Annotated in this window: 48 protein-coding genes and 1 pseudogene (1 of these 49 running past the window's edge); 28 read left to right on the top strand and 21 right to left on the bottom strand. The window is 60.6% G+C overall.

Translation table 11 applies throughout. From position 1 onward, the window contains the following. Both QRN20_RS14265 and QRN20_RS14260 read right to left on the bottom strand, forming a co-directional pair. Positions 1-23, bottom strand: partial view of a DeoR/GlpR family DNA-binding transcription regulator gene (locus QRN20_RS14265; RefSeq protein WP_285360613.1) — the 5' portion only. Its footprint begins 754 nt before the window's first position; 23 of the gene's 777 nt are visible here — the first part of the coding sequence; its start codon is at positions 21-23; its stop codon lies beyond the left edge, outside the window. A gap of 238 nt (positions 24-261) precedes the next feature. Beyond that, the gene (locus QRN20_RS14260) at positions 262-2001 is read right to left on the bottom strand and encodes a dipeptidase (protein ID WP_122425668.1); all 1740 of its coding nucleotides are present in this window, start codon (positions 1999-2001) and stop codon (positions 262-264) included. A 681-nt stretch (positions 2002-2682) separates the two neighbouring features. On the opposite strand from QRN20_RS14260, the gene arnB reads away from it, so the two are divergent. From arnB to QRN20_RS14220, 8 genes are read left to right on the top strand one after another with little or no spacing between them, the layout of a single operon-like run. Then, entirely contained in the window at positions 2683-3831 is a 1149-nt protein-coding gene (gene arnB, locus QRN20_RS14255; protein WP_122605586.1) for a UDP-4-amino-4-deoxy-L-arabinose aminotransferase, read from the top strand. After that, positions 3828-4841: an undecaprenyl-phosphate 4-deoxy-4-formamido-L-arabinose transferase gene (gene arnC, locus QRN20_RS14250; RefSeq protein WP_096767431.1), complete on the top strand. Its 1014-nt coding sequence runs from the start codon at positions 3828-3830 to the stop codon at positions 4839-4841. The genes arnB and arnC overlap by 4 nt, the downstream gene beginning before the upstream one ends. Continuing rightward, positions 4838-6829, top strand: coding sequence for a bifunctional UDP-4-amino-4-deoxy-L-arabinose formyltransferase/UDP-glucuronic acid oxidase ArnA (gene arnA, locus QRN20_RS14245; RefSeq protein ID WP_122605588.1), 1992 nt, complete (start codon positions 4838-4840; stop codon positions 6827-6829). The genes arnC and arnA overlap by 4 nt, the downstream gene beginning before the upstream one ends. Continuing rightward, a complete protein-coding gene (arnD, locus tag QRN20_RS14240; protein WP_029244080.1) occupies positions 6829-7710 on the top strand; it encodes a 4-deoxy-4-formamido-L-arabinose-phosphoundecaprenol deformylase in 882 nt (293 codons plus the stop codon). The genes arnA and arnD overlap by 1 nt, the downstream gene beginning before the upstream one ends. Next, a complete protein-coding gene (arnT, locus tag QRN20_RS14235; protein WP_122575823.1) occupies positions 7707-9359 on the top strand; it encodes a lipid IV(A) 4-amino-4-deoxy-L-arabinosyltransferase in 1653 nt (550 codons plus the stop codon). Before arnD ends, arnT begins: the two co-directional genes overlap by 4 nt. After that, on the top strand, positions 9356-9700 hold the full coding sequence (gene arnE / locus QRN20_RS14230; RefSeq protein WP_029244082.1) for a 4-amino-4-deoxy-L-arabinose-phosphoundecaprenol flippase subunit ArnE: 345 nt from the start codon (positions 9356-9358) through the stop codon (positions 9698-9700). Before arnT ends, arnE begins: the two co-directional genes overlap by 4 nt. Further along, positions 9697-10128, top strand: coding sequence for a 4-amino-4-deoxy-L-arabinose-phosphoundecaprenol flippase subunit ArnF (arnF, locus tag QRN20_RS14225; protein ID WP_004880071.1), 432 nt, complete (start codon positions 9697-9699; stop codon positions 10126-10128). The genes arnE and arnF overlap by 4 nt, the downstream gene beginning before the upstream one ends. Further along, entirely contained in the window at positions 10106-11500 is a 1395-nt protein-coding gene (locus QRN20_RS14220; protein ID WP_122510545.1) for a UDP-glucose dehydrogenase family protein, read from the top strand. Before arnF ends, QRN20_RS14220 begins: the two co-directional genes overlap by 23 nt. A 2-nt stretch (positions 11501-11502) precedes the next feature. Here QRN20_RS14220 and QRN20_RS14215 read toward each other — a convergent pair whose 3' ends face one another. After that, entirely contained in the window at positions 11503-12978 is a 1476-nt protein-coding gene (locus QRN20_RS14215; protein WP_122413365.1) for an ArnT family glycosyltransferase, read from the bottom strand. Between the two features lie 251 nt (positions 12979-13229). Here QRN20_RS14215 and QRN20_RS14210 point away from each other — a divergent pair, with 251 nt between their 5' ends. The 12 genes and pseudogenes from QRN20_RS14210 to QRN20_RS14155 all read left to right on the top strand — a co-directional run bounded on the left by QRN20_RS14210 (position 13230) and on the right by QRN20_RS14155 (position 26703). Beyond that, positions 13230-14360 (top strand): Fic family protein, encoded by a 1131-nt coding sequence (locus tag QRN20_RS14210; protein WP_122413366.1) that lies wholly within the window; start codon positions 13230-13232, stop codon positions 14358-14360. 168 nt (positions 14361-14528) lie between these two features. After that, the gene (locus QRN20_RS14205; protein ID WP_004880088.1) at positions 14529-15596 is read left to right on the top strand and encodes an FUSC family protein; all 1068 of its coding nucleotides are present in this window, start codon (positions 14529-14531) and stop codon (positions 15594-15596) included. 94 nt (positions 15597-15690) lie between these two features. Continuing rightward, on the top strand, positions 15691-16152 hold the full coding sequence (locus tag QRN20_RS14200) for an Lrp/AsnC family transcriptional regulator (protein ID WP_122425662.1): 462 nt from the start codon (positions 15691-15693) through the stop codon (positions 16150-16152). A gap of 152 nt (positions 16153-16304) precedes the next feature. Next, positions 16305-17984 (top strand): flavin monoamine oxidase family protein, encoded by a 1680-nt coding sequence (locus QRN20_RS14195; RefSeq protein WP_004880091.1) that lies wholly within the window; start codon positions 16305-16307, stop codon positions 17982-17984. Between the two features lie 15 nt (positions 17985-17999). After that, positions 18000-18791, top strand: coding sequence for a carbon-nitrogen hydrolase family protein (locus QRN20_RS14190; RefSeq protein ID WP_122469118.1), 792 nt, complete (start codon positions 18000-18002; stop codon positions 18789-18791). Between the two features lie 277 nt (positions 18792-19068). Further along, positions 19069-21455, top strand: a pseudogene (gene pqqF, locus QRN20_RS14185) (pyrroloquinoline quinone biosynthesis protein PqqF). A gap of 136 nt (positions 21456-21591) precedes the next feature. Then, positions 21592-21666, top strand: a complete 75-nt coding sequence (gene pqqA / locus QRN20_RS14180) for a pyrroloquinoline quinone precursor peptide PqqA (protein ID WP_003422658.1) — start codon at positions 21592-21594, stop codon at positions 21664-21666. A 93-nt stretch (positions 21667-21759) separates the two neighbouring features. Continuing rightward, the gene (gene pqqB / locus QRN20_RS14175; protein ID WP_122469122.1) at positions 21760-22671 is read left to right on the top strand and encodes a pyrroloquinoline quinone biosynthesis protein PqqB; all 912 of its coding nucleotides are present in this window, start codon (positions 21760-21762) and stop codon (positions 22669-22671) included. Between the two features lie 8 nt (positions 22672-22679). Continuing rightward, positions 22680-23435 (top strand): pyrroloquinoline-quinone synthase PqqC, encoded by a 756-nt coding sequence (gene pqqC, locus QRN20_RS14170; protein ID WP_004880097.1) that lies wholly within the window; start codon positions 22680-22682, stop codon positions 23433-23435. Then, positions 23432-23746 carry a pyrroloquinoline quinone biosynthesis peptide chaperone PqqD gene (gene pqqD / locus QRN20_RS14165; protein ID WP_004880098.1) on the top strand — a complete coding sequence of 105 codons (315 nt, stop codon included), beginning with the start codon at positions 23432-23434 and terminating at the stop codon, positions 23744-23746. The genes pqqC and pqqD overlap by 4 nt, the downstream gene beginning before the upstream one ends. Before the next feature lies 1 nt (position 23747). Next, positions 23748-24908 carry a pyrroloquinoline quinone biosynthesis protein PqqE gene (pqqE, locus tag QRN20_RS14160; protein WP_413818024.1) on the top strand — a complete coding sequence of 387 codons (1161 nt, stop codon included), beginning with the start codon at positions 23748-23750 and terminating at the stop codon, positions 24906-24908. Continuing rightward, positions 24871-26703, top strand: coding sequence for a S9 family peptidase (locus QRN20_RS14155; protein ID WP_285360610.1), 1833 nt, complete (start codon positions 24871-24873; stop codon positions 26701-26703). The genes pqqE and QRN20_RS14155 overlap by 38 nt, the downstream gene beginning before the upstream one ends. A gap of 51 nt (positions 26704-26754) precedes the next feature. Here QRN20_RS14155 and QRN20_RS14150 read toward each other — a convergent pair whose 3' ends face one another. The 10 genes from QRN20_RS14150 to bioB form a co-directional block, all read right to left on the bottom strand. Beyond that, the gene (locus QRN20_RS14150; RefSeq protein ID WP_004880105.1) at positions 26755-26916 is read right to left on the bottom strand and encodes a YqaE/Pmp3 family membrane protein; all 162 of its coding nucleotides are present in this window, start codon (positions 26914-26916) and stop codon (positions 26755-26757) included. A 696-nt stretch (positions 26917-27612) separates the two neighbouring features. Next, the gene (locus tag QRN20_RS14145; RefSeq protein WP_122605600.1) at positions 27613-29391 is read right to left on the bottom strand and encodes an acyl-CoA dehydrogenase C-terminal domain-containing protein; all 1779 of its coding nucleotides are present in this window, start codon (positions 29389-29391) and stop codon (positions 27613-27615) included. Positions 29392-29559: 168 nt separating this feature from the next. Continuing rightward, positions 29560-30858, bottom strand: coding sequence for a GGDEF domain-containing protein (locus QRN20_RS14140; RefSeq protein WP_096767420.1), 1299 nt, complete (start codon positions 30856-30858; stop codon positions 29560-29562). A 463-nt stretch (positions 30859-31321) separates the two neighbouring features. Continuing rightward, positions 31322-33127 (bottom strand): phenylacyl-CoA dehydrogenase, encoded by a 1806-nt coding sequence (locus QRN20_RS14135; RefSeq protein ID WP_025994839.1) that lies wholly within the window; start codon positions 33125-33127, stop codon positions 31322-31324. 334 nt (positions 33128-33461) lie between these two features. Beyond that, the gene (locus QRN20_RS14130; protein ID WP_004880111.1) at positions 33462-33758 is read right to left on the bottom strand and encodes a hypothetical protein; all 297 of its coding nucleotides are present in this window, start codon (positions 33756-33758) and stop codon (positions 33462-33464) included. Positions 33759-33907: 149 nt separating this feature from the next. Further along, positions 33908-34591 (bottom strand): dethiobiotin synthase, encoded by a 684-nt coding sequence (gene bioD, locus QRN20_RS14125; protein WP_285360609.1) that lies wholly within the window; start codon positions 34589-34591, stop codon positions 33908-33910. 33 nt (positions 34592-34624) lie between these two features. Further along, a complete protein-coding gene (gene bioC / locus QRN20_RS14120; protein WP_088234421.1) occupies positions 34625-35434 on the bottom strand; it encodes a malonyl-ACP O-methyltransferase BioC in 810 nt (269 codons plus the stop codon). Continuing rightward, the gene (locus QRN20_RS14115) at positions 35427-36170 is read right to left on the bottom strand and encodes an alpha/beta fold hydrolase (protein WP_029244096.1); all 744 of its coding nucleotides are present in this window, start codon (positions 36168-36170) and stop codon (positions 35427-35429) included. Before QRN20_RS14115 ends, bioC begins: the two co-directional genes overlap by 8 nt. Next, positions 36163-37353: an 8-amino-7-oxononanoate synthase gene (gene bioF / locus QRN20_RS14110; RefSeq protein ID WP_096767417.1), complete on the bottom strand. Its 1191-nt coding sequence runs from the start codon at positions 37351-37353 to the stop codon at positions 36163-36165. The genes QRN20_RS14115 and bioF overlap by 8 nt, the downstream gene beginning before the upstream one ends. A 20-nt stretch (positions 37354-37373) precedes the next feature. Next, positions 37374-38432: a biotin synthase BioB gene (gene bioB / locus QRN20_RS14105; protein WP_004880120.1), complete on the bottom strand. Its 1059-nt coding sequence runs from the start codon at positions 38430-38432 to the stop codon at positions 37374-37376. Between the two features lie 91 nt (positions 38433-38523). Between bioB and QRN20_RS14100 the strand changes: the two genes are divergently transcribed. From QRN20_RS14100 to QRN20_RS14090, 3 genes are all read left to right on the top strand, one after another. Next, positions 38524-39264 (top strand): ComF family protein, encoded by a 741-nt coding sequence (locus QRN20_RS14100; RefSeq protein ID WP_096767416.1) that lies wholly within the window; start codon positions 38524-38526, stop codon positions 39262-39264. Between the two features lie 216 nt (positions 39265-39480). Further along, the gene (locus QRN20_RS14095; protein ID WP_029244099.1) at positions 39481-40245 is read left to right on the top strand and encodes a TOBE domain-containing protein; all 765 of its coding nucleotides are present in this window, start codon (positions 39481-39483) and stop codon (positions 40243-40245) included. 80 nt (positions 40246-40325) lie between these two features. After that, positions 40326-42227 (top strand): PhoX family protein, encoded by a 1902-nt coding sequence (locus tag QRN20_RS14090; RefSeq protein ID WP_285360639.1) that lies wholly within the window; start codon positions 40326-40328, stop codon positions 42225-42227. A gap of 430 nt (positions 42228-42657) precedes the next feature. Here the strand turns inward: QRN20_RS14090 and QRN20_RS14085 are convergent, their stop codons facing one another. The 6 genes from QRN20_RS14085 to QRN20_RS14060 are packed head-to-tail and all read right to left on the bottom strand — an operon-like array spanning position 42658 to position 48209. Next, positions 42658-43491 (bottom strand): phosphodiesterase, encoded by an 834-nt coding sequence (locus QRN20_RS14085; protein WP_285360608.1) that lies wholly within the window; start codon positions 43489-43491, stop codon positions 42658-42660. Positions 43492-43516: 25 nt separating this feature from the next. Continuing rightward, entirely contained in the window at positions 43517-44548 is a 1032-nt protein-coding gene (locus QRN20_RS14080; RefSeq protein ID WP_029244102.1) for an ABC transporter ATP-binding protein, read from the bottom strand. After that, the gene (locus tag QRN20_RS14075; protein WP_122413377.1) at positions 44545-45339 is read right to left on the bottom strand and encodes an ABC transporter permease; all 795 of its coding nucleotides are present in this window, start codon (positions 45337-45339) and stop codon (positions 44545-44547) included. The genes QRN20_RS14080 and QRN20_RS14075 overlap by 4 nt, the downstream gene beginning before the upstream one ends. After that, a complete protein-coding gene (locus QRN20_RS14070) occupies positions 45336-46205 on the bottom strand; it encodes an ABC transporter permease (protein ID WP_025994828.1) in 870 nt (289 codons plus the stop codon). The genes QRN20_RS14075 and QRN20_RS14070 overlap by 4 nt, the downstream gene beginning before the upstream one ends. Further along, a complete protein-coding gene (locus QRN20_RS14065) occupies positions 46205-47206 on the bottom strand; it encodes an ABC transporter substrate-binding protein (protein ID WP_122605604.1) in 1002 nt (333 codons plus the stop codon). The genes QRN20_RS14070 and QRN20_RS14065 overlap by 1 nt, the downstream gene beginning before the upstream one ends. Further along, positions 47190-48209 (bottom strand): substrate-binding domain-containing protein, encoded by a 1020-nt coding sequence (locus tag QRN20_RS14060; protein WP_043305519.1) that lies wholly within the window; start codon positions 48207-48209, stop codon positions 47190-47192. The genes QRN20_RS14065 and QRN20_RS14060 overlap by 17 nt, the downstream gene beginning before the upstream one ends. 196 nt (positions 48210-48405) lie before the next feature. On the opposite strand from QRN20_RS14060, the gene QRN20_RS14055 reads away from it, so the two are divergent. Continuing rightward, entirely contained in the window at positions 48406-49380 is a 975-nt protein-coding gene (locus QRN20_RS14055; protein WP_004880140.1) for a serine/threonine protein kinase, read from the top strand. A 344-nt stretch (positions 49381-49724) separates the two neighbouring features. Continuing rightward, on the top strand, positions 49725-50612 hold the full coding sequence (gene rarD / locus QRN20_RS14050; protein ID WP_043305520.1) for an EamA family transporter RarD: 888 nt from the start codon (positions 49725-49727) through the stop codon (positions 50610-50612). 213 nt (positions 50613-50825) lie between these two features. On the opposite strand, the gene QRN20_RS14045 is transcribed toward rarD, so the two are convergent. Next, positions 50826-51353: a glycine cleavage system transcriptional repressor gene (locus tag QRN20_RS14045; protein WP_029244107.1), complete on the bottom strand. Its 528-nt coding sequence runs from the start codon at positions 51351-51353 to the stop codon at positions 50826-50828. Between the two features lie 311 nt (positions 51354-51664). Between QRN20_RS14045 and QRN20_RS14040 the strand changes: the two genes are divergently transcribed. Beyond that, positions 51665-53842 (top strand): malate synthase G, encoded by a 2178-nt coding sequence (locus QRN20_RS14040; RefSeq protein WP_122413380.1) that lies wholly within the window; start codon positions 51665-51667, stop codon positions 53840-53842. Positions 53843-54119: 277 nt separating this feature from the next. Here the strand turns inward: QRN20_RS14040 and QRN20_RS14035 are convergent, their stop codons facing one another. Beyond that, entirely contained in the window at positions 54120-54563 is a 444-nt protein-coding gene (locus tag QRN20_RS14035; protein WP_004880150.1) for a response regulator, read from the bottom strand. A 229-nt stretch (positions 54564-54792) separates the two neighbouring features. On the opposite strand from QRN20_RS14035, the gene QRN20_RS14030 reads away from it, so the two are divergent. Continuing rightward, positions 54793-56727, top strand: a complete 1935-nt coding sequence (locus QRN20_RS14030) for a DUF294 nucleotidyltransferase-like domain-containing protein (RefSeq protein ID WP_058432358.1) — start codon at positions 54793-54795, stop codon at positions 56725-56727. 13 nt (positions 56728-56740) lie between these two features. Next, complete coding sequence (locus QRN20_RS14025; RefSeq protein WP_029244110.1) at positions 56741-57454, top strand: 3'-5' exonuclease; 714 nt, start codon at positions 56741-56743, stop codon at positions 57452-57454. Positions 57455-57671: the final 217 nt, after the last annotated feature.

Raw genomic sequence — 57671 nt, 5'->3', positions numbered from 1 at the left:
AAGGTTTCGTGGGTAGGAGTCATGACAATCTGAACCTGCATAAACGAGCATTAACGATCACAAACGAGCGCTAATATGCCGGGCAGGGTATGAGGCGTCAATCAGTGCGTGGCGACCAAATGGGACGCGGAGCGATGGGCACGATCGGTGTCGAGTGATGATCGTTCCTACGCTCCGCGTGGGAATGCCGCTCAGGACGCTCTGCGTCCGCTCTCGAATGCGCTGCAGAGCGTCCTGTTCACGCCGGGTCAGGCCTTCAGATCAAAGCTTCGGCAACTGCCCGATACGCCCCATCATTTCCGTCACGATCTGCAGGTCGAGCAAAAACTGCTCGGTGGTCTTGAACTCGCTGTCGGTGTGCCCGGTGTATTTGGCTTCGGGCATGGCCAAGCCGAACTGCACACCATTGGGCAAGTTATGGACCGAAGTAGCGCCCGCCGAAGTGCCGAACGTGTGAGGCATGCCCAGGTTTTCGGTAGAGACGGCCAGCAGTGCCTTGACCCATTCACCCTCAGGGTTGCGGTACATCGGCTCGGCGATGGAGTAATCGAACGCAGGCGCAATCTTGCTCTGCTTGCTCCATGCCGTCAGCTTTTCGGCGATCTCGGCCTTGAGTTTCTCAGGCGACTTGCCTTTCGGCACGCGCAGGTTCACCGCGAGTTTGAAGGTCTTCGCATCCATCCCCACGAAGGTCAGGGAAGCAGTCAGCGGGCCCATGAACTCGTCCGAGAAACCGACACCCAGTTTGCTGCCCAGATAATCCAGACCCCAGTTGTCAGCCGCGTATTGGGCCGCATCAGTGATGTGGTTGTGTTTCAACTCAACCTTGCCGTCGAGGCTGTTGATGAAGTCGAGCATTCGGGCCACCGGGTTGACGCCCGATGCAGGATCGGACGAGTGGGCCGATACGCCGGTCACGGTCAGCTTCACGTCCTTGCCCTCGACCGCCGCGTCCACCTGGAAGTCGCCACCGTTGCGCTTCGCGTACTCGGCACCCGCCTTTTGCAGCTCAGCGGCCAGTTCTGCGGGTTTGTCCGTCACCAGCGTAGCGACCGATTTCGATGGAATCTGATTGGTCGCCGCGCCGCCGGTCAAGGAGGTGATCTCGGCACCCTTGCCCTCACCTTTACGCACGGGGAAGTTCGCCATCACCGTGCCGTAACCTTTCTCGGCGATCACCACCGGGTAACCGCCGTCCAGCGCCAGGTTGTAGTTCGGCGTCGGGTTGCGCTCGAAGTAGTACGGAATCGCGTCGCCGGAGGTCTCTTCGGTGGTGTCGATCAGCAGTTTGAAGTTTCGAGCCAGCGGCAGCTTTTCTTCCTTGATGACTTTCATGGCGTACATCGCGACCACGATGCCGTTCTTGTCATCCTCGGTGCCACGACCGTACATGCGGTCGCCAATCAACGTGACCTTGAACGGGTCGAGTTTGGTACCGTCCGGCAGCACCCAGTTCGCAGGCGTCACCGGCACCACGTCAGCGTGGGCATGAATACCGACGACTTCCTCGCTGGAGCCTTCGAGCGAGACTTCATAGACGCGGTTGTCGATGTTGCGGAATTTGAGATTGAACGACTCGGCGAGCGTCTTGAGCTTCTCGGCGATCTTGATGAACTCGGGGTTGTCGTGCTGGGCGACGCCTTCCACGGCGAAGGTCGGAATGGCGACCAGTTCACGCAGGGTTTCATTCGCAGCACTGCCGTACTTCACACGGGCGTAAATGCCCAGCAGCCGATGGATTTCGTTCTGCTGCTCGGCGGTCAGAGTCTTGTCGTCGAGAAAGGCACTGATCGCGGGTTCGAGATCGGCGGTTTTGGCCAGATCGCTCTTCGCGACACTCCCCAGAAACTGTCTGAAATCAGTCGCCGACTTTTCATTGAATGTTTTCAGAATGGCGGCGCTTTGTTGCGGCGTGATGTTGGCCAGCGCGGAGGGGGCGACGGCTGTAAGGCTGGCGAGCATCAGGGTGGTGGTGGCCAGATGCTTGAGTGAAAGGTTCATTGCTAAGGGCATTCCTTTGCGAAGAGTGTGTGGGAAATAGCTGATCAGACGATCAGAAACATCCTCAAAATAACACTTCACAGGACGAATGCGGGAGCCTGCCAAACGCTTCCTGTCGCCTTGCCGGTCAAAAGCGACGCAGATATGCAAACCCGCTTGAGGGCACTTGAAGCGGTGCACAACAAAAAATACATGTCCTGAACAGACGCTTAAAACAAATCAGGTTTTAAACAACCTTCAAACTTCGAATGATCAAGCAGCCGTTCAGAAAACATACCCACACCTTCCCCAGCTTAAAATATTCCCAAGACAAATAAATGAATTCAAATTAAATAATTCACCAATCCGTGAGAAAGCTGTCGCCCGACTTAACGGCGTCGAGTTTTCAGCACGGCGCCCGTCATTTGGATCAACAATGGTGCCCGACAAGGCCGGAGCATCCTCGACAACTGCTGCCCTACCCCGCGAAACCGGCCGTCACATCGATGATGAAGACGTTATGTCCAACACCGCCACGGGTTCAAAAAACAGACGCTCCATTAACTTTTATTTATAGACCGATAACAGACGTTAATTACAACGCTTATTACATTTAACCCCGAGTCGCGCAGCGACTGCGGCGCAGTGCGCACGTAGCGAAGCACACACTTAACGTTATTGGCCCGCGTGGAAAACATAGTGATGAATCAGGCTTTTCTTCCATTTTCACGTCCGTCTGTGGGCGATGAAGAGATTGCGGCAGTGACGCGCGTATTGAAGTCGGGCTGGATCACCACCGGGCCGGAATGCCAGAAGCTCGAAGAGCAGTTCGCCGAGCGTGTCGGGGCGCTGCATGCCATTGCGCTGTCATCAGCGACAGGGGCCATGCACCTCACGCTGCTGGCTCTAGGCGTCGGTCCTGGCGACGAAGTGATCACCCCGTCCCAGACCTGGGTTTCCACCGCGAACATGATTTGCCTGCTGGGCGCGACCCCTGTGTTCGTCGATGTGGATCGCCACACGCTGATGGTTGATGCCGCACACGTCGAACAGGCCATCACGCCGCGGACCAAAGCCATCATTCCGGTGCATTACGCGGGCGCCGCACTTGATCTCGACCCCCTCTATGCGCTCGCCAACCGGTATGGCCTCGCGCTTATCGAAGACGCTGCCCATGCGGCTGGCACTGAATACAAAGGGCGTCCGGTCGGCACACGCGGTACGGCCATCTTCTCTTTTCACGCCATCAAGAACATGACCTGTGCCGAGGGCGCGATGCTCGTCACCGATGACGACGCGCTGGCAACCCATGTGCGCCAGTTGAAATTCCACGGACTGGGTGTCGATGCCTATGACCGCCTGACACTGGGGCGCAAGCCGCAGGCCGAGGTCATCGAGCCCGGTTTCAAATACAACCTGGCAGACCTCAACGCCAGTATTGCCCTGGTGCAGTTGCAGCGCCTGAATGCGATCAATGCCAAGCGCCAGATGCTCGCCAATCGCTACCTCGAAAGGCTGGCCAGCAGCGCCGTTTTGCCACTGGCGCAACCCGGCTACGCGCAGCGTCATGCCTGGCACCTGTTCATTCTGCGTATCGACGCCGAGCGCTGCGGCCTGGACCGCGATGCGTTCATGAAAGCGCTGCAGGCGCACAACATCGGCAGCGGCATTCATTTCATCGCCACTCACCTGCACCGCTATTACCGCCAGCGCTTCCCCGACGTTCATCTGCCGGACACCGAGTGGAATTCGTCGCGCCTCTGTTCTATCCCGCTGTTTCCCGACATGACCCTGGACGATGTCGAGCGGGTCGTGGACGCCATTGAATCAATCGTGGAAGCCCGCCCTTGAAACCCTATCCTGTCCACTGCGTGTCGATCGTCATCCCGGTCTACAACGAACAGCAAAGCCTGCCCGAATTGCTGCGACGCACCGAAGCAGCGTGCGCACGGCTGCGCCATGACTATGAAATCGTACTGGTCGACGATGGCAGTCGCGACCAGTCCGCCGAGATTCTGCAGCAGGCGGCCGAGCGTGACGGAAGCCGGGTGGTCGCGGTGATCCTGAACCGCAACTACGGCCAGCACGCGGCGATCATGGCCGGTTTCGAACAGTGCAAAGGCGACGTGATCGTCACCCTCGACGCCGACCTGCAGAACCCGCCGGAAGAGATACCGCGCCTCATCGCGCTGGCCGAACAGGGCTACGACGTGGTCGGCACCGTGCGCAACAACCGTCAGGATTCGGCCTGGCGCCGCTGGCCTTCAAGGCTGATCAACCTCGCTGTACAGCGCTCGACCGGCGTGGCGATGAGCGACTACGGCTGCATGCTGCGTGTCTACCGACGCACCATCGTCGACGCGATGCTGGCCTGCCGTGAACGCAGCACCTTCATTCCGATCCTGGCCAACAGCTTCGCCCGGCACACCACCGAAGTGCTGGTCGAGCACGCCGAACGCGAGCACGGCGATTCGAAATACAGCCCCATGCGGCTGATCAACCTGATGTTCGACCTGATCACCTGCATGACCACCACACCCTTGCGACTGCTGAGCATTGTCGGTTTCAGCATGGCGTTTCTGGGCCTTCTGTTCGCCGTGATGCTCATCGTGCTGCGGCTGATCTTCGGCGCGCCATGGGCCGAGAACGGCACCTTCGTGCTGTTCGCTGTGCTGTTCGTATTCACCGGCGGGCAGTTCATCGGCATGGGCCTGCTGGGTGAATACCTGGGCCGCATGTACAGCGATGTGCGGGCCCGGCCGCGCTTCTTCATTGAAAAGGTCGTGCGCAGCTCAACCGAGACGACGACCGACCGTGTGGATTCCTCCGCCTCTCCTTATCTGAACAAGGTTGCGCCATGAGCATTAAAGCTGTCGTTTTCGCTTACCACGATATTGGCTGTGTCGGGCTGCAGGCGTTGCTGGAGAGCGGCTATCACATCGCTGCCGTGTTCACCCACGCCGATGACCCCAGTGAAAAAACCTTCTTCGGCTCGGTCGCTCAACTGTGCGCGCAGCATGACATCCCGGTGCACGCCCCCGAAGACCCGAACCATCCGCTGTGGATCGAGCGCGTCGGCAAGCTGGACCCGGACTTCATCTTTTCCTTCTACTACCGCCAACTGCTCAGCGAGCCCTTGCTGGCCTGCGCCAGGAAAGGTGCCTTCAACCTGCACGGGTCGCTGCTGCCGCGCTATCGCGGCCGGGCACCGGCCAACTGGGTGCTGGTCAACGGCGAACGCGAAACTGGCGTGACCCTGCACCAGATGGTCAAACGTGCGGACGCTGGCCCCATCATGGCGCAGCAACGCGTGCCGATAAGCGCACTGGACACGGCGCTGACCTTGCACGGAAAACTGCGTAAGGCCGCCGCCAATCTGCTCTCCGACGCGCTGCCGCTACTGGCGCGGGGCAGATTGCCCGGCACGCCACAGGACGAATCCCAGGCGACCTACTTCGGCCGTCGCACGCCGGCCGACGGGCTGATCGACTGGGCACGCCCCGCTGCGCAACTGAACAACCTGATCCGCGCCGTGACCCAGCCCTACCCCGGCGCTTTCTGCCCGGTGGGCGAGCACAAACTGATCGTCTGGAGCGCCCGCGTGGAAGAGGCCGACCATGGACTGGCACCCGGCACGGTGATCGACTGCGACCCGCTGCGCATTGCCTGTGGCGAGGGCGCGCTGGTGATCGGTGCAGGTCAGCGCGGCGATGACGGCCTCTACCTGAGTGGCGTGCAACTGGCCCGCGAGTTCGGGCTGGTCCAGGGCTCACGTCTACAGGGCCAGAACCAGAGCCGTCCGCCGCGCCGCACCCGTGTGCTGATTCTGGGCGTCAACGGCTTTATCGGTAATCACCTGTCAGAGCGTTTGCTGCAGGATGACCGCTACGAAATCTATGGCATGGACATCGGCTCGGACGCCATCGAACGTCTGCGCACCAAGCCCAACTTTCACTTCATCGAAGGCGACATCAGCATCCACACGGAGTGGATCGAGTACCACATCAAGAAGTGCGACGTGGTTCTGCCGCTGGTGGCGATTGCGACGCCCATCGAATACACGCGTAATCCGCTGCGGGTGTTCGAGCTTGATTTCGAAGAAAACCTGAAGATCGTTCGCTACTGCGTGAAGTACAACAAGCGAGTGATTTTCCCGTCCACCTCCGAGGTGTACGGCATGTGCCAAGACGCCAGTTTCAGCGAGGACACGTCGAACCTGGTGGTCGGTCCGATCAACAAGCAGCGCTGGATCTATTCGGTGTCCAAGCAGTTGCTGGACCGGGTGATCTGGGCCTACGGCCAGAAAGGTCTGCAGTTCACGCTGTTCCGCCCGTTCAACTGGATGGGCCCGCGTCTGGACCGTCTGGACTCGGCACGCATCGGCAGCTCGCGCGCCATCACTCAGTTGATCCTGCATCTGGTGGAAGGCACACCGATCCGTCTGGTGGACGGCGGCGCGCAGAAGCGCTGCTTTACGGACGTGGTCGATGGCATCGAAGCCCTGGCGCGCATCATCGAAAACCGTGGTGAGCGCTGCAACGGGCAAATCATCAACATCGGCAACCCGGACAACGAAGCCAGCATCCGCCAATTGGGCGAAGAGCTGCTGCGCCAGTTCGAAGCGCACCCGTTGCGCTCCAACTTCCCGCCGTTCGCGGGGTTTCGTGAAGTGGAAAGCCAATCCTTCTATGGCAAGGGCTATCAGGACGTCAGCCACCGCAAGCCCTGCGTGGATAACGCCAAACGGCTGCTGGACTGGACGCCCACCATCGAGCTGAGCGAAACCATCGGCAAGACGCTGGATTTCTTTCTGCGCGAAGCCATGGCTGAAAAAGCGGATCAGCGCTGATGCAGGCAGGCCTGAGAATCGACGTCGACACCTATCGTGGCACCCGTGAAGGCGTGCCGCGTTTGCTGGACATGCTGGAAGAGGCGCAGGTCAAGGCGACGTTCTTTTTCAGCGTCGGCCCGGACAATATGGGCCGCCATGTGTGGCGGCTGATCCGGCCGCAATTCCTGTGGAAAATGCTTCGCTCCAGAGCCGCCAGTCTTTATGGCTGGGACATCCTGCTGGCAGGCACCGCCTGGCCGGGCAAACCCATCGGTCGAGACCTCGGCCCGTTGATGCGCCGCGCTCTGGACGCAGGCCATGAAGTCGGCCTGCACGCCTGGGACCATCATGGCTGGCAAGCCAATGCCGGGCACTGGAACCCGGCGCGGCTGCACGCGCAGATGCGCCGGGGTGTCGATTGCCTGAGCGACATTCTGGGCGAGCCGGTGACCTGTTCGGCAGCGGCTGGCTGGCGTGCCGATGAACGTGTGGTGCAGGCCAAGCAATCGTTCGGATTTCGCTACAACAGCGACTGCAGGGGGCACTCGATATTTCGTCCGACCCTGACTGATGGCACGCCAGGCGCCCCACAGATTCCGGTGGACATGCCGACCTTTGACGAGGTGGTCGGCCCGCACCTGGAGGCGCATGCGTTCAACCGTTTCATTCTCAGACGCTTCAAGCCTGACCAACTGAATGTGTATACCTTGCACGCCGAAGTAGAAGGCATCGTCATGGCTGACGACTTCAGGCAATTGCTGGCACTGGCAAATGCTCAGGGCATCCGCTTCCAGCCACTGGGCAACCTGTTGCCGGACGACCTTGAGCACCTGCCAGCAGGTCAAGTGGTGCGCGGCACGCTTGCGGGACGCGAAGGCTGGCTCGGGGTGCAGCAATGACCGCAAGCCGCACTCGCGACATTGCACTGCTGTTGCTGGCGTTCGTGGTCGCCTATCTGCTGCCGCTCGGCTCACACGGGCTGTGGATTCCGGACGAGACGCGCTACGCGCAGATCAGTCAGGAAATGCTCCACAGCGGGCAATGGACCGCGCCGTATTTCATGGGTGTGCGGTACTTCGAAAAGCCTGCAGCCGGTTACTGGTTGATCGCCGCTGGCCAGGCGCTGTTCGGCGAGAATCTGTTTGGCGTGCGGATCGCCTCGGCGCTGAGCACTGGCCTGAGCGCCCTGCTGGCTTACCTGATCGCTGCCCGGATATGGAACGAGCCGCGCAAAAGCTTTGCCAGCGCGTTGCTGTTCATGAGCTTCGGCTTCGTTGCAGGCCAGGCCGGTTATTGCAACCTCGACCCGCAATTCACCTTGTGGGTCAACCTGTCACTGGTCGCGTTCTGGTACGCCGTCCACAGCAGCGGCCATTCGCGGCTGGTCGCGTGGACGGTACTGGGGCTCGCCTGCGGCATGGGCTTCATGACCAAGGGTTTTCTGGCCTGGGCGTTGCCAGTGCTGATCACTGTGCCCTACATGCTGTGGCAGAAACGTTTTGTCGAGTTGATCCGTTACGGGTTGCTCGCGGTCATCGTCGCCATAGGTGTGTGCCTGCCTTGGGTGCTGGCGGTCCACGCTCAGGAGCCCGATTACTGGCGCTTTTTCTTCTGGCACGAGCACGTGCGTCGTTTCGCCGGTGAAGACGCGCAGCACGCCCAGCCCGTGTGGTTCTATCTGCCGACACTAATTGCCGCCAGCCTGCCCTGGGCGCTGTTGTTGCCCGTAACGTTCAAACAGGCGTGGCAGCAACGGCGCCAACCCGCTATCGGTTTCCTGCTGATGTGGACGCTGCTGCCGTTGGCGTTTCTGAGCCTGAGCCGGGGCAAGCTGCCGACCTACATTCTGCCCTGCCTGTTGCCACTGGCCTTGCTGATGGCAAACGCGCTGGTCGAACGGCTCAATCACGGCCAGGTCACAGCGCTACGCCTCAATGGCGGGTTCAATGCCATCGTCGCGCTCGTCGGTTTGCTGGTGTTGTTGTACCTGCAATGGAAGAACCCGTTCTACGACCACGAACCCATCCATCTGCTGCTGGCCATCGGTGTGCTGACGGTCTGGATGCTGACCAATGTGCTGCAAGCTCTGCGTCCTCTGTCGGCCTGGGCGATGCCGGCGGCAGGCAGTCTGCTGCTGGTGGCGCTGCTGCCCGCAGCGCTGCCGTACACCCTGGTTTATGACAAGACGCCCGACCAGTTCGTGGCCCGGCATTTCTCTGCGTTGGCGGCCAGCCAATCGCTGTTGAGCAACGACCTGGGGGCGGCCTCAGCGCTGGCCTGGCGATTGAAGCGCTCGGACATTGCCTTCTTCAACACCGTGGGCGAATTGAAATACGGCCTCGACTATCCGGATGCCCGTCAGCGGAAAGTCGATCTGAAAGACATTGATACCTGGATGACCGAAGCCCGGCACAAGGGCCAGGTCGCGGTGATCATGCGCGGCGACGGCAAAGAGGAACTGCGCGAACTCGGTGCGCTGCCCAAAGGCGGCAAGCGTTACGAAGAAGGCGATCTGGTCATCGTGATCTACGGGCAGTCGGAATCATGACCTGGCTTTTGCTGCTCACCGCGTGTGCGCTGACCTGCCTGGGCCAGATCGCACAGAAGCTTGCAGTGGAGGGCTGGCGCGGTCATTTCCCAGGGCTGTTGGCCGCCGCGCGTTCGGCCTGGCTGTGGCTCGCGATGGCGTGTCTGGGCCTGGGGTTGCTGGTCTGGCTGATGGTGTTGCAGCGCCTGGACGTCGGCGTCGCATATCCCATGCTGGGCCTGAATTTCGTACTGATCACCCTGACCGGACGTTACCTGTTCAATGAGCCGGTCGACCGTCGGCATTGGCTGGGCGTGGCGCTGATTCTGGCGGGCGTCGTTCTGTTGGGACGTCAGGCATGAGCCGCCCCGGCGTGACGCTGGCGCTTGGCAGTGTGGCGCTGGTCAGCCTCGCGCAACTGGGCATGCGCTGGAGCATGAGCCGTCTGCCCTCGCCCACACAGTTGCTCGAATACCCGGCTGTCGCCTCAATCGATTTCAAGGCCCTGGCCGTCATCGGCGTCGCAATCGGCGCCTACGCCCTGTCGATGCTGTTGTGGCTGCTGGCCCTGCGCAGCCTTTCCCTGAGCCGCGCCTACTCCTTGCTGAGCATCAGCTACGGGCTGGTGTACGTACTGGCCGCTGGCCTGCCGTTTTTCCACGAGACGTTCACAGTTTCGAAAACTGTGGGTGTCATCCTCATCGTGATGGGGGTTCTGAGCATCAACCTTCGGCGCGTCTCTCGCATCTCTCTTCAGGGTTCTTCCCATGAAAATCAGCGTTTTCGGTAGCGGATATGTAGGTCTGGTACAAGCAGCCGTGCTTGCCGAAGTCGGCCACGACGTCGTGTGCATGGACATCGATAAGGCCAAGGTCGAACAACTGAGCCAGGGACAGGTGCACATCTTCGAACCCGGCCTTGCCAATCTGGTACGGGAAAACCTGGACCATAACCGGCTGGTTTTCACCAGTGACGAGCAGATGGCCGTCGAACATGCCGAGGTGCTGTTCATCGCCGTCGGCACGCCGTCCTGCGAGGATGGGTCGGCGGACATGCGCAGCTTCTTCGCCGTGGGCGAGAGCATTGCCCGGCACCGCAGCAAGCCGCTGATCATCGTGGAAAAATCCACGGTACCGGTGGGCAGCGGCGATGCGCTGCGAGCGCACATCGACAAGGCCTTGCGTCAGGCCGGACGCCTGCTGCAGTTCGATATCGTTTCCAACCCCGAATTTCTCAAGGAAGGATCTGCGGTGAAGGATTGCCGCCGTCCGGACCGTATCGTCATCGGCTGCGAAAGCGAAGCGGTCAGAAAAGTCATGCGCGAGCTGTATGCACCGTTCAACCGCAATCATGACCGCATCATGTTCATGGACCTGCGCAGCGCCGAACTCACCAAATACGCGGCCAACTGCATGCTGGCGACCAAGATCAGCTTCATCAACCAGATCGCTGAACTGGCCGAGCACCTGGGCGCGGATGTCGAAGCGGTCCGACTGGGCATCGGTGCCGACTCACGCATCGGTTACGACTTCATCTATCCCGGCTGCGGCTACGGCGGCTCATGCTTTGGCAAGGACATCCGCGCGCTGATCCACAGCGCCCGCGAGGCCCATTGCTCCAACGACCTGCTGTCGGTCGTCGAGGCCATCAACGAGCGGCAGAAGAACAAGCTGTTCGAGCGGGTCAACGCGTTCTACAAAGGTGATCTGCGCGGCAAGACCTTCGCCTTGTGGGGCCTGGCGTTCAAGCCCAATACCGACGACATGCGCGATGCGCCCAGCAGAGTGTTGATGGAAGCCTTGTGGGCAGCGGGGGCAACCGTGCGCGCGTTCGACCCCGAGGCCATGCAGGAAACCCAGCGGATCTACGGCTATCGCAAGGATCTGGTGCTGATGGGTACGCCGGAATCCACTCTGGACGACGCCGACGCCCTGATCATCTGCACCGAGTGGCAGCAGTTCAAGGCGCCCGATTTCGACCTGATACAGCAACGGCTCGGCGCCCCGGTGATCTTCGACGGACGCAACCTGTACGACACCGAACGCCTGTCAAAAAGCGGCTTCCATTATTTCCCCATCGGCCGTGGCGAGTCGTGCGAGCTGCCGATTCCGCAGAAGCAATGGGTAGCGGTGCAACCGGTCGTCAATCGCCAGACGATCTGATCTCAACTGCCGGGCGTGGAGCGGTCGTAGCTGACGAAATAGTAGCTGCGACTTCCGACCTTTACGTGCTGGATGGCTTTGAGCGGCGGCACAGGTTCGCTCGTGCGCTCCATGATCGCCACGTTACGCGGATCGCTCATCAGGAAACGGGTGACGCTTGCGTCGCTGTCGTAGGCATCCAGCACGGTGTGCACGTAAAACGCGCTGGCCCCCGACAACCGCTCGCTGGGCTGAAACAGAGCCACTTGATGCCCCTGAGCCTGCAGTGCCTGAACAGTCGTGGCCAGCGGCACGAACGAGAAATGCCGGTCTTCCCGAGGCATCAGCCACACCGCCGCCGACAGGTAGGCCGCGACGGTCAGCGCGATGCCTGCTGTCATCAGCGCGCGTTGATGGCGTACTGCAAATGCTGCAATCGCCGAGTTTCGGGAATGCGCCTTGAGCCGTTCACCCAGCACCGCCGCGTACTCTGCTGCAATCACTGCGGCCGCGGGCGCCGCTGACATCAGGTAGACCATGCGCTTGCTGGACGCCAGCGTCAGTAGCAGGAACTGCGCAGCCAGCCAGAGGCTGAAGAACAGCAGATACCGGTTGGCGAGCAGTTGTTTGCGAAAGTGCCAAAGCCCCAGATACACCAGAAGGTTCCAGGGCATGAACGCTTCAGGCAGTTTGGCGAGGTAGTAATAGAAAGGCTCATAGTGTCCAGCCTCCCGGAATGAACCGTCGAAGCGACCGACGCTGTTGGTCCACAGCACATCCTTGAGTGATTGCACGCCGCCCTGCCCGTACAGGAAATACAGCCAGACCATCAGCGGTATCAACCCCAACAAAGTGAATGCTGCCGGACGTAGCCAGTCGGCCAGAATCAGCCGTCGTTGTTGCACCGTTTCGCAAAGCAGCCAGGCGAAAATCACCACGCCCGGCAACGCAAGTCCCAGCACGCCCTTGCTCAACGTCGAGATGGCGATGCCCAACGTGAACAACCACCACGGCCATGCTCGATTGTCGGAAGGCGCGCGATTGACCGAATAGACATACATCAGCAAAGCCATGGTCACGCCCAGCGCCAATAGTGCGTCTTCGCCGACCTGACGCGAATTGCCCCAGAAGCTGGCCAGCGTTGCCAGCATGAAGGCGGCCAGCCAGGCGATGGGCACCGGACGCGCCATACGCTTGAGCATCGCGTAGAGCAACAGCACGCTGAACAACCCGGCGAACGCCGAGGCCAGCCGCACCGCCCAGGGCGTGGCACCGAACAACCGGATCGCGCTGGCATCGAGCCAGACACTCAGTGGCGGCTTCTCCAGAAACGGCTGTCGGCTCAAGGTCGGCGTGACCCAGTTGTCTGTCAACTGCATCTCCATGGCGATACCCGCCACGCGCGGCTCCGTCGAGCTCTGCAATTGATGATTACCCAGTGCAAAGAAGAACAGCAGGACGCTCAGCATCAACAACCACAGCGTGCGAGAAGCCAGCATTGCAGCAATCCGGTAAGCCTGGAGGACTCGCAGTATAGGCACCCGAACATGCCCGATTCATGAAACAAAGCGTCTTGTTCAGGTGTGTCGTAACCCCTTGGAGCACACAGGAAAGCGGTCCGCCAAAAAAAAGCGCAATGAACAGGCAGATATGACGCTGAACTGGACGATGAGCCGAATAGCCCGCACAATCGGCTCACTTGATGAGCCGATTAGACCTTCTATTCGGCTCGGCTCAGAGCGCTCCTCTCATGTCTGAACATCTCTGGATCTGGCAACAACCGCAATGGCCTGCATTCACCTGGAACGGTGACCGTCTTGCAGCCCTGCTGCGCGAATGCACCCAAGCGCAAGGCCGCTTGCTGGGCATGAGCCGTGTTGCCAACGACGATACGGCCCTTCAGGACACTCTGGACACGTTGCTGCAAAACATCATCACGTCCTCTGCGATTGAAGGTGAGCAGTTGAACGTCGGATCCGTCAGATCGTCACTGGCGCGTCGCCTGGGTCTGGACGATGATGGCAAGCGCAGTCCTCGCAGTGAAGGCCTGGCGGAACTGATGCTGGATGTCACGCAGGCCAACGCTCAGCCGCTCACGCTCCAACGTCTGTTTACATGGCATCGCTGGCTGTTTCCAACTCAGGAAACGCTTGCCTCTCATCAGGTTCAGGCAGGCCAACTGCGCGGTAATGAGCCCATGCAGGTCGTATCCGGTCGCCTTGATCGGCCCACTGTGCATTTCGAAGCCCCGCCACGTTCCCGGCTCGAACCGCAGCTGAATGACTTCCTGGACTGGTTTGCTGCCAGCCGGAACGATGCACACCTTGACCCGCTGGTTCGGGCAGGCATCGCGCACTTCTGGTTTGTCACGCTGCATCCATTCGACGACGGCAACGGTCGTCTGACCCGTGCACTCACGGACCTGGCTCTGGCTCAGGGCGAGCAGCAGACGGTGCGCCTGCACGCCATGTCAGCCAGCATTCTGGAAGACCGCTCGGGTTACTACCACATTCTGGAGCGCAGCCAGAAAAGCACGACCGACATCACCGACTGGCTGGAGTGGTTTTTGCGCACCTTTCTGCGAAGCGTTGAACATGCGCTGGCACGTATAGAGCGAGTCCTGGCAAAAACACGCTTCTGGCAACTGCATCAGGCTGATGCTTTATCCACTGAACAGGTGAAAGTACTCAATCGCCTGCTCGATGGCGGCGAGCGTGGTTTTGAACAGGGGATCAATGCAACGCAGTATCAAGCCGTAACCAAAGTCTCAAAAGCGACCGCCACTCGCCACCTTAGTGATTTACTGGCAAAGCACTGCATCGTCCGCCTGCCCGGCGGCGGTCGCAGTACGCGTTATCACGTCAACTGGCCTTCCCGTTAAAGAATTACTGCCCCAGCCCGAAAGCCTCTTAGATCACACCGCACAAGTAATGCTCTCAAAACCGTCAATCACCCACAAACCAGCCGCATGCATCATCAAATGTGGCTTACTGGCAGTCATCGCCATCCAATCAGGGATTTCTTCCCTACCCTCGCGGTCTTTTAACGCATGACGAATTCGCGCTCTGCTTACATACCTTCCTGGCTTCGCCCTGTTCTGCGTCCCTTGCTGGATCCGTATCGCCGTTATCGGAATGCGCGACTGATCCACGCGGCACGGATTTCGGTGGGTTTGCTGGTGACCATTCTGCTGACCACCGGGCTCAATCTGCCCCATGGCGAGTGGGCGTCGGTAACGATGCTGATCGTGATTGGCGGTCTGCAGCACCACGGCAACATCGGCAAGAAGTCGGTCGAGCGCGCCTACGGGACCCTGATCGGGGCGGGGCTGGGCCTGATGGTCGTGGTGCAGCAGGGCTATCTGGAGATACCGCTGCTGACCTACGCGATCATGTCGGTGCTGTGCGGTTTCTTTGCCTATCACGCTATCGGCAAGGGCGGTTACACCGCGCTGTTGTCGGCCATCACACTGTTCATCGTTGCGGGTCATGGTTACAACCCGATCAGCGACGGGCTATGGCGCACCGTGGATATCCTGATCGGTATTGCCCTGGCGCTGGCGTTCTCCTTTGCCCTGCCGCTGTACGCTGTGTTTTCGTGGCGCTACAACCTGGCCAGCGGACTGCGTGATTGCGCCAAGGTTTACGGACGGATCGTGCAGGGCCAGCCGGTGACAGCCGATGAGCATTTGAAGCTCACCGCCAAGCTCAATGGCACGATGCTGCAACTGCGCTCGCTGCTGCCGTCGGTGTCCAAGGAAGTGAAGATGTCGATGGTCGAGCTGGACGCCATTCAGGGACACTTCCGCATGTGCCTGAGCACGCTGGAAATCCTCGCCAACATTCGCCCGGCCAATCTGGACCAGATAGCGGGAGAATCGTTGAAGGCATCGCTGGATACCGAGTACAGGCAGGTCCGTCGTCAGTTGATCGGCATGGCCCGAGCGCTACAGACCGGCGCGACCGACCGGCTGGCGCGCTCTTCGGAGGCGAACCCTGTGAAACCCGAAGTTCCCGCTGAGTTGGTGGGCTATCAACTGATGACTCAGCAACTGGCGCACAACCTGGACGGCCTGCAGGCGCGTCTGGCAAAGACTGCGAGACGCTGGAAGTTCTGATACAACGCCGACTCACTGCAAACTTACGGCTGTGGGAGGCCTCCCGCAAAAAGTGTTTCGTCAGTAGCCTGTAGTTCTTTTGATGGAGATAGCAGTGTCCACTTCCCACCCGCCAATACTGGACGAAATCGACCGCAAGCTGATCGCGGCCCTGCAGATCAATGCCCGCGAAAGTGTCGCGACACTGGCCCGCCAGCTCGGCATTGCGCGGACCACGGTCACGTCGCGTCTGGCCCGTCTGGAGAGCACCAAAGTGATCACCGGCTACGGCGTACGTCTCGGCCAGCGTGTGGTCGATGGCGGTTTGCAGGCGTATGTCGGCATCACTGTGCAACCGCGTTCGGGCAAGGAAGTGCTGCGTCGGCTGAGTGCGCTGGCGCAGGTGCAACAGCTGTGCGCGGTCAGTGGCGAGTTCGATTACGTGGCCTGGCTGCGCACCGACTCACCCGAGCAGCTGGACGAACTGCTGGACCTGATCGGCAGCGTGGATGGCGTGGAAAAGACCACCACCTCGATCATCCTCAGCAGCAAGATCGACCGGGGCCAACCGGTCTGATCCTAAGCAAAATGACATAAATCCAATCAAAATAACGTCCATCTTCGTAACTTTGCACAAACAAACATCATATCGACGACACTTTGCGCCTTATTAACGTGCGCGCGCTTATCTAGACTGTTGTTTTTCGCCGTTGCCCACCAAGGTCAGTCATGAAAAACAACCGTCACCCCGCCAACGGCAAGAAGCCGATCACTATGTTTGGTCCCGACTTTCCATTTGCCTTCGATGAGTGGATCGAGCACCCGAAAGGTCTGGGCAGCATCCCCAAGGAACAGCATGGCGCGGAAGTGGCGATCATCGGTGCCGGTATCGCCGGGCTGGTAGCGGCTTACGAACTGATGAAGATGGGCCTTAAACCGGTGGTTTACGAAGCGTCCAAGATGGGCGGACGACTGCGCTCGCAGGAATTCGAAGGTGCCAAGGGCATCGTCGCCGAGCTGGGCGGCATGCGCTTTCCAGTGTCATCGACAGCCTTCTTTCATTACGTCGACAAACTGGGCCTTGAGTCCAGACCCTTCCCCAACCCGCTGACGGCGGCCTCGGGCAGTACGGTCATCGATCTGGAAGGCACCACCTATTACGCGCAGATGCTGTCGGACTTGCCCGCGCTGTTTCAGGAAGTCGCCGACGCTTGGGCTGACGCGCTGGAAAGCGGCTCGCAGTTTGCCGACATCCAGCAGGCGATTCGCGACCGCGATGTGCCGCGCCTCAAGGAGCTGTGGAACAAGCTCGTCCCGCTGTGGGACGACCGCACGTTCTATGACTTCGTCGCGACGTCCAAAGCGTTCGCCAAACTCTCGTTCTACCACCGCGAAGTGTTCGGCCAGGTCGGTTTCGGCACCGGCGGCTGGGACTCGGACTTCCCCAATTCGATGCTGGAAATCTTCCGCGTGGTCATGACCAACTGCGATGAACACCAGCACCTGATTGTCGGCGGCGTGCAGCAGGTGCCGGTCGGCCTGTGGAGCCATGTGCCCGACCACTGCGAGCACTGGCCCAAAGGCACCAGCCTGTCGTCCCTGCACCGCGGTGCTCCCCGTCCTGGCGTGAAGCGCATCGCCCGCAGCGAAGACGGCAACCTGACGGTGACTGACAATTGGGGCGATACCCGTCAGTACGCCGCTGTGCTGACCACTTGCCAGAGCTGGTTGCTGACCACCCAGATTGAATGCGAGGAAACGCTGTTCTCGCAAAAGATGTGGATGGCGTTGGACCGCACGCGCTACATGCAGTCGTCGAAAACTTTCGTGATGGTCGATCGCCCGTTCTGGAAAGACAAGGACCCGGAAACCGGCCGCGACCTGATGAGCATGACCCTCACCGATCGTCTGACCCGTGGCACCTACCTCTTCGACAACGGCGACGACAAGCCGGGGGTGATCTGCCTGTCGTATTCGTGGATGAGCGACGCGCTGAAAATGCTGCCGCAGCCCATCGACAAGCGCGTGAAGCTGGCACTGGACGCCCTGAAGAAGATCTACCCGAAGGTCGACATCGCGGCGCGCATCATTGGCGACCCGATCACCGTTTCCTGGGAAGCCGATCCGCACTTCCTCGGCGCTTTCAAGGGTGCGCTGCCCGGCCATTACCGCTATAACCAGCGCATGTACGCCCACTTCATGCAGCAGGACATGCCCGCCGAACAGCGCGGCATGTTCATCGCCGGTGACGATGTGTCCTGGACGCCTGCCTGGGTGGAAGGCGCGGTACAGACGTCGCTGAATGCGGTGTGGGGCATCATGAATCACTTTGGCGGCAAGACTCACGCCGAAAACCCCGGCCCCGGCGACGTGTTCAATGACATCGGCCCGATTGCGCTGGCCGACTGACAAAAGGAAATCCCCATGCGTGTCGCGTTGTATCAATGCGAGCCCTTGCCACGGGACGTCAGCGGCAACCTGATTCGGCTGGAACGTCAGGCGCAGGCCGCGGCCGCGCAAGGTGCGCAGGTGCTGGTCTGCCCGGAGATGTTTCTGACCGGCTACAACATCGGCGCCAAGGCCTGCGCCGAGCTGGCGCAAGCGCAGGACGGACCTGCTGCGACGCGCATCGCAGAGATTGCCCGGCAGTACGGGATTGCGATTCTGTACGGCTATCCGGAGCGTAGCGCCGAACAGCGGATCTACAACGCCGTGCAGTTGATCGACAGTCAGGGCGACCGGGTGGGCAACTACCGCAAGACGCACCTGTTCAGCGATCTCGACAAGTCGATGTTCAGCGCAGGAGCGGATCTTTGTCCGGTGATCGAGCTGAACGGCTGGCGACTGGGGATGTTGATCTGCTACGACGTGGAATTTCCCGAAAACACCCGTCGCCTGGCACTCGCCGGTGCCGAGCTGATTCTGGTGCCAACCGCAAACATGGCCCCCTTCGATTTCGTCTGCGACGTGACCGTGCGGGCACGAGCGTTCGAAAATCATTGTTACGTGGTATACGCCAATTACTGCGGCAGCGAGGGCGAGATTCGCTATTGCGGCCTGAGCAGCGTCTGCGCGCCGGATGGCAGCCGTCCTGCGTTGGCAGGGCAGGATGAGGCGTTGCTGATCGCCGAGCTGGACCGGGCGCAGTTGACGCAGGCCAGAGTGGTGAATGATTACTTCAAGGATCGCAGGCCGGATTTGTACCCGGCACGGTAAGGCACCCTCGATCATAATGATCGTTCCTACGCTCCAGCGTGGGAACGCCTCTCAGGACGCTCCGCGTCCGCTCTCGAATGTGTCGCAGAGCGTCACGGGATGCATGCCCACGCGGAGTGAAGGGCACGATCAGTGTCGAAGCAGACTTATGTATAACGATGAGCGCGGAGCATGGGCACGATCGGGTTCGGATCTGTTCATAAAACTCGGCACCTCGCGAAGCGGCCTGATTATCCGCTAGCATGACGCTCTGTTTCCCCAGCCCTTGCGACCCGCCATGCCCTCCCCGCACACGTCTGCCATCGAACGCTTCACCCTGGCCAACGGCCTGAGCGTGGTGCTGTGCCATGAGCTGCGGCTCAAGCGCTGCGCTGCTTCGTTGCGGGTCGCGGCGGGCAGTCATGATGTGCCGCAGGCATGGCCGGGGCTGGCGCATTTTCTGGAGCATCTGTTCTTTCTCGGCACCGAGCGTTTCGCCAAGGAGCAGAACCTGATGACCTTCGTGCAGCGCCACGGTGGTCAGATCAACGCCAGCACCCGCGAACGCACCACCGACTTCTTCTTCGAACTGCCGCCCGCTGTTTTTGCCGACGGTCTGGAGCGTCTGTGTGACATGCTCGCTCATCCGCGCATGACAGTTTCGGACCAATTGCGTGAACGCGAAGTACTGCATGCCGAGTTTATCGCCTGGCGAGGAGATGCCGAGTCCCGCCAGCAGAACCATCTGCTGGCGTCGGTAAATCCGCGGCATCCATTGCGCGGCTTTCATGCAGGCAATCGCTACAGCCTGTCGGTGCCCAATCCAGCGTTCCAGCAGGCGTTGAAAGACTTCTGCCAGCGCTTTTATCAGGCCGGGCAGATGACGCTGTGCCTGAGCGGGCCGCAGTCGCTGGCCGAACTCGAAAGGTTGGCAACGCGCTACGGAGCGTTGTTCGCCAGCGGCCAGCGCATTGAGCAGCACGCTCCGCCGCCATTGGCTCAAAACGCTGCACATGCGCCGGATACCGAGTCCCGACATATGCACCTGTTACTCGCCTGCGAAGGTTTGCCGGAAAAGGCTAATGAGGCCGCCGCATTCCTGTGCCATTGGATGAACGCTGCAAAGCCGGGCGGACTGGTGGCGACGTTGATTGAGCGGGGCCTGATCGATTCGCTGAAAACCGCGCCGCTCTATCAGTTCGGTGGGCAGTTGCTGCTGGATGTGAAGTTTGAAAAAAGCGCCTCAAGCACGCTCGCGCCCTTGGACGCAGCGCGTCTTTTGCTCGATTGGCTTTCGTTTTTCAGACAGAGCTGGCCCTCGCTCACAGAAGAATATCGGCGTATTCAGCAGCGTCAGTTGCAAGTCAGTGGCGCTTTGGCGCTGGCCCATCACTATTGCCGCGATCTTCCGGCAGAGCTGAGCGAACAAGGCGCCGAAGCGTTGCGCACATTACTGAACCAGCTCGGTCCCGACACGTTCATCAATCTTCCGGCTGTGGATAACTCGACGTCTGAACACGTCATCTGGCGTCTGCCTGCACCCAATCCGTTTTTACTGCCGGTTTCAGACGCCCGGCCGGTCGCCGACGAAGCAGCCGTATACCTGCGCTGGATATTGCAGCACCCGCAGCCCGCGCTCTGGCAACTGCTAAATGACAGCCTGAAAGACCTGATTGAAGACGCCCGACAGGCCGGCGTGACCCTGACGTTCAGTGCTTACGGCACGTACTGGCAACTCGGACTGGTCGGACTTCCTGAGCCGTTTGCTGCAGTTATCGAACACTGTCTGCATCGATTGACGCATCCAGCCCCTGAAACGCTGGCCCGCTACGGACAAACGGCAAGTGAACCGATGCTGATCCCGATTCGCCAGTTGCTAAAGAAACTGCCTGATCACTTTTTACACACACCGGCAGGACCAGAGACCGGCGATCTGCAGTGTGTCTGGACCGCGTCAAACTGGACGAGCCTTGCCATAAAGCTGCCGGGCAGCTGCAAAACTCGCGTGAATGCAGCGCTGGCCAGCTGCAAAACTCGCGTGAATGCAGCGCTGGCCAGCGCGCCAGGCAGTCCGCAAGCACAGTTGCCAACGCCCAGGGCGAATCAGCCAGGCAAGCGCTGGCAAACGCAAGCGTCGCCGTCTTCGGAAAGCGCAGTCGTGCTGTTCTGCCCGGCACCCAGCGCATCGGCTGAGGATGAGGCTGCGTGGCGCATGCTCGCTCACCTGCTTCAAGCGCCCTTCTACCAACGGCTGCGGGTCGAGTTGCAACTGGGCTACGCGGTGTTCAGCGGCGTCCGGCAGATCGACGGAACAACCGGACTGCTGTTCGGTGTCCAGTCACCGGTGAGCGATGTCGATCAGCTCGTCGCGCATATCGAGGACTTTTTGAGTGCGCTGCCTGAACTGATAGCCAACGCCGATCTGCCTGAACAACGTCAGGCGTTGGGCGCGCAGCTGGACCCGTCGACGCTGCCCCACGAGCAGGCCGCCGAAGCGCGCTGGCAAGCACACCTCGCCGGGCATGCCGAAGGTCATACGGATTGCTTGCGTGTCGCTCTGTCAAATCTGGATACACACTCGTTAAACGCGGCCGCACGTCAGTTGAGTGATGCCAGCACAGGCTGGCTCATCCTCGCCAATCGCCCACCAGCCCCAGCCTGCAAGGATCGTTACCTGAACGGTAACGGTCTTTCGTAGAGATTTGGCCCCTCCGGGATTGTTAAATTGAGTAAGATAGCTCCCTAAGCATCTGAACGTATGGCGTTACCCGTGCACTAAGATGTAGTCACCAACCGCAGCATTATCTGAAGGAGCTTTCCCATGTCGTGGACTAAACCTGCTTACACTGATTTGCGCATCGGTTTCGAAGTCACCATGTACTTCGCAAGCCGCTGATTCCAGTGCGCTGTAAAGCCTCGGTTCGCCGGGGCTTTTTTTATTGTCGGGCTGCTTTTGTTTTTGTTTCGGGTCATGTGGTAGGGAGCTGACATGTACATCCAGATTCTAGGTTCCGCTGCCGGTGGTGGTTTTCCCCAGTGGAATTGCAACTGCGTCAACTGCGCAGGTTTTCGCGACGGCAGCCTGCGGGCGCTGGCGCGTACTCAATCGTCCATCGCGCTGTCCGACGATGGCGTGAACTGGGTGCTGTGCAATGCTTCGCCGGATATTCGCGCCCAGCTGCAGGGCTTTGCACCGATGCAACCGGGCCGCGCGCTGCGTGACACCGGTATCAGCGCCATCGTGTTGATGGACAGCCAGATCGACCACACCACGGGCCTGTTGAGCCTGCGCGAAGGCTGCCCGCATCAGGTGTGGTGTACCGACATGGTTCACGAAGACCTCAGCACCGGCTTTCCACTGTTTGAAATGCTCAAGCACTGGAACGGTGGTTTGGACTGGAACCGCATCGAGCTTCAGGGCAGCTTCGTAATCCCGGCCTGTCCGAACCTGCGCTTCACGCCATTCCCGCTGCGCAGCGCCGCTCCGCCCTACTCGCCGCACCGTTTCGACCCGCACCCGGGCGACAATATCGGCCTACTGGTGGAAGACACCCGCACCGGCGGCAAGCTGTTCTATGCTCCGGGCCTGGGCAAGGTCGATGAAGCGCTGGCCGAGAAGATGCGCGACGCCGACTGCCTGCTGGTCGACGGCACGATGTGGGACGACGACGAGATGCAGCGCCGTGGCGTGGGCACTCGCACCGGTCGGGAAATGGGCCATCTGGCCCAGAACGGTCCCGGCGGCATGCTCGACGTGCTGGAAGGTTTCCCGACCCAGCGCAAGGTGCTTATCCACATCAACAACACCAACCCGATCCTCGACGAAGACTCTCCCGAGCGCGCCGAACTGGTCCGCCGCAACGTCGAAGTTGCCTTCGATGGCATGAGTATCGAGCTTTAGGAGCCGACATGAGCGAAGCCACTGCGCTGTCCCCCGCCGAATTCGAGCAGGCCCTGCGGGCCAAGGGCGCGTATTACCACATCTACCATCCCTATCATGTGGCGATGTACGAAGGCCGCGCGACTCGCGAACAGATTCAGGGCTGGGTCGCCAACCGCTTCTACTATCAGGTGAACATTCCGCTCAAGGACGCCGCGATTCTGGCCAACTGCCCGGACCGCGAGATTCGTCGCGAGTGGATTCAGCGCCTGCTCGATCATGATGGCGCCCCCGGTGAAGACGGCGGCATCGAAGCCTGGCTGCGACTCGGTCAGGCAGTGGGCCTGGACCCGGATCAGTTGCGCTCGCAAGAACTGGTGCTGCCGGGCGTGCGTTTTGCCGTCGATGCCTACGTGAACTTCGCCCGCCGCGCCAACTGGCAGGAAGCGGCCAGCAGCTCGCTGACCGAGCTGTTCGCGCCGCAGATTCACCAGTCGCGCCTGGACAGCTGGCCTCAGCATTACCCGTGGATCGACCCGGCCGGTTACGAGTATTTCCGCACCCGCTTGGGCCAGGCACGCCGCGATGTGGAACACGGTCTCGCGATCACGCTGCAGCACTACACTACGTATGAAGGCCAGCAGCGCATGCTGGAGATCCTGCAGTTCAAGCTCGATATTCTGTGGAGCATGCTTGATGCGATGTCCATGGCGTATGAATTGAACCGCCCGCCCTATCACAGCGTCACAGACCAGAGGGTCTGGCATAAGGGAATCGCGCTATGAACGTTCATACTCACAAAGACAATTCGAACCCGGAACGCCTGGCATTTCGCAACAAGGTCCCCAAGTGGCGTCAAGGCTATCGCTTCCAGTTCGAGCCTGCCCAGAACGGCAATGTGCTGCTGTACCCCGAAGGCATGATCAAGCTCAATGACAGTGCCGGCTGGATTGGCGGGCTGATCGATGGACAGCGAACGGTCGCTGCCATCATTCAAGAACTGGAACACAAATTCCCCAACGTTCCCGAACTGGGCATGGACGTCGATGACTTCATGAAGGTCGCCCAGGAAAAACACTGGATCACTCTTGACTGACATGACACTCGCAACCTCCAGCCCCCTGATACCGCCCAGGCCGGAAACCGGCCTGCCGCTGTGGTTGCTGGCCGAACTGACCTACCGCTGCCCGCTGCAATGCCCGTATTGCTCGAACCCGCTCGACTTCGCAAAACAGGGTCAGGAGCTGACCACCGAGCAGTGGTTCAAGGTGATGCAGGAAGCCCGGCAGATGGGTGCGGCACAAATCGGCTTTTCCGGCGGAGAACCGCTGGTGCGTCAGGACCTGGCCGAACTGATCGCCGAGGCGCGACGGCTGGGTTACTACACCAACCTGATCACCTCGGGCATCGGCCTGACCGAAGAGAAAATCATCGCGTTCAAGGAGGCCGGTCTGGACCATATCCAGATCAGCTTTCAGGCCAGCGACGAGCAGGTGAACAACATGCTCGCCGGCTCGAAGAAAGCCTTCGCGCAGAAGCTGGAAATGGCCCGCGCCGTGAAGAAGCATGGCTACCCGATGGTGCTGAACTTCGTGACCCATCGGCATAACATCGACAAAATCGACAAGATCATCGAACTCTGTCTGGCCCTTGAGGCGGATTTTGTCGAGCTGGCGACCTGTCAGTTTTACGGCTGGGCGCACCTGAACCGCATCGGCCTGCTGCCGACCAAGGATCAACTGGTACGCGCCGAAGCTGTCACTAACCAGTACCGTGAACAGCTGGAAGCGAAAAATCATCCGTGCAAACTGATTTTCGTCACCCCCGATTACTACGAAGAACGCCCCAAGGCCTGCATGAACGGCTGGGGCAGCATCTTCCTGACGGTGACACCGGACGGCACCGCCCTGCCGTGCCACGGCGCGCGTCAGATGCCTATCCAGTTTCCCAACGTGCGCGAGCACAGCATGCAGCACATCTGGTATGACTCGTTCGGCTTCAACCGCTTTCGCGGTTATGACTGGATGCCCGAGCCCTGCCGGTCCTGCGACGAAAAGGAAAAGGACTTCGGCGGCTGCCGCTGTCAGGCTTTCATGCTGACCGGCGACGCTGCCAATGCCGATCCGGTGTGCAGCAAGTCCCAGCACCACGGAATGATCACGCAGGCTCGCGAAGAATCCGAGACTGCCACCCAAACCATTGAAGAGCTGGCCTTCCGCAATGAACGAAACTCAAGACTCATCGCCAAATCGTCCTGAGCCGCTTTCCGCAGCCCAGGCCGTCGCTGCAGGCGTGGACTTCGCCGAACTGGATGTCAGCTCGGCAGGCCTGTTCTGGAATGAATTCCGCCCTGAAGACGGCGCCTGCCGTATCTGGCAATGGTACGCGGGCGATAGCCGCTGCCTGACGCCCGATGGCTTCAGCGTGCGCAGCCGAGTGTATGAGTACGGCGGAGGATCATTCTGCCTGGCCGATGACGCGGTGGTGTTCGTCAACGAGCGCGATCAACAGCTGTATCGTCAGCCGCTGGACGGCAGTACGCCGGTGTCGCTGACTCAGGGCGATAAACGCTACGGCGGCGTATTCCATACCAATGGCCAGATCCTCGCCGTTGAAGAAGACCATAAAACCCACCGGCTGGTGAGCATCGATCTGGCTGACGGGCAACGTCGATTGCTGGCGGAAGGCGCGGACTTCTACGCCTCGCCAGTCGTCAGCGCCGATGGCAGGCGATTGGCCTGGGTTGAGTGGCAGCGCCCGCATCAGCCCTGGACGGTTACGCGCCTCATGTGCGCAGCGAAGCAGGATGACGGCAGTTGGGGTAAGGCGCTGTGCATCGCGGGCGATGACGCAGAAGAATCCTTGCAGCAGCCACGCTTCGATGCGCAGGGCCGTTTGTACTGCCTGACTGACCGGGCCGGGTTCTGGCAGCCCTGGACTGAGTCCGCGTCTGGCTTCGTCCCCTTGAAAGCGGCGGCAGCGGACCATTCGCCAGCACCCTGGCAGTTGGGCGGGTGCACGTGGCTCCCGCTCAGCGATGGTTTTCTCGCCTGCTGGTCGCAGGACGGCTCGGGCATTCTTGGCTTGAGCGACACCGAGGGCTCGGTGACTGACTTCAGCGCCGGTTACAGCCGCTTTCGCAGTCTGGCGCTGGATGAGGAATACATCTATTGCATCGCCACGTCGGCCATCAGCACGTCGGCGGTGCTCGCTATTTCTCGTGCTGACAAAAGCGTGCAGGTTGTGGCTGGAGGGACGTCGCCACTGCCGCCCGAGCAGATCAGTCGTCCCGAGTCGTTGTGCTACCCGAGCGGTGATGCCGAGGCTTACGGATATTTCTATCCGGCCATGACCGGTGCAGAAAAGCCGCCGCTAGTGGTGTTCATTCACGGCGGCCCGACCTCGGCCTGCTATCCGGTGCTAGACCCACGTATTCAATACTGGACCCATCGCGGTTTCGCCGTCGCCGACCTCAACTACCGGGGCAGCTCGGGCTATGGCCGTGAGTATCGCCAGGCCCTGCACCTGACCTGGGGCGTGGCGGATGTCGAGGACGCCTGCGCAGTCGTTGCCCATCTGGCCGACAGAGGCTTGATCGACGCGAATCAGGCGTTCATCCGTGGCGGCAGCGCTGGTGGCTACACCACGCTGTGCGCACTGGCGTTTCATGATGTCTTTCGGGCGGGCGCGAGTCTGTATGGCGTCAGCGACCCGGTTGCACTGGCACGGGCGACTCACAAGTTCGAGGGTGATTACCTGGACTGGCTCATTGGCGACCCGGTTGAAGACATTGAGCGCTACGAGGCGAGAACACCACTGTTGCACGCTGACGGCATCAGCGTACCGGTGATCTTTTTTCAGGGCGAACTGGATGCCGTAGTGGTCCCGGCGCAGACCCGTGACATGCTCAAGGCCTTGCAGGACAAGGGCATCAAGGCCGAAGGACACTTTTACCCGGACGAATACCACGGCTTCCGCAAGGCGGCGAACTTGGCAGATGCGCTGGAAAGGGAATGGCGTTTTTACCGGGATGTTCTGGACGGCGCCGTATGATCGTTCCCGCGCCGGGAACGATCAACCGCAGCACCTTGAAGCGCTGACTGCTTACTTACGCGAAACGATGATGTAGATCGCGTGGATGATGCCCGGGATGTAACCGAACAGGGTCAGCAGGATATTCAGCCAGAAAGCGCCGCCCAGACCCACTTGCATGAACACGCCCACCGGGGGCAGCAGAATGGCGAAGATGATACGAATGATGTCCATGGAAAGCTCCTGAGTGATTGGCTCTGATTGGCCATACAGCTAATCGACCCTGGGCATCGATGAGGGTTCAACCCGCTCTGGCACGGCGCCAGCATTCTTCGGCATAAATCGCTGGGTGAACGGCGAGAGAACCTGACGCCGATCGTGTCCATCGCTGCGCGCTCATCGTTATACACAAGTCCTCTTGGAGGAATACGATGATGATCGTTCCTACGCTCTGCGTGGGAATGCCTCTCAGGACGCTCCGCGTCCGCTCTCAATGTGGCGCAGATGTGTGCCCAAGCTACAGCGTTATCCACGTCATGCGCTCGGCTAACTGAATCCTCCGTCTGTGCCATTTGTGACGCGGAGCGTCACGGGATGCATGCCCACGCGGAGTGATGGGCACGATCAGTGTTGAGGCAGACTTGTGTGTAACGCCGAGCGCAGAGCGTGGTAACGATCAACCCTGGCACTGGGTGGGGGATATAAAACACGCGCACAAAGAAAACCCCGCCGAAGCGAGGTTTTCCAGACTGTTTCCCTGACATCCCTTTCGTCCCACCATCCTGGCAGGCTTCCCTACGTGTCCCTGTTATGTTTGATTGCGCATCCTGCGCTACGTCCATGGATTTAGAGTAACTTTGGATCCGAATTAAAGGAAGAGGCCAAATGGCAGCACGACGTGTAAGCAAATGCTTACACGCTGCTACTGTTTCAAAACTGTTCGGCGTCCAGCAGGAACAACGACTCGCTGCCAGCACGTACTGATGCGTTCAACGAATGAATACGCGGCAGCAGACGGGCGAAGTAGAAACGCGCCGTACCCAGCTTGCTGGCGTAGAAATCCTCCTGCGCTTCCTTGCCTACGGCGGCCTTGGCCATCATCGCCCACATGTAGGCGTACGCTGTGTAACCGAACAGATGCAGATACTCCACAGAAGCCGCACCGATCTCATTGGGATTGCTGCGCGAACGGTCCAGCACCCAGTTGGTCAGCTCGTCCAGCATGTCCAGGGCTGATGCCAAAGGACGGGTGAACTCGCCAAGCGAACTGTCCGAAGCGGCGATGAACTCACGCACCTCATCCGAAAACAACTGGTAGAACGCGCCACCGGAACCGACGATCTTGCGGCCGACCAGGTCCAGCGCCTGAATACCATTGGTGCCTTCATAAATCTGGGTAATGCGCACGTCACGAACCAGTTGTTCCTGGCCCCACTCACGAATGTAGCCATGACCGCCGAATATCTGCTGACCATGCACGGTGGTCTCCAGGCCGACATCGCTGAGAAATGCCTTGGCGACCGGGGTCAACAGGGCAACCAGGTCATCGGCGCGCTTGCGATCCGTGTCGTCTTCGCTGAACTTGGCGATGTCCAGTTGCAGGGCGACGTAGCTGGAAAACGCACGGCCACCCTCGTTGAATGCCTTCATGGTCAGCAGCATGCGTCGCACGTCAGGATGGACGATGATCGGATCAGCGGCCTTTTCCTTGTTCTGCGCACCGGTCGGCGCACGGCTTTGCAGACGGTCGAGGGCATATTCAACCGCGTTCTGGTACGAACGCACGCCCGACGCCAGCCCCTGAATGCCGACACCCAGACGTTCGTAGTTCATCATGGTGAACATCGCCGCCAGCCCCTTGTTGGGCTCGCCGATCAGGTAGCCGACCGCGTCATCGAAGTTCATCACGCACGTGGCCGAAGCCTGAATACCCATCTTGTGCTCGATGGAGCCACAGCTCACGGTGTTGCGCTCACCGATGCTGCCATCGTCGCCGACCATGAACTTGGGCACCAGAAACAGCGAAATGCCTTTCGGGCCTGCTGGCGCGTCCGGCAGCTTGGCGAGAACCAGATGAATGATGTTCTCGGTCAGGTCGTGCTCGCCGCCGGTGATGAAAATCTTGCTGCCAGTGATCTTGTAGGAACCGTCAGTCTGCGGCTCGGCCCTGGTGCGGATGATGCCCAGGTCGGTACCAGCGTGGGCTTCGGTCAGGCACATCGAACCGCACCAGACGCCCGAATACATGTTTGGCAGGTACTTGGCTTTCAGCTCTTCGGTGGCATGGGTGTTGATCGACACGCAGGCACCCGACGTCAGCATCGGGTACAGGCCGAATGCCAGACTGGCGGAGTTGAGCATCTCCTCGACCTGAGCCGAGACCACCTTGGGCATGCCCATGCCACCGAAATCAGGATTGCCACCAACGCCGACCCAGCCGCCTTCGGCGTAGGTGCGATAAGCTTCAGGGAAACCCGCTGGCGTGGTCACGACGGTGTCCTTCCAGTGACAGCCTTCCTCGTCACCATTGCGGCTCAGTGGCGCGATGGTCTTGCTGGTGACCTTGCCTGCTTCTTCAAGAATGGCATCGACTGTCTCGGCATCGACCGTTTCAGCCAGCGCCGGCAGTTGAACCCAGAGTTTGGAAACCTCGAACACTTCATTGAGGACGAAGCGCATATCGCGCAGCGGCGCTTTGTAATCAGCCATGGCAAACCTCGTGAAAACGGAGCGAGAGACCTGTAAATGCTGATTCGTTGCGGTCGGGAACACGGATCAGCCGTCGATAGACACGAGTCTACCCGAACAACATTTCAGACACATAGGGTCGTGTCGTGACTATCAAGTCATAACAGGTCACTGGTCAGAAACGTTTTATCAGGTCGCCGCTTCGGTGGTTCGCACGGCTCCGCGCCGGCTCTGCTGCTGGTGAGAAATCACACAATTGCGCCCGGCGCCCTTCGCGGCGTAGAGCGCCTGGTCGGCAGCCTTGAGCACTTCTTCAGGCGTGCGATGTTCCGGCTGACGCTCGGCCACACCGATGCTGACAGTGACCGACACGGTGCCGGTGTGCGCGCCACCTCGGCGTTGACGACCTTGCTGGTCGTCCTGTGGCCGACTGTCCTTGTTGCGCAGTTGGATTTCGTAGCTGGCAATGGATTCACGAATCGCTTCCAGATGCGGCAGGCATTCGTCGAGGGTCTTGGCCGCAAACACGATGGCGAACTCTTCGCCCCCGTAGCGATACGCTTTGCCACCGCCGTTGGTGATTTTCGACAGTTTGCTGGCCACCAGGCGCAGCACCTGATCGCCCACGTCGTGGCCGTGGGTGTCGTTGAATTTCTTGAAGTGGTCGACATCGCTCATCGCCAGTACGTAATTACGCCCCAGACGCTGCATGCGCTCGTTCAATGCGCGACGCCCCGGAAGGCCGGTCAGCTCGTCGCGGAAGGCCATCTGGTAGGCCTCATGAGCAACGGCGGCGGCGATCATCAGCATCACCTGGCTGCACAGAATATTCAGCGTGAAAGGCAGAATGAAGGTCTTGGGCAACGCCCAGAATAAACCCAGCAGACCGACGAGTTGCGCCGCGTGCAACGGCCTGGGTTTTTCCAGGTACTGCCAGAGCAATACGGCGAACGAGATCAAAAACATCGCATACGACAGCTGGATCAGGCTCATCCACGCGCCGTGCAGCGCAGGCCAGCGAATGTCGGCGAGCCAGGTCTGCAACGCCATCGGGTAACTTTGCTCGAGCCCCAGCGCGACGCTGCCCACGGCCAGCAGCACCGCAAGCCGTGCGACCAGATCCTGAAACAGATGCGTGCGCTCTTCCCACGCGGCATAAAGCCCGTAGAGCACCGGCAGCAACAGACAGACCAGATGAAAGATCACCGCAGCGTCTTCGCGCACCTTGCCGAAATCGCGGTAATAGTCGGTCTGGGTGTCCAGCAGGTAATAGGCGATGTACACGGTGATCATCAGAAACAGCTCGCGCTGACGCCGATAGACACCACAGTAGGCACCGCCCAACAGCAGCACGAGAGTCGGCAGCACGTTGAACAGCGAGGTGAAGAACACGTTCAGGTCTTTGACATACGCAGCCGCCAGCCCCGCCACCAGCAATGCCAGTGACGGCAGAAAATGACTCAGTCGCGCAGCAGATGGACGTAACAAAAGAGGCTGTCTCCTCGCCGGAATCCGAGTAATTACCCGAATTGGTAGCATTGTGCCTTCATCCTGAAAACAATGCATTCAGCAGGATTGAACAGTGACTGATTCTGTAACGGCAGAAGACGGAAAAGGTTTATCGATTGATGGTGAATAGCCATACAACGCTGGATGATCGCAGACAGACGGCGTCTGATCGTTCCACACGCTCAGCGTCCGGTGTACACGCTGAAATCCCTGTGACCCGACCATTTGGGACGCGGAGCGTCCCGGGCTACATACCCACGCGGAGCATGGGCACGATCAATACCGAGAGCATGATCGTTCCCACGCTCTGCGTGGTAACGCCTCCCAAGACGCTCCGCGTTCGCTCTCAATGTGACGCAGAGTGTCATGGGCACGATCAAATCCGGGACCAAAAAAAGCCGCCTGATCAGCGATCAGGCGGCCTGGGTGACTCGGACCGGACTCAGTAAGCCAAGCCGAAATCTTCCTCTTTCATTTCCATCAGGTTGCCAGCACCGGACAGCATGGTGGCGACGTGAGTGCGGGTGCGCGGCAGGATGCGCTGGAAGTAGAACCGCGCGGTCTGGATCTTGGCGCGGTAGAACGCCTCGTCCGACGTACCGGCTGCCAGCTTCTCGGCCGCCAGACGCGCCATGTCTGCCCAGAAGTAGGCGAGGCAGGCGTAACCCGAGTACATCACGTAGTCGACCGAAGCAGCGCCGACTTCTTCACGGTCCTTCATGGCGGCCATGCCCACTTTCATGGTCAGTTCGCCCCACTCCTTGTTCAGCGCTGCCAGCGGAGCCACGAATTCCTGAACGGACTCGTTGCCTTCGTTAGCCTGGCAGAACTTGTGCACGATTTTGGTAAAGCCCTTGAGCGCTTCGCCCTGGGTCATCAGCACCTTGCGACCCAGCAGGTCGAGTGCCTGGATACCGGTGGTGCCTTCGTACAGCATCGAAATACGGCTGTCGCGAACGTTCTGCTCCATGCCCCACTCGGCGATGAAGCCGTGGCCGCCGTAGATCTGCACGCCGTGGTTGGCGGCTTCGAAACCCACTTCAGTCATGAACGCCTTGGCGATCGGGGTCATGAAGGCCAGCAGCGCATCGGCTGCTTTCTTCTGATCGGCATCTTCGCTGTACTTGACGATGTCGACCTGCTTGGCTGTGAAGTACACCATGGCGCGTGTGCCTTCGGCGAACGCCTTCATGGTCAGCAGCATGCGACGCACGTCAGGGTGAACGATGATCGGGTCAGCCGCCTTTTCAGGTGCCTTAGGGCCGGTCAACGAACGCATCTGCAGGCGCTCACGGGCGTATTTCAAGCCCCCCTGGAACGCCAGCTCAGCGTGAGCCAGACCCTGCAATGCAGTGCCCAGACGCGCCGTGTTCATGAAGGTGAACATGCAGTTCAGGCCTTTGTTCGCCGGGCCGATCAGGTAACCGGTAGCGCCGTCGAAGTTCATCACGCAGGTGGCGTTGCCGTGAATGCCCATCTTGTGTTCGATGGAACCGCAGTTCACTGCGTTGCGCTCACCGACGCCGCCATCGGCAGACGAGAGGAACTTGGGCACGATGAACAGCGAGATGCCTTTGGTGCCAGCCGGAGCATCCGGCAGGCGGGCTAGCACGATGTGGACGATGTTATCGGCCATGTCGTGTTCGCCAGCGGAAATGAAGATCTTGGTGCCGGAGACCTTGTAAGTGCCGTCAGCCTGAGGCTCGGCCTTGGTGCGCAGCATGCCAAGGTCGGTGCCGCAGTGAGGCTCGGTCAGGCACATGGTGCCGGTCCATTCGCCAGACACCAGTTTGGTCAGGTAGGCCTCTTGCTGCTCGGGCGTACCGTGTTCGGAAATGGTGTTCATCGCACCATGCGACAGGCCTGGGTACATGCCCCACGACCAGTTCGCTTCACCGACCATCTCGCTGACTGCCAGACCCAGCGATTCAGGGAGGCCCTGACCGCCGTGCTCGACGTCATGCGCCAGGCTCGGCCAGCCGCCTTCGACAAACTGTTTGTACGCTTCCTTGAAACCGGTCGGCGTCTTTACGCCGGTTTCGCTCCAGGTACAGCCTTCGATATCGCCTACCCGATTCAGCGGAGCCAGTACTTGCTCACAGAACTTGGCGCCCTCCTCGAGAATGGCGTCAACCATATCCGGGGTAGCGTCCTGGCAGGCTGGCAGACTCTGATAGTGCGCTTCGTAGCCGAGCAGTTCGTCACGAACGAAACGAATATCACGCAAGGGGGCCTTGTAATCAGGCATAGCGATTAACCTCTGCTGATGAATCCTGGAACGAATGACCGGGCGGTGACTGGAAGCATGCTCCCAGAAGAAGACAATCTCGTATGCCTTACGGTCAAACAGGTGTTTGAAACATACGTTTACGCCCAAACCTTGTCAATAGCGGCGCACGCACCATTCGTCCACGATGCGCTGCAGACCACGCAGGCAACGGAAAGCGGCGTTATGTAAACGATTGTGTGGAGTCTAGTTGAGCGGCAAGGGGTTGCAGCGGCGATACAGGATCGTGATAAGGGGAGATTCAGCGCATGACGCCGTGCACGAAAGGCACGGCGCGAGAATTACAGAAAAGGGGTCAGGCGTAGGTATCGATCAGCGTGCCCAAGGCTTCATTACTGGCTCTCTGCGCAGCAAGTCCAGCTTCGATCTGCGATTTGCCAGCCGCCAGTTCGACGATGTTGGCGGGCAGGTCGGAGCGCTGGCTTCGATCGACCGAACGCAGGTTCTCGAGCTGGAAGTCCGAAGACTGGCTCCGACCCGACACTTCGATGTTGCTGCTGGCGATCTGCGTGGCTGCCTGATCGACACGGCTTTGCCCGACCTGCATGGCGCTCAGACCTGGGTAAAGGGTGTTGTTCATGGTGATTTGCATAAGCCGATCCTCGGTTCAAATAGCGAACAAAACCATTGAACCAGTAACGGCGGGTAAATGCTCGACAAATAGACTAATGGCACTAGGCCTGTTAATAGCCTGAGCCTTGAACAATCAAAACATTCAGGCGAGTCAATGAGATAGCTGCGCTATGCGTCGAGCAGCTCCAGATGCAGACATTGCGCCACATTTTCGGCGTCGGGATTCTTGAGCCGTGGCACACGCCCAAGGCACGGCGCCGGAAGACGCTCGGCCAGCGTGGCGAGGTTTTCTTCCAGCCGCGACGTCTTGCCATCAATGATGTTGGCGACCCAGCCTGCAAGGTGCAGCCCGTCTCTGGCAATCGCCTCGGCCGTCAGCAGCGCATGGTTGATGCAGCCGAGGCGCACGCCAACCACCAGAATCACCGGCAGCCCCAAGGCAATGGCGAGGTCAGACAGGTTGCTCTGATCGGCCAGCGGCACGCGCCAGCCTCCCGCACCTTCTATCAAGGTGAAGTCCGCCTGTTTGCTCAGGATGTGCTGCATCGGTTGCAGCAGGGAACGAACGGTCAGTGCCACACCCGCCTCACGCGCGGCCAGATGAGGCGCGATCGCGGGCTCGAAGGCCACCGGATTGACTTCGTCATAGCTCAACGTGATGGAGCATTCGGCCTGCAACGCCAGCGCGTCGGAGTTGCGCAGCCCCTGGGGCGTGACAATACAGCCTGATGCAACCGGTTTGCCTGCCGCCGTGCTCAAGCCGCTCAGTCGTGCGGCATGCAGCAGACCGGCTGCAACCGTAGTCTTGCCAGCATCCGTGTCAGTTCCGGTGATGAAATACGCAGCGCTCATCTCGGCGTTCTTCCCTTTATGAAGTGAACCCGGTCAGGGTTTTTCAAGTACCGCATAGACCACCTGATAGGTGGCGGGCAGCCCTGCGTTCTGGCGAAAGCGCTCGTACGCCCGCACCAAGCCCAGAATCCGTTCGCGCCCCGTCAAGCCGCTGGGCCGTCCGGGGTTGAGGTTGTGGGCGCCCAGCGCTTTCAGTTCATGGGTCAGGCTACGCACGTCCGGGTAATGCAGCACATGCGGACGCACTTCAAGGCTGCTGACGCTCAAACCGCTGGCTGCGCACAACTGACGATAGTCGTCCTCGCGCCGAAAGCGGTTCACATGCACCCGACCATCAACGGCCTGCCAGCTTTCGCGCAGTTCATACAACGTTCCTGTGCACAGGCTGGCGAAGGCAAACACCCCGCCCGGCTTCAGCACTCGAAACGCTTCACTCAGCACAGCCCTGAAGTCCGCGCACCACTGCACCGCCAGGCTGGAGAAAATCAGCTCGCAGGCTTCATCGGCCAATGGCATGCGTTCGGCATCGCCTGCCACGAAATGCCGGGCGCCGCCCAAAGGTTGAGCGTGACGCAGCATGCCTTCGGCGATGTCCAGCGCGACACCTTCGCTGGCGTCGAATCTCTGCGCCAGTACGCGGCTGAAATAGCCCGTTCCGCTGCCCACATCCAGCCAGCGTGAGGGAGCGCATTCGGTTGGCAAGCGGGACATCAGCTCATGCCCGACGGCGCGCTGCAATTCAGCGACGCTGTCGTAACTGCCCGCTGCGCGGGAAAATGAGGCCGCGACCTGACGCTTGTCAGGCAGACCTGCCGACAGCACGGCGTGTGAAAGGTCAGTCATGGTCCGACTCGTGTTCCGATTCATGTAGAAAAGCCTGGATCGCAGCGGCCACGCCATGGGGGTTTTCCAGAAGGAAGGCGTGGCTGGCCTGTTCGATCACGCCGACTTCAACATCCGGCAACAGGTCCAGCAGATCGCCCGCAGCTTCGGCCGGTACGAACGCATCGAGCCCGGCAAACAGATGTAACTGGGGTCCACGATAGGTCTGCAAGGCACTTCGCGTGTCGAGTTGCTGCAGGATCTTCAGCCCGTCAACCAGCGCAGTGGGCGAGGTATGCGGCGCGCCGGCCTTGAGCAGTCGGGCCAGACCGCGTGGGTCTTCCGCACCTTGGGTGCACAGCAGACTGAAGCGCTTGAGGGTTGCATCAGGGTCGGCAGCGCAACCTGCCAGAAACGCTTCGAAGTCCTGCGCAGGCATCGCATGCGGCCAGGCACCCTGCGTGACGAAACAGGCATTGCTGGCCAGCGTGAACAGACCGCAACAGCGTTCGCCGCGCCGGGCCGCCAACTCTCCCGCGAGCATGCCGCCCAATGACCAGCCGCCCAGCCAGGCGTCGTCGGGAAGGTTGGCGTCCAGCTCATCGAGCCAGTCGTTCAGCTCACAGCTGTCGATGTCCGGAAGCGGTTCGACCTCGACGCGCAAATGTTCGTCCAGCCCGCGCAACGCAGCCGCCAGCGGTTCAAGTGGCGAAACACCCAGGCCCCAGCCCGGCAGCAGGATCAGACGATCACGCATGATCGGGCTCCATGGATTCAACCGCGTCCAGCAGCGGGTAACACTGCTCCAGTGCATTCAACAATAGCTGCACTTGCGCCTCGGTGTGCGCCGCCGACAGTGTCACTCGCAGACGCGCGCTGCCAACAGGCACGGTGGGCGGGCGAATGGCAGTCACCATCACGCCACGCTCGCGCAGCAGTTGCGACAGGCGCAAGGCACGTCCGGCATCGCCGATCAGAATCGGCTGGATGGGTGTGAAGCTGTCCATCAGTTGCAGGCCCAATTGCTCTGCGCCGTGACGGAATTGGCGGATCAGGTTGGTCAGATGTTCGCGACGCCAATGCTCGGTGCGCAGCAGCTCCAGGCTTTTAAGCGTCGCGCAGGCCAGCGCAGGCGGCTGGCTGGTGGTGTAGATGTAGGGCCGGGCGAACTGGATGAGGGTTTCGATCAGCTCTTCACTGCCCGCCACGAAAGCCCCGGACGTGCCGAAAGATTTGCCGAGCGTACCAATCAGCACCGGCACATCCTCCATGCTCAGGCCGAAATGCTCGACAAGCCCGGCACCGTTGGCGCCCAGCGGACCGAAGCCATGCGCATCATCAACCATCAGCCACGCGCCTTTGGCCTTGGCGGCACGTGACAAAGCAGGCAGGTCGGCCACGTCGCCGTCCATGCTGAACACGCCGTCGGTCACCACCAGCGTATCGCCCACGGCGTTCTCCAGCCGGGAATCGAGGCTTGCCACGTCGTTGTGCAGATAACGGGAAAACCGCGCGCCACTGAGCAGACCGGCGTCCAGCAGCGAGGCGTGGTTCAGACGGTCTTCCAGCACGGTATCGCCCTGACCCACCAACGCTGTGACAGTGCCGAGATTGGCCATGTAGCCGTTGGAGAACAACAGGGCGCGCGGCCGACCGGTCAGTTCGGCCAAGGCTTCTTCCAGCGCATGGTGCGGCGTGCTGTGGCCAATCACCAGATGCGAGGCTCCGCCGCCGACACCCCAGCGCTCGGCCCCCGCCTGCCACGCGGCAATCACCTCGGGATGATTGGCCAGCCCCATGTAGTCGTTGTTGCAGAAGGCCAGCAGCGGCTTGCCATCGACCACCACCTGCGGCCCTTGCGGGGTCTCAAGCAGGGGTCGCTGGCGATAGAGATGTTCGTTGCGGCGCGCCTTGAGTCGGGTACGCAGATCGAAAGACATGCAGGCTCCGCTCCAGAGGGTCAGGCAGACGCTGCGTCGTAGAACAGCGCACTGCTTTGCTGCTCGACCAGCGCCTGCTCGATGGCGGCCTGATGCACTTCGTCAGGATGCTCTTCGCCCGCTTCCGGCTTGATGCCCAGACGGGAGAACAGCAGCATGTCCTTGTCGGCCTGCGGGTTGGCGGTGGTCAGCAGTTTGTCGCCGTAGAAAATCGAGTTGGCACCGGCAAGGAACGCCAGCGCCTGCATCTGCTCATTCATCGCCTCACGGCCAGCGGACAGGCGCACGTGGGATTTGGGCATCAGAATCCGCGCCACCGCCAGCATGCGGATGAAGTCGAACGGATCGACATCTTCGGCGTTTTCCAGCGGCGTACCGGCGACCTTCACCAGCATGTTGATCGGTACCGACTCGGGATGCTCCGGCAGATTGGCCAACTGAATCAGGAGACCGGCGCGGTCATCGAGCGACTCGCCCATGCCCAGAATGCCACCCGAGCAGATCTTCATTCCGGCATCGCGCACGTAAGCCAGGGTTTGCAGACGCTCGCCGTAGGTACGGGTGGTGATGATGCTGCCGTAGAACTCGGGCGAGGTGTCCAGGTTGTGGTTGTAGTAATCCAGGCCGGCGGACGCCAGCGCGGCAGTCTGGTCCTGATCCAGACGGCCGAGGGTCATGCAGGTTTCCAGGCCCATCGCCTTCACGCCTTTGACCATCTCCAGCACGTACGGCATGTCTTTGGCCGACGGATGCTTCCACGCCGCGCCCATGCAGAAACGGGTCGAGCCGATGGCCTTGGCGCGAGCGGCTTCTTCCAGCACTTTCTGGACTTCGAGCAGCTTTTCCTTTTCCAGGCCGGTGTTGTAGTGACCGGACTGCGGGCAGTACTTGCAGTCCTCGGGGCAGGCACCGGTCTTGATCGACAGCAGGGTCGAAACCTGAACGCGGTTGGCGTCGAAATGAGCGCGGTGCACGCTCTGCGCCTGAAACAGCAGGTCATTGAATGGCTGTACGAACAGCGCCTTGACCTCGGCTAAAGTCCAGTCGTGACGCAGAGTGGCGGTGATGCTGGCGCTCATCGGGCGGCTCCTTTGTGATTCTGGGGGCTGAGCGCGGGGACGAAAAGACCACAAGCGCTACACGGATGTTCGGCATATTTAAGGAAGAGCGATGCGCTGTCAACCAAACCACAAGCACGAGGTTTACATCTGGTTAAAAAACAAACAGAACTGTTTGTTATGCGATGAACGCAGCGATGTCGCGTTGCCCATTTGCATGCCGTGCGAAACCGAGCTGCCGTGGCTCGGCGACCAATGCGAGTGCTGCGCCCTGCCCTTGCCGATGTTCGGCATGAGCTGCGCGCAGTGCATCAGAAAGCCGCCAGCCTTCACTCAGGTGGTCGCGCCCTGGCTGTATGACTTCCCGGTTGACAGTCTGATCACCCGCTTCAAGCACAACGGCAAATGGCCCATGGGGCGGTTGATGGCTGAACTGCTTGGGCAGTTTCTACAGCATCGTTTTGACGAAGGACTGGCACGCCCTGATTATCTTGTGCCTGTACCGCTCGCCAGCAAACGCTTTCGCCAGCGAGGTTACAACCAGGCTGCCATGCTCGCCGCCTGGCTGAGTAAAGAACTTCAACTGCCGATGGATGAGCGCCATGTGCTGCGAATCCGTGACACGCCCAATCAACAGGGTCTGGATGCCAAGGCACGCAAGCGCAACCTGCGCGGGGCGTTCGCTCTGGTGGATGCCGAATGGCTGCGCGGCAAGCATATCGCCCTGGTGGACGACGTACTGACCACCGGCTCCACCGCCGACGTGATTGCCCGTTTATTGACCGGTGCAGGTGCCAGCCGGGTGGACGTCTACTGCCTGGCCAGAACGCCCAAGCCGGTGGAGGGGTCATAGATCTCCAGCACACCGATCGTGCCCATGCTTCGCGTGCACATGCAGCCGTGACGCTCTGCCTCACATCAACAGCGTCAACAGCAGACGCGGAGCGTCCCGAGAGGCGTTACCACGCTGGAGTGGGAACGATCAGCGTGAAGTTGACGAAGCGAACACAGGGCATGGGAACCATCAGATGTTTTACACTCGCGCCACCTGCCAGAGCGTTCAATCACCATGCCGTTACCCCCCCTCCTCACCCAACACATGGCCCGCCGCCCGCAACGTATTGCGCTGTTGCAGCACATTGACGAGCAGGGTTCGATCACCCGTGCGGCCAAGAGCGCGGGGCTGAGTTACAAGGCGGCGTGGGACGCCATCGACGAGTTGAACAATCTGGCGCAGAAGCCGCTGGTCGAGCGCAGCGTTGGCGGACGCGGCGGCGGTGGTGCGAAGTTGTCGGCAGAGGGCGAGCGGGTGCTGCGGCTTTATCAACGGGTTCAGGCACTTCAGGCGCAGGTGCTGGAAGCCGCCGAAGACAGCAGCGACCTCGACCTGCTCAACCGCCTGACCCTGCGCACCAGCGCGCGCAACCAATTGCTGGGGCGGATCGTGAGCATCACCCGGCAAGGCCATAACGACACGGTTCGCCTGCGCCTCGCGGACGAGGTGTTCATCGACGCGCAAATCACTCACGACAGCAGCCTGCGCATGGAGCTGACTGTCGGGACTGAGGTCGTCGCCCTGATCAAGGCCGGGTGGCTGGAATTGTTCGCAACCAGCCACTCTGAAACATCGGGAAACAATTGCCTTTTCGGACAGATCGAAGAAGTGATCGACGCCGAAGACGGTCCCAGCGAAGTGCGCATCTTCCTGCCCAGCGGCCATACGCTGTGCGCCCTGGCGAGCCGTGACGTGTTGCACACACAACAGCTGGAAACCGGCAATCCGGTGCAGGTCCGCTTCGCGCCTTCGCTGGTTCTGCTGGGCACGCCGCTCTAGCGATTCAGGGCCATTGTTACGACACAATTCCGTCATACACGCGCTTTAAGGTAGCCACCACATTTGTGGGAGCCGTGATGATGAAACTATTAGAAGAAAATCAGTCCACCGATCTGGAAAACATGGTCGGTCTCACCCGCCGGGGCTTCATCAGCGCGGGCGCCCTGTGCGGCGCTGCGATGTTTCTGGGCGGCAACCTGTTGACCCGTAGCGCACTGGCCGAAGGCGTCAGCTCGGCTTCCCGCAGACTGCTGGGTTTTGAAAGCATTCCCGCCGCCACCGCCGACAGCATCAGCCTGCCGACGGGCTACACCTCCTCCGTATTGATCAGCTGGGGCCAGCCGCTGGAGGCGGGCGGCCCGGCGTTCGATCCGAGCGGCAAAGGCTCCGCCCGAGCGCAGGAAGTGCAGTTCGGCGACAACAACGACGGCATGAGCCTGTTCCCGATGCGCGGCCGCAAGGATCGCGCGCTGATGGCGATCAACAACGAATACACCAACTATCGCTACCTCTTCGATCACGGCCAGACGCCGCAATCGGCCGAAGACGTGCGCAAGGCCCTGGCCGCCGAAGGCGTTTCAGTGATCGAAGTCCAGCAGAAGAACGGCAAATGGCAGTTCGTGCAGGGCTCGCGCTACAACCGTCGCATTCACGGCAACACGCCGATCAAAGTGAGCGGCCCGGCCGCTGGCCATGAGTGGCTCAAAACCGAAGCCGACAGAACCGGCACCCGCGTGCTGGGCACCTTTCAGAACTGCGCCAACGGCAAGACGCCGTGGGGCACTTACCTGACGTGCGAAGAGAACTTCACCGACTGCTTCGGCAGCACTAATCCTGATCAGGTCTTCGATGCAGGCATGAAGCGCTATGGCGTGACAGTTGCCAGCCGGGATAACAACTGGCACCTGTACAACCCGCGCTTCGACGTCGCCAAGAACCCCAACGAGATAAACCGTCACGGCTGGGTGGTCGAGATCGATCCGTTCGAGCCCGACTCCATGCCGGTCAAACGCACCGCGCTGGGTCGCTTCAAGCACGAGAATGCCGCCTTTACTCTGACCAAGAGCGGCCGTGCCGTGGTGTACATGGGCGATGACGAGCGCGGCGAGTTCATCTACAAGTTCGTCAGCCGCAACAGGATCGATCGCATCAATCCGAAGAACAACCGCAACATGCTGGACCACGGCACGCTGTACGTGGCGCAGTTCGACGGTGGCGACAACAACCCGGACCACCCGAAAGGCAAGGGTCAGTGGATCGAGTTGACCCATGGCAAGAACGGGCTCGACGCAACCAACGGTTTCAACAATCAGGCTGAAGTACTGATCCACGCGCGGCTAGCCGCCAGCGTCGTGAAAGCCACGCGCATGGACCGCCCGGAATGGATTGTGGTCAGCCCCAAGGATGGCCAGGTCTATTGCACCCTGACCAACAACGCCAAGCGCGGCGAGGATAGTCAGCCGGTCGGTGGTCCGAACCCACGGGCCAAGAACCAGTACGGGCAGATCCTGCGCTGGCGTGAAACGAAGGATAACGCCTCATCCCTGACGTTCGAGTGGGACCTGTTCGTGGTCGCGGGCAACCCGACCGTGCATCCGGGTACGCCGCAGGGTGGCTCCAGCAACATCACCCCGCAGAACATGTTCAACAGCCCGGACGGCCTGAGCTTCGATGCTGCCGGTCGCCTGTGGATCCAGACCGATGGCGACTCCAGCAACAAGGGTGATTTCGCAGGCATGGGCAACAACCAGATGCTCTGCGCCGACCCGGCCACCGGTGAAATCCGCCGCTTTCTGGTCGGGCCGGTCGGCTGCGAAATCACCGGCATCAGCTTCGCGCCGGACTATCGCACGATGTTCATCGGCGTTCAGCACCCCGGTGAGAACGGCGGTTCGACCTTCCCCGAGCACCTGCCCAACGGCAAACCGCGCTCATCGGTAATGGTGATCACCCGCCAGGACGGCGGCGTCATCGGCGCCTGACGCAGTCACTGATCGTGATGATCGTTCCCACTGCGTGGGAACGCCTCCCAGGACGCTCCGCGTCCGCTCTCGAATGTGGCGCAGATATATGCCCAGGCTCCAGCGTTATCCGCGTCATGCGCCCGGCTCACTGAATCCTCAGCCTGTGCCATTTGTGACGCGGAGCGTCACGGGATGCATGCCAACGCGGAGCATTGGCACGATCAGTGGTGAGGCGGATTTGATGATCGTTCCTCACGCTCCGCGTGGGAATGCCTCCCAGGACGCTCCGCGTCCGCTCTCGAATGTGGCGCAGATGTGTGCCCAGGCTCCAGCGTTATCCACGTCATGCGCCCGGCTAACTGAATCCGCAATCCGTGCCATTTGTGACGCGGAGCGTCACGGGATGCATGCCAACGCGGAGCATTGGCAGGATCAAGCCTGACCAACCTCAGTCAATCAATCCATTCGCATCGTAGAACGGATACGGCCCTTCATATTCCCCGAACACGGCGTTGTGGCTGACCAGCCCTTCCTGAGGATGCCAGCGGTGCAGTACGTAACCCGCAGGTTCCAGATTGAAATGCGCAGGCGCGGCTTCGTCCAGGTCGAGCACGATCTGGTGTGAAGTGCCGGGGCAGACGCAGGTCAGGCTGCCACCGAAACGACGCTGCATCGGCCGGTGCAAATGCCCGCACAACAGACGCTCCACCTGCGGGTGCCGGGCGATGACCCGCTCCAGCTCCATCGCGTGGCCGAACGGCTTGTGATCCATGTGACCAATGCCGGACACGAACGGCGGGTGATGAAGGATGATCACCGTCGGTACATCGGGGCGACGCGACAGTTGAGCGTTCAGCCAGTCAAGCTGGCAATAATCGAGTTGCCCGCCATGCTCGCCGGGGATGGTCGAATCCAGGCCGATCAGACGCACCGGATGCTGCTCGACCACCCAGTCCAGCGGACCGTCTGCGGACAGCGGCAGGTACACGTGATCGGCAAACGCAGCCAGCAAATGCTCGCGGTCGTCGTGATTGCCGGGTACCAGATAGAACGGCATCTGCAGACGCTCCAACTCCGGCCTGAGCACGGCGTATTCATCGGCCCTGCCGAAGTCCACCAGATCGCCGCTGATCACCACAATATCCGGGCGCTGCTTGCTGGCATTGATGTGTTCGACAGCGCGGCGCAACGCGCCCAGTGTGTCGACGACCCCGTAGGTCAGACGGCCATCGGCCTTGAGGTGCAGGTCACTGATCTGGGCAATAAGAAACGGACGATTCAAAATAATTTCTCGACAGAAAAACGGCTTACGAATGCAGGGTGAACAACACTTGCGGATCGACATTCAAGCCAAGATGCGCGCCTGCTGCGTGGATCAGGTTGTCCGGGCTGTCGACCAGCAACGGCTGAGTGCCGCCGACGTCCACCAGCAGACGACTCTGCGCGCCCTGAAAGAACTGACCGACCAACCGGCCTTGCAACTGCCCGCCTACGGACGTCAGGCGCAGGTGCTCGGGACGGCAATACACCGTGCCCGGCAAATCGACGCCCGACCATGGCAACTCACCACCCGTGACCTTCAGGCCTGACTCGGTACGCCCAAGCACGCTGAACGCATTGAGGTTGCCAACGAACCCGGCCACGAACGCGTTGGCGGGCTGCTGGTAGATTTCCCTCGGGGTCGCCAGTTGCGAAACACAGCCCTTGTCCATGACCAAAATCCGGTCACCCAAGGCCATCGCTTCGCCCTGATCGTGGGTCACGAAAACCGAGGTGATGCCCAGCCCACGCAACAGTTGATCCAGCTCGCTGCGCAGACGCTCGCGCAGTTGTGCGTCCAGCGCGGCCAGCGGTTCGTCGAGCAGCAACACCCGAGGCCGCGGTGCCAGCGCACGTGCCAGGGCAACGCGCTGACGTTGCCCGCCGGACAGCTCATGAATGCGGCGCTTGCCGTGATCGGTCAGGCCGACCAGTTCAAGCAACTCATCACAGCGCTTGTTGCGCTCGGCGTGGGACAGGCCGCGAATCTTCAAGCCGTAGACGATATTGCCCGCCACATCGAGGTTGGGAAACAGCGCGTAGTTCTGGAACACCATGCCGACATCACGCCGTTCGATGGGCAGACGCGTCATGTCCTGATCGTCGAACAACACCTGACCGACATCCGGACGCTCAAGCCCGGCGATCAGGCGTAACGTGGTGGTTTTACCGCAGCCCGACGGGCCGAGAATCGCCAGCGTTTCGCCGGGTTCAATGGTCAGGTGCAGGTCCTGTACAGCAACGGTGCCGTCGGCAAATGCCTTGCGGCAGCCCTTCAGGCGTATGGTCGTGCCGCTCATCGGCTGTCTCCTCGGGCAAGACGGGTGCTGATGGCCTGCAACGCAATCAGCAGCGGCACAATCAGCAACAGAAAAAGAAGGGTGTAGGCGCTGGCCACTTCCAGCCGCGCCGACGCGTAACTGTCGGCCAGACCGACCGGCAGGGTCTTGGTCATGGGGGTGTGCAGCATCCAGGTCAGGTTGAATTCGCCCAGCGACAACGTCACCACCATCAGCACGCCGGCCAGAATCCCGGCGCGGCAGTTGGGCACCACCACGCTGAAGAAGCGCTTGATCGGTCCGGCACCCAGGCTTGCCGCCGCCTCCTCAAGCACCGGCAGTTGCTGGCGCTGCATCACAGCCATTACCGGACGTACCAGAAACGGTAGGGTGAACAGCACATGGCCAACCAGAATGAACAGCCAACTGCCGCGAAAGCTGCCGAATTGCCCGTAGGTCAGCAGCAATGCCAGAGCACTGGCCAGACCCGGCATGGCGACGGGCAACACCATCAGCTCCTCGAAGGCGCGGCTGAAGCGGTTATTCATACGCACCAGCGCATATGCGGCGGGTACGCCGATCAGGCAGACGCACAGCGCACAGGCCACGGCCAGTTGCAGCGACAGCCAGACGGTCGGCGAATAGGCCTGCCAGACCTGCACCAGCCAGTCGAAGGTCAGTCCGCTGGACAGACCTTGAAAGTAATTGCGCGTCAGGCCCGCCAGCAGCGAAAGCACCACGGGCACCAGCATGAACGCGCAGACCAACAGGGTGAACAGCAACTGCGCAGCAAACAGAGGCGAACGTTTCACAGGGCAATCCCCGAATTCTTGACCAGACGGCGCGCCAGCAACAGCACCGCCCAGGTCACCAGGCCGAGGATCACCGACAACGCAGCGGCGACCGTGAAGTTGGCGTAGTTGGTGAACACGTTATAGATCGCCACCGGCGTGACATTCAGGCGTGTGCCCAGCGTGAACGCCGTACCGAATGCGCCCATGGACGTCGCAAAGCAGATCGCGCCGCAGGACACCAACGCAGGCATCAGGCCCGGCACAATCACGTCGCACACCACACGCCAGTGTCCTGCGCCCAGCGAATGCGCTGCTTCCTCAAGACTCCGGTCCAGACTTTCACAGGCCGCCATGACCGTGAGGATCACCCGCGGAATCGAGAAGTACAGGTAGCCGATGAACAGGCCGGTCAGCGAATAGGCGAAGATCCACCGTTCACCTGCCAGTTCCAGGCCGAGCGCGGCAAAGATGCCTTGCCGACCCGCCAGCAGGATCACCAGAAAACCCACCACCACGCCAGGAAACGCCAGAGGAAAGGTCAGCAGCGCGACCAGCGCGGAGCGGCCGAAGAACTGATTGCGGGCAAGAAACACACCGCTGATTCCACCGACCAGCAAGGCGGCCAGTGTCACCACGGCAGCCAGCACACAGGTCTGCGCCAGACTGCCCATGTATTGAGCGCTGCTCAGCACTTGCCAGTAACCGCTGCCATCCACCTCGTTGCCCTGCGCACCGAGCACGATCAGGTGCGTCAGCGGCAGCAGCCAGAACGCCACCAGCACGGCCATCGCCGGGGCAAGCGCCACGGCAGCGGTCGGGCGCAGGCGCAGCCTGGACAATCCGCTCGAACGCAAAACAACGGCGTCTCCCAGCGAGGCTGACATTACTTCACCTCACGCAGGTAACGGGCCGCGAAAGCTTCCTGCACCGCCGCCATGTGCTGGTAATCCACCACGCCTGCGCGGGCATAGTCGCTGTCCGGGAGGAACTGCGCGGCCACCTCGGCAGGCATGTTCGAGCGCACCGGACGCAGATAGGCCTTGGCCCACAGCGCCTGACCTTCGTCGGACAGCACGAAATCCAGTACCTTCTCGGCGTTGTCGCGATGCGGCGCCTTGGCCACCAGACTCATCACGTAAGGCACGCCGATAGTGCCTTCCTTGGGAATCACAAACGCAACGTTGGCCTTGTCCTTGTAGCGGGCGCGATAGGCGTTGAAGTCGTAGTCGACCAGGATTGGCAACTCACCGGACAGCACGCGGGCATAGGCCGTTTGCTTGGGCACGATGGGCGAGTTTTTCGCCAGTTTCTGGAAGTAGTCGATGGCAGGCGCGAAGTTGTCCAGCGTGCCGCCCATTGCCTGGTTGATCGCCACAGCGGAAACGTAACCCACGAACGCGCTGGACGGATCAAGGTAGCCGACCATGCCCTTGTATTCAGGCTTGAGCAGGTCTGCCCAGCTCTGCGGCACAGGCAGGCCGCCCAGTGCGTCGACGTTGACCATGATGCCCAACGTGCCGGAGTGAATGGCGAACCAATGTCCTGCCGGGTCTTTCAGGCCAGCCGGAATATCTTCCCAGTGTTTGGGCTTGTAGGTGTCGACCACCCCGGCCTTCTGCGCCTGCAGACCGAAAGTCACGCCGTAATACACCACGTCTGCAACCGGCGCAGCCTGTTCGGCGACGATCTGCGCCAGCGCCTGCCCGGAGTTCTTGTTGTCGAGCGGCACCTGCACGCCGGTGCTGTCGGCGATGGCCTTGAGCTGCGAGCCCCAGTCCGCCCACTCGGGCGGGCAGTTGTAGCAAATCGCGGTTTCGGCGGCCTGAGCGAGGCTGGCCGCGCCACACAACAACAGTGCCGCGAGGGTTTTACTGAAGCTGAGCATGAAGCGTCTCCTGATAGGACTGGGTACTTTCACCGGGCCGGATATGGCACGGCAGGCAGTGGGAAACCGGCGCAGATCCAGCGATCTGCGCCAGCAATTGATCAATAAGGGTGTGCGCCAGCTCGGCAATGGGCTGAACGACAGTGCACAAGGTCGGATGCATCTGGGTGCCCAGCGCAATGCCATCGAAGCCCATCACCGAAACGCGGCCGGGAACCTCCAGACCGTTGCGCCGCAGTTCGGCAATCAGGCTGATGGCCAGCAGGTCGTTGGAACAGACCAGCGCTGTCGGCGCGTCGGGACCGCGCAACAGAGGCTCGATTGCGGCGAAATCAGCCTGGGTGTGAGCCGGCATTTCAATGACCGGCAATTGTTGAAGACCCTTCGCGAGCATCGCATCGCCATAGCCCGCGTAACGCAGGCGCGCACGGTCGGACTGCATGGCCGGACCCGCGACCATGGCGATGCGCGAGTGCCCGAGTTCGATCAAATGGTGTGTGGCTAGCGCCATGCCTGCCCGGTTATCCACCGACACCGCGCTGTAATCCGGGTTGCTGGTCTGGTGGTAGGCGAGCACGAAGGGCGTGTCTTCATTGATCAGACTTTGCAGGACCTGATTGTGCTCAGCGTCAGTCACCGTCAGCACCAGTCCGTCGACCCGCTGGCGCAACAGCTCTTCCACCACGTCGCTTTCACGCTCGCTGGCGTAATCAGTGGTGACCAGCAGCAGGTTGTACCCGCGACGACGGGCGGCGCTTTCCATTGCCTGAAACTGTTCGGCGAAGACCGGGTTATGAAGGTTGGGAACGACCACGCCGATCAGGTTGGTGGTCTGCAGGCGCAACTGACGGCCCAGCCGGTTCGGACGGAAGCCCAGCTCGCGTGCTGCGACGAATATTTTTTCACGCGTGTCGGAGCGCACCACATCGGGCGTCGCAAAGGCGCGGGCAGCCGTGGCCCGGGAAACCCCGGCCAGTCGCGCAACCGCTTTCAGATCCGTCATTGTCGCCCCTTTTTGAGATCGATCTCATTGGCGGCGACTCTAGTGATCCCATATGGCTGAACAGAGAACGGACGATGAACGTTTGGTGACAATCGAATGCTTGCGCAGATAAACCATCAGGGCTTTGGCGAACCGGGACCGGTCTGCGTTAACATCAGCGGTCCGACGCGGCAACCTGCTGCGCGCAGGAGTAGTCATGGCTCATCCGTTCGCAACACTTACTCCCGATCTCGTCCTCGATGCCGTCGAAAGCATCGGTTTTCTCAGTGATGCGCGCATCCTGGCGCTCAACAGTTATGAAAACCGGGTGTATCAGGTCGGTATCGAAGACGGCCAGCCGCTGATCGCCAAGTTCTACCGCCCGCAACGCTGGACCAACGAGGCGATTCTCGAAGAGCACAGCTTCACGCAGGAGCTGACCGCAGTCGAAGTACCCGTGGTTGCGCCCATGGTGCACAACGGTGAAACCCTGTTCGAGCATGCAGGCTTTCGCTTCACCCTGTTCCCACGTCGTGGCGGACGCGCCCCCGAGCCGGGCAATCTCGATCAGTTGTACCGCCTGGGCCAGTTGCTGGGCCGCATCCATGCCGTCGGTGCAACCAAGCCGTTCGCGCACCGTGAAGCGCTGGGCGTGAAGAATTTTGGCAATGACTCGGTCAACTACCTGCTGGAAAACGACTGCATTCCACGCAGCCTGTTGCCCGCCTACGAGTCCGTGGCGCGCGACCTGCTCAAGCGGGTCGAGGATGTCTACGCGGCAACTCCGCACACCAACATCCGCATGCACGGCGACTGCCACCCCGGCAACATGATGTGCCGCGACGAAGTGTTCCACATCGTCGACCTGGACGACTGTCGCATGGGGCCTGCGGTGCAGGACGTCTGGATGATGCTGGCCGGTGATCGCCAGGAACGTCTCGGACAACTGTCAGAGCTGATGGACGGCTACAACGAATTCCACGATTTCGACCCGCGCGAACTGGCTCTGATCGAGCCGCTACGCGCCCTGCGCCTGATGCACTACAGCGCCTGGCTGGCGCGCCGCTGGGATGACCCGGCCTTCCCGCACAGCTTCCCCTGGTTCGGCACCGAACGTTACTGGGGCGACCACATTCTGGCCCTGCGCGAACAGATGTCGGCGTTGAACGAGGAGCCACTGAAGCTGTTTTGAACACTCAATGATCGTTCTCACGCGCTCAGCGTTATACACAAATCCTCCTGGAGGAATACGATGATGATCGTTCCCACGCTCTGCGTGGGAATGCTTCCCAGGATGCTCCGCGTCCGCTCTCGAATGTGGCGCAGATACGCGCCCAGGCTCCAGCGTTATCCACGTCATGCGCTCGGCTCACTGAATCCTCAGTCTGTGCCATTTGTGACGCGGAGCGTCACGGGAGGCATGCCCACGCGGAGCGATGGGCACGATCAGTGTCGAGGCGGACGTGTGTATAACCATGAGCACTGTGCGCGGGCACGATGAAACACTTATAAAAACCTGCTTTTAAGGGACGACCCATGCAAGCTGCCAATCCGCGTCGCGGATACATTCTCGGCCTGAGTGCTTACACCATCTGGGGCCTGTTCCCCATCTACTTCAAAGCCATCGCCGCCGTTCCGGCCATCGAGATCATCATTCACCGGGTGCTCTGGTCGGCGCTGTTCGGCTCGATCGTGCTGATGTTCTGGAAACACCCCGGCTGGTGGCGCGAACTGCGAGACAACCCGAAACGCCTCGCGGTGCTGGCACTCAGCGGTTCGTTAATCGCAGCCAACTGGATTGTGTACGTGTGGGCGGTGAACAACGGGCGCATGGTCGAAGCCAGTCTTGGGTATTACATCAATCCGCTGGTCAACGTGCTGCTCGGCATGGTGCTGCTGGGTGAACGGCTCAGGCGTCTGCAATGGCTGGCAGTGGGTTTTGCCGCAGCCGGGGTGGCGCAGCAGGTCTGGCAGGTCGGCAATCTGCCGTGGGTCTCGCTGGTGCTACCGCTGACATTCGGCTTCTACGGGCTGATCCGCAAGAAAGCCCCGGTCGCAGCCCTGCCCGGGCTGGTCGTGGAAACCTGGATGCTGGTGCCGCTGGCACTGATCTGGCTGGCGCTCAATTCGGGCGCGCTGAGTGCCCAGGCCGAGTTCTGGACCACCTCTCAGGCCATCTGGCTGGCAGCCGCAGGCCCGGTCACGCTGATCCCGCTGGTGTGCTTCAACGCCGCAGCCCGACATCTGCCTTACACCACGCTGGGCTTTCTTCAGTATCTGGCACCGACACTGGTCCTGTTGCTGGCCGTGCTGCTTTACGACGAGCACATGAACGCCAGCACCATTGTCACCTTCGCCTGCATCTGGGCGGGTCTTGCGATTTACAGCATCGACGCCTGGCTGAGTCTGCGCCGCCGAAGCTGATCAAAAAACATACAGAACCTTGCAAGCCACGTTCTACGTGGCCTGCAAAGGGTTCTCCAACGGTTATCCACAGGCAGGCTCACGCTATTTGTGCACAAGCCGTTGAAACTGTTGAATTTTTGATCAGTTCTCGCAAAGCCGCGCTACACATGGCGTGCAACGCGATTCCCCCAGCTTATCCACAGGCAGGTGCAGGATAAGCGTGGATAAGCCTCAGCGTGGTTTGTCTTCTGAACGCAACACCAACTCCACCATCAGGTCATCCGCCAGTGTTTCCAACCGTGCCTGCAGGTCGTCCAGCGACAGGCTCAACGGCACGCCGAGCAACGCATCGGCATGAAACAGCAGTTCGCTGCTCATGGGCGCAGGCGATACATCGGTGATCAGCCGTTCGACGTTGACGCCCTGCTCCGCCAGCACACGGGTGATGTCACGCACGATACCCGCGCGGTCGTTGCCGACCAGTTCCATGCTGATCGGTCGGGTCTGGCCAGTGGTCTCGACCACGCTTTCGGCGAGCAGCATGCGGATGCCATGGGCCGAAAGCGCATTCAGCGCGGCGATCAGGTCATCGTACTTTTCAGGTTCCACGCCCACTTTCAGAATGCCCGCGAACTGCCCGGCCATGCGGGACATGCGGCTCTCCAGCCAGTTGCCACCCTGCTCGGCGATGCATTGGGCAATACGCTCGACCAGTCCGGGCTTGTCAGGTGCAACCAGCGTTACGACGAGATGATCCACGATCAATTCCTCTTGTTGTTCACAATGCAAGGGTTGGATGAGTATAGGCACGGTTGCGCAGCGGACCGCGAATGGCAAATCGTGTACCGTTCAACACGACGTGTGGAACAATCCAGACAGCTTTAGAGCACAGCGCGCAGAAAGCGTGACCGGATAAGACAATCCAGTCGCTTTAGTGACATATTCACCAGCGTTTTCACAAGGCTGCCGCTCATGTAGTATTTCGCGGCGCGCACTACATAACACCAAAACCAATAACAGAGCGCTCCTTGAGTGAGCTCGACCCTGCTGAGCAGAGTGAGGCAAGTGCAATGACTGAGTACGTTCAAGTCGGTGGCCTGCGGGTCGCCAAAGCCCTGTATGACTTCGTACAGAACGAAGCCATTCCCGGAACCGGCCTTAGTGTCGATGCGTTCTGGGCCGGTGCGGACCCACTGATCCACGACCTCGCTCCGAAAAACCGCGCTCTTCTCGAAAAACGTGACGACTTGCAGGCCAGAATCGATGCCTGGCATCAGTCCCACGCCGGACAGGCCCACGACGCCTCGTCTTACAAGGCATTCCTTCAGGAAATCGGTTATTTGCTGCCAGAAGCGGCGGACTTCCAGATCACGACGCAAAACGTCGATGAAGAAATCGCCACCATGGCTGGCCCGCAACTGGTCGTGCCGGTGATGAACGCACGCTTTGCGCTCAACGCATCCAACGCCCGTTGGGGCTCGCTGTACGACGCGCTCTATGGCACCGATGCCATCAGCGAAGCGGGTGGCGCCGAGAAGGGCAAAGGCTACAACAAGGTACGTGGCGACAAGGTCATTGCCTTCGCCCGCGCCTTCCTTGATGAAGCGGCACCGCTGTCAGCGGGCTCGCACGTTGAATCGACCGCCTACAGAATGATCGACGGCAAGCTGGTGGTCAGCCTCAAGGGCGGCAGCAACACCGGCCTCAGGAACGACTCACAACTGATCGGATTCCAGGGCGATGCCTCGGCACCGATCGCCGTGCTGCTCGAACACAATGGCCTGCATTTCGAAATACAGATCGACGCGTCCAGCCCCGTCGGACAGACCGACCCTGCAGGCGTGAAAGACATCCTGATGGAAGCCGCGCTGACTACCATCATGGACTGCGAAGACTCCATCGCTGCGGTCGATGCCGACGACAAGGTCGTCGTGTATCGCAACTGGCTGGGCCTGATGAAAGGCGATCTGGCCGAGTCGGTGTCCAAGGGCGGCGAAACCTTCACCCGCACCATGAACCCGGACCGCGTCTACACCACGCCTGCTGGCGGCGAAGTGACGCTGCACGGACGCTCGCTGCTGTTCATCCGCAACGTCGGTCACCTGATGACCATTGATGCGATTCTGGACAAAAACGGTAACGAAGTGCCAGAAGGCATCCTCGACGGTCTGCTGACCAGCCTCGCGGCGATGCACAACCTCAACGGCAACACCACGCGCAGCAACAGCCGTCGCGGCTCGATGTACATCGTCAAACCGAAAATGCACGGCCCGGAAGAAGCGGCGTTTACCAACGAGTTGTTCGGCCGTGTCGAACAGGTACTGGGCCTGCCACGCAACACACTGAAAGTCGGGATCATGGACGAGGAACGCCGCACCACGGTGAACCTCAAGGCCTGCATCCAGGCTGCCAGCGAGCGCGTGGTGTTCATCAACACCGGTTTCCTGGACCGCACGGGCGATGAAATTCACACCTCGATGGAAGCAGGTCCGGTGGTGCGCAAGGCGCAGATGAAAGCCGAAAAATGGATCGCGGCCTACGAGAACTCCAACGTCGACATCGGCCTGAAATGCGGCCTGCAAGGCAAGGCGCAGATCGGCAAGGGCATGTGGGCGATGCCTGACCTGATGGCTGCGATGCTGGAGCAGAAAATCGCTCACCCGCTGGCCGGTGCCAACACCGCTTGGGTGCCTTCGCCGACGGCTGCTGCCTTGCATACGCTGCACTATCACAAGGTCGATGTGTTCGCCCGTCAGGCCGAACTGGCTCAGCGCGAGCCGGCGTCTGTGGACGACATCCTGACCATCCCGCTCGCGCCTGATACCAACTGGACGCCTGAAGAAATCCAGAACGAACTGGACAACAACGCGCAGGGCATTCTGGGTTACGTGGTGCGCTGGATCGATCAGGGCGTAGGCTGCTCGAAGGTGCCGGATATCAACGACATCGGCCTGATGGAAGACCGCGCGACGCTGCGCATCTCCAGCCAGCACATGGCCAACTGGCTGCGCCATGGCGTGGTCACTGAAGCGCAGGTGCTGGAAAGCCTCAAGCGCATGGCGCCGGTGGTGGATCGGCAGAACGCAGGCGATGCGCTGTATCGTCCACTGGCTCCGGACTTCGACGGCAATATTGCCTTCCAGGCAGCGGTTGAACTGGTGATCGAAGGCACTCGCCAGCCGAACGGCTACACCGAGCCGGTGCTGCATCGTCGTCGTCGCGAGTTCAAGGCTAAAAACGCTCAGTAACGCCGCAGGTAAACCGCGCTCCAGGGCTCAGGCCCTGGCGGCGCACGCGCCAACCGTAATTTACTGAAATGTACGCACGTCTGTTTCTGCCCGAAGGGCGTAGGAGCTCTCGGAGGTTACGACGGCAGCGATGGGCTGCGCAGCGGCCCTAAGGTTGCATCTGACATACCGCGTGTGCAGGTTTTGCTGCCGGTTCCCGGCAGATCGCGGGCAAGCGCGCTCCTACGGTCGGTGTTTGCTACGAGACAGCGCGGTATCAGAGCCATCGAGGCAGCCGTTACATCCCCAGTTCCCGCCTGATCAGCTTCACCAGTTGCTTGGTGTTGAGCGGCTTGAGCAGAAAATCAACGACGTTCAGGTGCATCGCATCGATGGCGTCGCGCACATTGGCGTCGCCTGAAACGATGATGATGGGCAATTCGGCGCGATCGGATTCTCGCACCTGACGTATCAGGTCCAGACCATCCGACGGCGCCATGCGCAGGTCAGTGATCAAGAGACCGATGGACTCACGCGTCCTGATCAGCTCAAGCGCCCCATCGACATCCGACGCTGTCATGCAGCTGATGTCGTTGAGGCTGAGAATTTCGGCCAGCAGCTCGCGCGCGTCGTTGTCGTCATCGACGATCAGCACGCGTTGTGGCGCATCGCGGTCAGGCTCCAGCATGACCTCAGTGAGGGCTCTGCGCTCTTCGTCGCTCAATATGTCGTGGTCAATCATCGCAATCTCATCATTCCCTGAACCTATCCGACAGCAGATAAAGTAGACCTGCACTGTATTTCGTCGGCTTCCCGGCCAATGATCGTTCGCGCTCCAGTGCGTTCGTTCACCACTCTCTGGCAACAGCGTGACCTATAACGTTCAGCAAAGGCGTAAGACTTACGTCCAATGGGCACTGTGCTGCAAGCGGCCGACCATGAGCGTCAATAACAAGAACGCGGAACAGCTCATGAGTAAAGCAGACGCTTTCACCCAGGCAGGCAAGACAGCGGTGCTGCAGAACATTCACGGCACCATGCAGTTCCTGCAACGATTCCCGCCTTTCAACCAGATGGAAAACGCCCATCTGGCCTACCTCGTAGAGCAATGTCAGCTCAGGTTTTACGCTGCCGATGAGAGCATCATCAAGCCTGGCGATGGGCCAGTAGAGCACTTTTATATCGTCAAACAGGGCCGAGTGGTAGGCGAACGTCCGCATTCTGCCAAAGGCGGTACTGAAACCACCTTTGAAATCACCACCGGCGAATGTTTTCCACTGGCGGCATTGCTGGGCGAACGGGCCACGCGCACCGAGCATCTGGCCGCCGAAGACACGTTTTGCCTGCAACTGAACAAGCAGGCGTTCATCAAGTTGTTCGCACTGTCCACGACCTTTCGCGACTTCGCCTTGCGCGGCGTCAGCAGTTTGCTGGATCAGGTCAATCAGCAGGTTCAGCAACGTGCCGCTGAAACCCTGGGGACGCAGTACTCCCTGAACACTCGCCTTGGCGAATTGGCCATGCGGCACCCGGTCATGTGTGGCCCCGACATGCCGATGCGTGAAGCCGTCAAGCTGATGCATGAACAGCAAGTAGGCAGCATCGTGATCGTCGATGAACGTCAGGCGCCGCTGGGCATTTTCACCCTGCGTGATCTGCGCGAAGCAGTCGCCGATGTCTCTACCGACTTCGGTGCAGAAATCCGCCACAGCATGAGCCAGTCACCCTTTCACCTGAGCCCCGACGCAAGTGCATTCGATGCAGCCATCGCGATGACCGGGCGGCACATTGCCCATGTGTGTCTGGTCAAGGATGGACGCCTGTGCGGCGTTGTTTCCGAGCGGGATCTGTTCTCCCTGCAACGGGTCGACCTGGTGCATCTGGCGCGCACCATTCGCAATGCGCCACGCATCGAAGCGCTGACCGGACTGCGCGGCGATATCGTTCAGCTGGTCGATCGCATGCTGGCCCACGGTGCTTCTTCGACTCAGATCACGCAGATCATCACACTGCTCAACGACCACACCGTCTGCCGGGTCATCGAGCTGACGCTCGAAGAAAAGGGTGATCCCGGCGTGCCGTTCAGTTGGCTGTGCTTCGGCAGCGAAGGCCGACGCGAGCAGACGCTGCATACCGATCAGGACAACGGCATTCTGTTCGAGGCCGCCGACGCCGCAGAAGCTGCTCGCATTCGCGCCCTGCTGCTGCCGATTGCCGAGCGGATCAACCAGAGTCTGGCGCAGTGCGGCTTCACGCTGTGCAAAGGCAACATCATGGCCAGCAACCCTGAATTGTGTCTGTCGCGCGCCGAATGGGCCCGACGGTTCGCGTCGTTCATTCGGGAAGCCACACCCGAGAATCTGCTGGCCTCGAGCATCTACTTCGACCTGCGTGTGGTCTGGGGCGATGAAAGCGGCTGCGAGCAACTGCGTCGCGGCATTCTCGAGCAGGTCGCGGACAACAAACTGTTCCAGCGCATGATGGCTGAAAACGCACTGCGCCAACGTCCGCCCGTGGGCCGTTTCAAGGACTTCGTGCTGGCCCGCAAGGGCAGCGAAAAAGACACGCTGGACCTGAAAACCGAAGGCCTGACGCCGTTCGTGGATGGCGCGCGACTCTTGGCGCTGGCCAACGGCATCGGGGCCAACAATACCCTGGAGCGCCTGCGGCAACTGGTCGAGCGTGAGGCCATCGACCCGCTGGACGGTGCGGCCTATGAAGAGGCATATCACTTCATCCAGCAGACGCGCATGCAGCAGCACCAATTGCAGAGCCGCCAGAACCTGGCGTACTCCAACCGCATCGATCCGGACACCCTGAACCATCTGGACCGGCGCATCCTGCGTGAATCGTTTCGTCAGGCGCAGCGTCTGCAAACCAGCCTGACAATGCGCTATCAACTGTGAATATCGACGTCCTATGAATCTGTTCGACTGGCTGAAGCCTCGCCCCAGAACCGCACCGCTGGACAACCAACAGGTGCAGCGGCTCAACGCACTGCCAAGCTGCGCGAAGCTGAGCGACCAGCCATTGCGCCAGCAGCGCTGGGTGGTGCTGGATCTGGAAACCAGCGGCCTTAACATGAACCGCGACCAGGTGCTGTCCATCGGCGCGGTGGTGATCGAGGACGGCGCCATCGATCTGGGCCAACAATTCGAGCGCACGCTGTTGCGCATCGATCACAAAGTCAGCCCGGCGGTGTTGATTCACGGCCTGGCACCCAGTGCGATTGCAGCGGGCAGTGAGCCGGTCGAGGCGCTGCTGGACTTCATGGAATTTCTGGGCGATAGCCCGGTGCTGGGGTTTCATGCGCCGTTCGACCAGCACATGCTGTCGCGCGCTTTGAAAGACAGCCTGAATTACCGCCTGCAGCATCCTTTCTTCGACGTCGCGGAAATCGCGCCGATGCTCTGCGAGCAGGCCAATCTGCGCCACGCTGGACTGGACGACTGGACCCGCTTCTTCGGCCTGCACGCCGAAGAGCGCCACAACGCCAGCGCCGATGCACTGGTCACCGCCGAACTGGCTCTGATCCTCTTCAGCCACGCCCGCCGTCAACAGATCGACAGCCCGGTTCGTCTGGAGGAATGCCTGGGCCAGTGGCGCAGGCGCAAGCAGTCGCATTCGTTTTGATCATGTGAAGCGGCGTCATTGGACGCAGAGCGTCCCGGGCTGCATTCCCACGCGGGTGCGCTCATCGTTATACACAAGTCCCCAAGACGCGCAAAACGGGGGGCAAAACGAAAGTGACTGAATGAATGCATACCCCGTGGGAGGCGGCTTGCCGGCGATGGCGTCCGTTCAGTCACTGATAGGTCGCTTCAGAAAAAGCATCGCCGGCAAGCCGCCT

This window comes from Pseudomonas sp. fls2-241-TYG-175, from assembly GCF_030209155.1.
GTDB classification, from domain to species: Bacteria; Pseudomonadota; Gammaproteobacteria; order Pseudomonadales; family Pseudomonadaceae; genus Aquipseudomonas; species Aquipseudomonas viridiflava.
This window is presented reverse-complemented; position numbering and strand designations above follow the sequence as displayed.

Coding starts and splice junctions, on each gene's coding strand:
- QRN20_RS14080 (WP_029244102.1), bottom strand. CDS start 44,548: ATGAGCGGCACGACCATACGCCTGAAGGGCTGCCGCAAGGCATTTGCC.
- QRN20_RS14210 (WP_122413366.1), top strand. CDS start 13,230: ATGTCTGAACATCTCTGGATCTGGCAACAACCGCAATGGCCTGCATTC.
- pqqD (WP_004880098.1), top strand. CDS start 23,432: ATGAACGTTCATACTCACAAAGACAATTCGAACCCGGAACGCCTGGCA.
- QRN20_RS14030 (WP_058432358.1), top strand. CDS start 54,793: ATGAGTAAAGCAGACGCTTTCACCCAGGCAGGCAAGACAGCGGTGCTG.
- QRN20_RS14155 (WP_285360610.1), top strand. CDS start 24,871: ATGAACGAAACTCAAGACTCATCGCCAAATCGTCCTGAGCCGCTTTCC.
- arnF (WP_004880071.1), top strand. CDS start 9,697: ATGAGCCGCCCCGGCGTGACGCTGGCGCTTGGCAGTGTGGCGCTGGTC.
- QRN20_RS14060 (WP_043305519.1), bottom strand. CDS start 48,209: ATGACGGATCTGAAAGCGGTTGCGCGACTGGCCGGGGTTTCCCGGGCC.
- arnA (WP_122605588.1), top strand. CDS start 4,838: ATGAGCATTAAAGCTGTCGTTTTCGCTTACCACGATATTGGCTGTGTC.
- arnB (WP_122605586.1), top strand. CDS start 2,683: ATGAATCAGGCTTTTCTTCCATTTTCACGTCCGTCTGTGGGCGATGAA.
- rarD (WP_043305520.1), top strand. CDS start 49,725: ATGCAAGCTGCCAATCCGCGTCGCGGATACATTCTCGGCCTGAGTGCT.
- QRN20_RS14095 (WP_029244099.1), top strand. CDS start 39,481: ATGCCGTTACCCCCCCTCCTCACCCAACACATGGCCCGCCGCCCGCAA.
- QRN20_RS14100 (WP_096767416.1), top strand. CDS start 38,524: ATGCGCTGTCAACCAAACCACAAGCACGAGGTTTACATCTGGTTAAAA.
- bioC (WP_088234421.1), bottom strand. CDS start 35,434: ATGACTGACCTTTCACACGCCGTGCTGTCGGCAGGTCTGCCTGACAAG.
- bioF (WP_096767417.1), bottom strand. CDS start 37,353: ATGTCTTTCGATCTGCGTACCCGACTCAAGGCGCGCCGCAACGAACAT.
- pqqE (WP_413818024.1), top strand. CDS start 23,748: ATGACACTCGCAACCTCCAGCCCCCTGATACCGCCCAGGCCGGAAACC.
- QRN20_RS14145 (WP_122605600.1), bottom strand. CDS start 29,391: ATGGCTGATTACAAAGCGCCGCTGCGCGATATGCGCTTCGTCCTCAAT.
- QRN20_RS14040 (WP_122413380.1), top strand. CDS start 51,665: ATGACTGAGTACGTTCAAGTCGGTGGCCTGCGGGTCGCCAAAGCCCTG.
- arnE (WP_029244082.1), top strand. CDS start 9,356: ATGACCTGGCTTTTGCTGCTCACCGCGTGTGCGCTGACCTGCCTGGGC.
- QRN20_RS14215 (WP_122413365.1), bottom strand. CDS start 12,978: ATGCTGGCTTCTCGCACGCTGTGGTTGTTGATGCTGAGCGTCCTGCTG.
- QRN20_RS14150 (WP_004880105.1), bottom strand. CDS start 26,916: ATGGACATCATTCGTATCATCTTCGCCATTCTGCTGCCCCCGGTGGGC.
- QRN20_RS14025 (WP_029244110.1), top strand. CDS start 56,741: ATGAATCTGTTCGACTGGCTGAAGCCTCGCCCCAGAACCGCACCGCTG.
- bioB (WP_004880120.1), bottom strand. CDS start 38,432: ATGAGCGCCAGCATCACCGCCACTCTGCGTCACGACTGGACTTTAGCC.
- QRN20_RS14195 (WP_004880091.1), top strand. CDS start 16,305: ATGAAAAACAACCGTCACCCCGCCAACGGCAAGAAGCCGATCACTATG.
- pqqC (WP_004880097.1), top strand. CDS start 22,680: ATGAGCGAAGCCACTGCGCTGTCCCCCGCCGAATTCGAGCAGGCCCTG.
- QRN20_RS14035 (WP_004880150.1), bottom strand. CDS start 54,563: ATGATTGACCACGACATATTGAGCGACGAAGAGCGCAGAGCCCTCACT.
- arnD (WP_029244080.1), top strand. CDS start 6,829: ATGCAGGCAGGCCTGAGAATCGACGTCGACACCTATCGTGGCACCCGT.
- QRN20_RS14205 (WP_004880088.1), top strand. CDS start 14,529: ATGACGAATTCGCGCTCTGCTTACATACCTTCCTGGCTTCGCCCTGTT.
- QRN20_RS14065 (WP_122605604.1), bottom strand. CDS start 47,206: ATGCTCAGCTTCAGTAAAACCCTCGCGGCACTGTTGTTGTGTGGCGCG.
- QRN20_RS14055 (WP_004880140.1), top strand. CDS start 48,406: ATGGCTCATCCGTTCGCAACACTTACTCCCGATCTCGTCCTCGATGCC.
- QRN20_RS14260 (WP_122425668.1), bottom strand. CDS start 2,001: ATGAACCTTTCACTCAAGCATCTGGCCACCACCACCCTGATGCTCGCC.
- QRN20_RS14090 (WP_285360639.1), top strand. CDS start 40,326: ATGAAACTATTAGAAGAAAATCAGTCCACCGATCTGGAAAACATGGTC.
- QRN20_RS14190 (WP_122469118.1), top strand. CDS start 18,000: ATGCGTGTCGCGTTGTATCAATGCGAGCCCTTGCCACGGGACGTCAGC.
- QRN20_RS14115 (WP_029244096.1), bottom strand. CDS start 36,170: ATGCGTGATCGTCTGATCCTGCTGCCGGGCTGGGGCCTGGGTGTTTCG.
- QRN20_RS14220 (WP_122510545.1), top strand. CDS start 10,106: ATGAAAATCAGCGTTTTCGGTAGCGGATATGTAGGTCTGGTACAAGCA.
- QRN20_RS14070 (WP_025994828.1), bottom strand. CDS start 46,205: ATGTCAGCCTCGCTGGGAGACGCCGTTGTTTTGCGTTCGAGCGGATTG.
- bioD (WP_285360609.1), bottom strand. CDS start 34,591: ATGAGCGCTGCGTATTTCATCACCGGAACTGACACGGATGCTGGCAAG.
- arnT (WP_122575823.1), top strand. CDS start 7,707: ATGACCGCAAGCCGCACTCGCGACATTGCACTGCTGTTGCTGGCGTTC.
- pqqB (WP_122469122.1), top strand. CDS start 21,760: ATGTACATCCAGATTCTAGGTTCCGCTGCCGGTGGTGGTTTTCCCCAG.
- QRN20_RS14130 (WP_004880111.1), bottom strand. CDS start 33,758: ATGCAAATCACCATGAACAACACCCTTTACCCAGGTCTGAGCGCCATG.
- QRN20_RS14135 (WP_025994839.1), bottom strand. CDS start 33,127: ATGCCTGATTACAAGGCCCCCTTGCGTGATATTCGTTTCGTTCGTGAC.